The sequence below is a fragment of the Stutzerimonas tarimensis genome, assembly GCF_042648805.1.
In the GTDB taxonomy this organism is placed as follows: Bacteria; Pseudomonadota; Gammaproteobacteria; order Pseudomonadales; family Pseudomonadaceae; genus Azomonas; species Azomonas tarimensis.
Genome location: NZ_JBHRXZ010000029.1, coordinates 1 through 57090, shown reverse-complemented (window position 1 = coordinate 57090; position 57090 = coordinate 1). Strand labels below are relative to the sequence as shown.

The following is a 57090-nucleotide window of genomic DNA, read 5'->3' as shown; positions in this document are numbered from 1 at the left end:
ACACCAGAGGGTTGGCCAGCTCGGCGGGACGACGAAACAGCAGGCGCGATTCACGCCTCAGCAATAAAATGAAGACATTATTCATGCGGCGCACTGCCCCAGATCAAGCTCCCGATACCCGGTGGGCTTTTCCGACAAGCTGTGATGGGTGGTGAAGACCACCATGCCGCCAGCGGCGCAATGGCGGGCCAGGTGCCGTTCGAGCTGGGCGACGCCATGCTTGTCCAGTGCCGTGAAAGGTTCATCAAGAATCCACAGCGGCGCCGGGTCCAGATACAGGCGCGCCAGGGCGACGCGGCGCTGCTGACCGGCCGAGAGGGTATGGCAGGGGACGTCCTCGAAGCCACGCAGCCCGACCTCTGCCAGCGCATTCCAGATCGCCTCGCGCTCGGCGGGCCGGTTGAGCGCGCAGAGCCAGCTGAGATTCTCGTCAGCGGTCAACAATCCCTTGATTCCGGCAGCATGTCCAACCCAGAGTAGGTTGCGCGCGAGCTCGCCACGCTGTTCGGCCAGCGCCCGCCCCTGTAGCAGCACTTCGCCGGCTGTCGGCTGCATCAGCCCGGCGAGCAACCGCAGCAGGCTGGTCTTGCCGCTGCCGTTGGGCCCGGCGATCTGCAGCATGTCGCCGGGCTCCAGGCGCAGAGCTAGCTTCTCGAACAGGAGACGCCAGTCACGTTCACAGGCGAGCCCGACAGCTTCAAGGAAAGGACTGGACACGCGGGACGCCTCTGGCCGTTCAAGATGAGATGTGCTCGGCCGCTATACTGATCGCCCCGGCCGGACGGTGCGGGATTATACATGCCTGGCCCGCTCGCCATAGGACGTGCGCGGCCGCGGTTGTAAGGGCTTTTTAAACGATGACCGAAATCCGCGGCTCCGCCCCGCTACCCGCCACCTCGGCGCCACGAGCGGCCACGGCCCCGACCGACTTCGCCCTGCGCTTGCTGCAACCCTTGCAGGGTCTGATGGCGCCCGGCCAGAGCGGGCGCGCCGAGGTCATCGAGGTGCGCCAGGGCGCGGCCGATTTCCAGCTGGTGCTGCGACTGCTCATGGAGAACGGGCGCCAGACGACGCTTTCGGCACGCACGCCGGGGCCGGTCGAGCTCGGCACGGCCGTCGCGGTGACCGCCTTGGCCGACAACCGCCTGCTGGCCAGCCTGCAACCCGCGGCCAGGCAACCCCTGCCCGACCTTTCAGCACTCCCGCCCGGCACCCAGATCCAGGCCCGAGTGGTCGGCCAGCAGCCCCAGGCCGATGGCAGCAGCACGCGCTTGCTGGTTAGCCTGCTCAACACCCCCCTGGCCGGTCGCAATCTGGTCGTTGAAAGCGGCCAGCCGCTGGCGCCCGGCAGCCTGCTGACAGCCCAGGTGCGTGGCGATCACGCTCTTTCCTTAGTCCCGCTCAGCGGCCGGCTCGATCAATTGAGGGTCGGGGAACAGCTCGCTGCGCAGTTCAGTCGACAGGGGCCGTTGCAGGCGTTGATGCAGGGGCTTGGCCCGGATTCCTCACGCCCGGCGGCGGTACAGCACGCCGCCGAGCAGTTGCTGGGGCTCCTGCCGGAGGCATCGGAACTGGGCAATGCACGCAAGCTGGCCCAGGTCCTGGGTAACAGCGGCCTGTTTCTCGAAGCGAGCCTGCTTGGCGATCAGACCGAGGCGCTACCCACTGACCTCAAGGCAGGCATCCTGCGCCTGGTCGCACAATTGCTGCCAGGGCTGCCCGGCGCTTCGCCGCTGGCCGCCCTGCCCCACAGCGGAGCCCTGAGCCAGGCGCTACCGGCCTTTGCCCGACAGATGCTCGGCAGCCTCGCGCAGGACCCGCGACTGCAGGCGCTGGAATTCCCCCTGCCGAGTCGCCTGCTGCAAGGCCTGAGCGAGCAGCCTGACCTGGAAATGCTGCTGAAGCTCGCCGCGGCGGCCATCGCTCGGCTGCAGACCCATCAGCTGGCCAGCCTCGCGCAGACCCAGACCACCCCGGACGGACTGCTGCTCACCACCTGGCAGACCGAAGTCCCCATGCGTCATGGCAGTGACATCCTGCCCCTTCAGGTGTGGGTCCAGCGCGAGGAGCGTGAGCCGGAGCGACGCGAGACGGACAAGGCCCTCAGCCTGTGGCGGATCGAACTGGCCTTCGAGATACCCCCGCTGGGACCTCTCCAGATCCAGGCGCAGCTTCTCGACGGGACCTTTTCCAGTCAGCTTTGGGCCGAACAGCCAGGAACCGCCCAGTTGATCTCGGCGGAGCTGGGTACCCTGCGGGATCGACTGCAGTCGGCGGGCCTCAGCGTGGGAGAGCTGAGCTGCGCCCAGGGCTGTCCGCCGCAAGGGCCGCGAACCTCGCTGGAACAACGATTCGTGGATGAGACCGCATGAACCAGACCCCGAGCGGCCGCCAGGCCATCGCCCTCAGCTATGACGGCCAACAGGCCCCTACCCTCACCGCCAAGGGCGACGACGAACTGGCCGAAGCCATCCTTGCGATCGCCCGGGAGCATGAGGTGCCCATCTACGAAAACGCCGAACTGGTGCGCCTGCTGGCCCAGCTCGAACTCGGCGATGCCATACCCGAAGCGCTTTATCGCAGCATCGCGGCGATCATTGCCTTTGCCTGGTACCTGAAGGGAAAGTATCCGGAAGGTTTCGCAGGACCCGCGCCCTCGCCGGTCAACGAACCTGGGCCTTGAGGCCGGCCAGTTCATCGGTCAGCCCCTTGCCCAGGGGAAAGTCCGCCAGTTGCCAGGCGAAGTAGCCTCCGCGGAAGTAGAACACCCGGCTGTAGCCCCAATCGACTACATTCGCGACCGCCGCCGGGCCGCTCGAGCAGATCTCGCTGTCGCAATAGATCACGATCGGCAGATCCCGAGGCCACTCACTGCGCGCCAGGTCGTGGAGGTCACGATGAAAATTCAGGTGCACGGCACCCTTGATATGGCCCCAGTGCCATTTGTCGTCCGAGCGCACATCGATGAACACCGCCCCCATCTCATAGAGGTGGCGCGCCTGGAACAGGTCCACCGTCATCGCCCCGTCGATATGCGCGGGGGCTTCCCGGGCGACCGAGCAGACAGGAACCAGCAACATCACGACGAGCAGCAGGCGCACCATGGGATCCTCCTCGACCAGAGCCGATCCGAGGGCAGGGCCGGACGGAGTGACCAACCATACCCGGTTGGATCGGGAAACCCGGGATGGGTTTCCAGAGCCCCCCGCCGGTCGTCCGGCTATGGATCCGATCGTCGCACTTGATGCAATCGACTCATCAGCTCGGCTTCCGCCTGGCTCAAGCCACAGGTCCGGGTCAGGTCATCGACCGTGGCGCCAAGCCCGACCAGTCGCGCCGCCTGGCTGAACGACAAGCTTCCCGGGTCGCGTTGCTCAAGCTGGTTCAGCCGCTCGGCAAGCGGTTGAGCCAGCTCTGCCAGCCCTCGCAATTCCTCGCCCATCGCGATGTTGCCGGCCTGGTAGGTTTCCAGACGGCGACCCAGCGCCTCGACCGCCTTCTGCAGCGCAGCCTCGCGTTGCTCCAGCTGCTGGGCCAATTGCCGTTGCTGGCGATGCAGCAACAGACAGGCTCCGGTGAGCAGTACGCAAAGGACCAGCGAGCAGGCGACCAGGGCTAGCAGCATGATCTAGATGTTCTCGAGCTCGGACCACTCGTCCTCGGTCATCATCTTTTCCAGCTCGACAAGGATCAGCAACTCGCCATTCTTGTTGCAGACACCCTGGATGAACTTGGCGGATTCGTCGTTGCCGACGTTGGGTGCCGTTTCGATCTCGGACTGACGCAGATACACCACCTCCGCCACACTATCGACCAGAATACCGACCACCTGACGATCCGCCTCGATGATCACGATGCGGGTGTTGTCGCTCACCGGTGCGGGGGCCAGGCCAAAGCGCTGGCGGGTGTCGATCACCGTTACCACGTTGCCGCGCAGGTTGATGATGCCCAGCACATAGGCCGGCGCACCAGGAACCGGGGCGATCTCGGTATAGCGCAACACCTCCTGCACCTGCATCACATTGATGCCGTAGGTCTCGTTGTCGAGACGGAAGGTCACCCACTGGAGGATTGGATCTTCGGCGCTCTGGGCGGATGTCGTTTTCATCTTGCTCTGCCTCGTTGCCACAGCCGTGGCGGTTCGTTTTCCGGGACTGACGCCCTTTATCCTTGTTGGCCGAGCCGGACGCGATCAGGGCCAGCCTGCCTGACCGCGCCACTGGCGATCAACTCGGCCAGCGCCGCCACGTCCAGCAAGGCACACATGTGCTCGATTACCGTACCCGCCAGCCACGGGCGCTGACTGCGCTGCCCGCGCCACTTCACTTCGCGTGGATCCAGACGCACCGAGCGGCTGACCTGATGCACCGCGAGTCCCCATTCATAGCCCTGCACCGAGATGACGAACCTGAGACCTTCGCGGAAATCATCGCGATAGCGCTCCGGCATCAACCAGCGAGCCGAATCCAGCACTTTCAGGTTGCCAGCTTGGCACGGCAGGATGCCGAGAAACCAGTCGGGCTGCCCGAACAGCGGCGTCAGGGCTTCCTGCTCCAGAGAATAAATGGAACCCAGGCTGACCAGGGGCACTGCCAGGGTCAGGCCGGCCACGTCGAACAGCAGGCATTCGAAAGGGCCTTCCGCCCAGGCAGGCGGGCCGCTGAGGGTCCTGGCAGAGGGCTCTGCAGGAGCCGGCTCAATCCGCGCAGCGGGGTCGTTGAAGGAAACAACCGGCGCGACACGAGGCGGATCGGCGACCGTGGCCACCCGAGGCTCCGTTTCTGCGAGCGCTGGCGTGGCTGGGGGTACCACCGGCGCAGGCGCTGCTTCGACAACAGGTTGAACGTTGCGCAGCGCCACCGCGTCGCGCTCACGCTCTTCACGCACCGCTGCTTCGAATTCGGCGGCCAATGCCAATGTTTGCTCGACGCCTGCCTCGGTCACTCGCGCGACCAGATCCTGCACCAGCAATTGCGTCTGCTCGGGGACCTGTTCGCTGATTGACAGCTCTGCCACGGCATCCTGCAGGAGATCGTCGAGATAGGACTGCAGCGCTAGCTGAGGGCGCGTGGCGGTAAGCTTGTTGAGAGGGTTCATCGAAGACACTCGCAGATGACATCCTTCCGGGATATCGGCCACAGGCGGGGCGGACTTGAACGCAGGTTGCGGGCTTCTGGCATCAGGCTACCTTGCTCGTTTGCTGCGCCGCCAGCAATTGCTTCAGCAGCGCACGGTAGGCCAGCACCGCCCGGCTGTTGGCATCGTAATGCGAAGGGGCCAGGCCGGCACGACTGGCATCGCGCAACCGGGTATCCACCGGAATGAAAGCGGGCCAGAGATGCTCCTGATAGTTGGCGCGCAACAGCTTGAGCGCGTTCATGGACGCCTGGGTGCGGCGGTCGAACAGGGTCGGGACTATCGTGTAGGGCAAGGCCTGTTTGCGCGAGCGATTGATCATCTGCAGGGTTCGCACCATGCGCTCGAGTCCCTTGAGGGCAAGGAACTCGGTCTGCACAGGGATGACCAGTTGCTGGCTGGCTGCCAGTGCGTTGACCATCAACACTCCAAGCAGGGGCGGACTATCGATGATGGCATGGTCGAACTCGCCCCAGAGCTGCGTCAGGCTACGCGAGATGACCAGGCCCAACCCGCTCTGGCCGGGCGACTGGCGCTCCAGGGTGGCCAGTACCGTGCTCGACGGCAGCAGCGCCAGGCGTTCGTGACTGGTCGACACGAGCAGCTCGCGGGCCAGCCCGTCGGGCACCGAGCCCTGGTGCTGGAACAGGTCGAAGACACTGTGCTCGAGGCTATCGGGGTCCTGGCCGAAATAGCTGGTCATCGACCCATGGGGGTCGAGGTCGACCATCAACACCCGTTTTCCGGCATCGGCAAGCAGCCCAGCCAGTGCCACCGACGTCGTGGTCTTGCCCACCCCACCCTTCTGATTGGCTACAGCCCAGACTCTCATGACTCTCTATCTCTTCCAGCCGCCCCTGGAATCAGGGCAGCGACAGGGAATTGACGGTGTCCACCTCGGACGCCTCTGTGGCAAGAGCACTTGCAGAGGGCGTGCCAACAGCATTCGGTGGAAGACGCTCGAACTGGCCGCTACTGCGTTGAATCTCCACATCCCGGGCGACCGCCAGCACCACTCGGCGATTGCGCGCACGTCCCGCGGCCGTGCTGTTGTCCGCCACCGGTGAATATTCGCCGTAACCCACCGCTGCCAGCTGCGCAGGATCGACTCCATAGGTGGCCAGCATCCGCACTACACTCGCGGCTCGAGCCGCGGAGAGCTCCCAGTTCGTCGGATAACTGGCGGTGCTGATCGGCAAGTTGTCGGTGAAGCCCTGCACCTGCACAGGGTTGCGATAGGGAGCGAGAATGGTGGCCACCCGCTCGAGCAGGGCGAATGCCGAGTCATTGGGAATGGCACCGCCGCTGGGAAACAGCAGGCTCGAGTTCAGTTCGATTTCCAGCCACATCTCCGTACCGCGCACCTTGATCTCGTCGCCTTCGATCAGCCCGCCAAAGGCAGCGTGAATGCTGCGGGCAATGCTGGCCAGAGGATCATGTTCGGAAACCGCAAGAGCATCGGATACATCCATGGTCGGGTGCTCGCCCAGCGGAATCGGCCGGATCGAACGCTCCGGCTGGGTGAAGATTCCTTCCAACGACTCGGTGAAGACCTTGTACTTGCCCTCGTTCACCGACGAAATCGAGTACATGACCACGAAAAAGGCAAACAGCAGGGTGATGAAGTCCGCGTAGGACACCAGCCAGCGCTCGTGATTCTCGGGCTCTTCGCGTCGCCGCCGACGGGCCATGGCTCAGTCCAGGAAGCCTTGCAGCTTCAATTCGATGGAGCGTGGATTCTCGCCCTCGGCGATCGACAGCAACCCCTCCAGGACCATCTCGCGATAACGCGCCTGTTGCTGGACAATGCCCTTGAGCTTGTTGCCAATGGGCAGCACCAGCAGGTTGGCGAAGGCGACACCGTAGATGGTGGCGACAAAGGCCACCGCGATCCCGCCGCCCAGCTGGCTGGGGTCGGCCAGATTGCCCATGACATGGATGAGCCCCATCACCGCGCCGATGATGCCGATGGTGGGCGAGTACCCCCCCATGCTTTCGTAGATCTTCGCAGCCCGGGTGTCACGGCCTTCCTGGGTATCGATGTCCACTTCCATGATGCTGCGCAGGGCTTCCGGCTCTGCCCCATCCACCAGCAGCTGCAAGCCCTTGCGCGCATAGGGGTCAGCCTCGGTTTCGGCTGCAGGCTCCAGCCCGAGCAGGCCCTCCTTGCGCGCGGTCTGACTCCAGTTGATCACCCGGGCGATGCCGGCTTGCAGATCGACCTTGGGCGGAAACAATACCCAGCGCAGGAGCACCAGCCCGCGACGGAAAACCGTGATCGGCGTCTGCAGCAGCACGGCCCCAAGGGTGCCACCAAGCACGATCAGGGCAGCCGGACCATTGAGCAGCGCGCCCAGGTGCCCGCCTTCGAGAAAGTTGCCGCCGACGATGGCGACAAAGGCAAGGATCAACCCGATCAGGCTCAAGACGTCCATGGTGGCAGCCTACTGGCAGACCTCGGTGAGGCGCGGGCCGATGTCGTCGAGGCTGTAGATGGCGTCGCTGAGCTCGGCCTTCACAACGGCCATGGGCATGCCGTAGATGACGCAACTCGCCTCGTCCTGCGCCCATACCTGACTACCGCTCTGCTTGAGCATGCGCGCGCCTTCACGGCCATCGGCTCCCATGCCGGTAAGCACCACCGCCAGTACCTTGTCATGGAAGGCCTTGGCCGCCGAGCCAAAGGTGATGTCCACACTCGGCTTGTAGTTCAAGCGCTCATCACCGGGCAGGATGCGCACGCTGCCCCGGCTATCGACCATCATCTGCTTGCCACCCGGCGCCAGGAGCGCCAGCCCGGGACGCAGCAGGTCGCCATCCTCGGCTTCCTTCACACGGATACGGCACAGCTTGTCCAGGCGCTCGGCAAAGGCCTTGGTGAAGGCCGCCGGCATATGCTGGATGAGCACAATGGGCGCCGGAAAACCCGCCGGCAGTTGCGTCAGTACCCGCTGCAGTGCCACCGGACCACCGGTCGAGGTGCCGATCGCCACCAGTTTGTAGGCTTTTCGCCGTATCGCACTCGAGTGATTGGCGTGGCTGGCCCGCTGAGCCACTGGCGCTGGCGCAGCGGGCGCAGGACGACTGGCCAGCGCTGAGCTCGAGTGGGGTACGGTGCTCGCAGCGGCCGCGGGCGCGGTGTAGTGGTGGCGCCGACTGCTGCGGGCAATGTCCTTGACCTTCTGGCAAAGCAACTGCTTGACCTTCTCGGGATTGCGTGAGATGTCTTCGAAGTTCTTCGGCAGGTAGTCGACCGCGCCGGCATCGAGCGCGTCGAGGGTTACCCGCGCGCCCTCATGGGTAAGCGAAGAGAACATCAGCACCGGTGTCGGACAGCGCTGCATGATCTGCCGGACCGCCGTGATGCCGTCCATCATTGGCATCTCGTAGTCCATGGTGATCACGTCCGGCCGCAGCGCGAGCGCCTGGTCGACGCCCTCGCGGCCGTTGCTGGCGGTGCCGACAACCTGGATATCGGTATCCGAGGAGAGGATTTCATTAAGGCGGCGGCGGAAAAAACCGGAATCGTCCACCACCAGAACCTTGACTGCCATGAGGTACTACTCCTTGCGTGGCGGCCCGCGGCCATCGCCAGTGTCAGATGCGCCGCGCGTAACGTTTGAGCATGCTCGGCACGTCCAGGATCAGCGCGATACGGCCATCGCCGGTGATGGTTGCGCCGGCCATGCCGGGCGTGCCCTGGAGCATCTTGCCCAGCGGCTTGATCACCACTTCTTCCTGGCCGACAAGCTGGTCGACGACGAAACCGATACGCTGGTTGCCGACACTGATGATCACCACATGCCCGGCTCCCTGCTCCTCGTGGGCCACGCCCGGCACCAGCCAGCGCTTGAGGTAGAACAACGGCAAGGCCTTGTCTCGCACGATCACCGCTTCCTGGCCGTCCACCACGTTGGTCCGCGACAAGTCCAGGTGGAAGATCTCGTTGACGTTCACCAGCGGGAAGGCGAAGGCCTGGTTGCCCAGCATCACCATCAGGGTCGGCATGATCGCCAGGGTCAGGGGCACCTTGATGACGATCTTGGAGCCCTGGCCCTTCTGCGAGAAGACGTTCACCGTGCCATTGAGCTGGGAAATCTTGGTCTTGACCACGTCCATGCCGACGCCACGACCGGACACGTCGGAGATCTCGGTCTTGGTGGAGAAACCCGGTGCGAAGATCAGGTTGTAGCACTCCAGATCGCTGAGCCGGTCCGCCGCCTCCTTGTCCAGAAGCCCCTTCTCGACCGCCTTGGCGCGCAGCACGTCGGCGTCCATGCCCTTGCCGTCATCGGTGATCATGAGCAGGATGTGGTCGCCTTCCTGTTCAGCCGAGAGCACCACATGGCCGCTGCGCGGCTTGCCCGCCGCCTCGCGTTCCTCGGGCGATTCGATGCCGTGGTCGACCGCGTTGCGCACCAGGTGCACCAGCGGATCAGCCAGCGCTTCGACGAGGTTCTTGTCCAGGTCGGTTTCTTCACCGACCAGATCGAGCGCTATTTCCTTCTTCAGGCTGCGCGCCAGGTCGCGTACCAGCCGCGGGAAGCGGCCGAAGACCTTCTTGATCGGCTGCATGCGGGTCTTCATCACCGCCGTCTGCAGGTCGGCGGTCACCACGTCGAGATTGGACACGGCCTTGGCCATGGCCTCGTCGCCGCTGCTCGCGCCCAGCCTGACCAGGCGGTTGCGCACCAGTACCAGCTCTCCGACCATGTTCATGATGTCGTCGAGGCGCGCGGTGTCGACACGTACCGTGGTTTCGGCCTCGCTGGCGGCCGGCTTGTCTGGCGCCGGCGCTGCCGCACGCTTGGGCTCGGCGGCGGGCCGGGTTTGCGCCGCAGGTTTCGCAGCCGCCGGGCTGGGTGCTGGCGCTGAGGACTTCTGGGACGCTGCCGGAGCCGGAGGCGCCGCCTCGGCGATCTTGGCCGGTTCGAACCGCCCCTTGCCGTGCAATTGATCGAGCAGGGCTTCAAATTCCTGTTCGGTGATGCTATCGCCGCTGGAGGCCGTTTCGCTGGCGGACTCGGCGACCGGCTCGCGGGTCTCGCCTGCCTCGTGGGTCTCACCGGCCTTGAACTTGCCGGCACCATGCAACTGGTCGAGCAGGGCTTCGAATTCGTCGTCGGTGATTTCATCCACGCCCGCCGCAGCGGACACGGCTTCGGCGGTCAGGGCTTCGGCGTCGGGCGTCCCGGTCGCGAAGCGGTCCTTGCCGTGCAACTGATCGAGTAGCGCCTCGAATTCTTCGTCGGTGATTTCGTCCGTCGCCTGCACCGGCTCGGCCGCCTGGGCCGGCATGGGCTCGCCACTGTTGAGCGCGTCGAGCATCTGCTCGAACTCGTCATCGGTGATATCGCCAGATTCGGCGGGAGTCGCGGCTGGGGCTGCGACGGGCATGACCGGGGCCGGGGCCGTGGGCTCTACCGGCCCACCGGCATCTGGCTGGGCCAGGCGTGCAAGCGCTTCGAGCAGCTCGGGACTGGCCGGCTCGGGGTCCATGCGGTCGCGCACACGATCGAACATGGCGTTGACCGCGTCGAGCGCCTGCAACACCACGTCCATCAATTCGGAGTCGACACGTCGCTCACCCTTGCGCAGGATATCGAAGACGTTCTCCGCGATGTGGCAGCACTCCACCAACTCGTGCAACTGCAGGAAGCCCGCACCGCCCTTGACCGTGTGGAAGCCACGGAAGATGGCATTGAGCAGCGCCATGTCGTCGGGACTGCTTTCCAGCTCGACGAGCTGTTCGGAAAGCCGCTCGAGGATTTCCCCTGCCTCTACCAGAAAATCCTGGAGGATCTCGTCATCGGCGTCGAAGCTCATATCCGCATCCTTTAAAAACCCAGACTTGAAAGCAGATCGTCGACGTCATCCTGGCCGGATACGACATCCTCACGCTGGTCGGCGTGAATCTGCGGCCCTTCACCATTGGAAGGGGCCTTCTTGCGGTCCTGCTGTTCGGCGCGCAGCTGCTCGTGGTCATGCTGGATGCCGGCGTAGCGGTCGATCTGGCTGGCCATGAGCACCAGGTCGAGCAGGTTGACCTCCAGATCGGTGATCAGCCGGGTCACGCGCTTGATCACCTGGCCGGTAAGGTCCTGGAAGTCCTGCGCGAGCATGATGTCGCGCAGGTGGTCCGAGAGCTGGTCACCGTTCTGCAGGCTGCGCATGAGAAATTGGTCGATGCGCCTGGTCAGCTCGCGAAATTGCTCGGCGTTCATCTCGCGCCGCAGGAAGCGTTGCCAGTCGGCCGCCAGGCTCTGCGCCTCGTAACTGATGTAATTGACCAGCGGCGCGCATTCCTCGACCCGATCCATGGTGCGATTGGCGGCCTTTTCGGTCATTTCGACGACATAGGACAGCCGGTCGGTGGCATCGGTGATCTGCGACGCCTCGCCATGTCCGGCGCGCGCGTCGATTTCCAGCTTGACGATGGCGCTGTGAAGCTCGCGAGTGAGCTTTCCCACCTCGGCGTAGAGGCCGCGGTCACGTGACTGGTTGAGCTTGTTGATGATGTCCGTTGCTTCAGCGAAGCGCCCTTGCTGGAGGCTCTCGATCAGTTCAGGAGCGTTGGCCCTGAGGCTACCCTCGAAGTCGCTCGGGGCGGCATTGTCTGTCTGCGCCATATAGCCCTCTCGGCGAACTCAGTTGCTCACGCGCTGGAAGATCTTGTCGATCTTTTCTTTGAGCACCTGGGCCGTGAACGGCTTGACCACATAACCATTTACCCCGGCCTGCGCGGCCTCGATGATCTGGTCGCGCTTGGCCTCGGCGGTCACCATCAGCACCGGCAGGTGCTTGAGGCGCTCGTCGGCACGCACTGCACGCAGCAGGTCGATGCCGCTCATGCCGGGCATGTTCCAGTCGGTCACGAGAAAGTCGAAGCTGCCGCTCTGCAACATCGGCAACGCGGTGGTGCCGTCGTCCGCTTCAGCGGTATTGGTAAAGCCGAGATCACGCAAAAGATTCTTGATGATCCGCCTCATCGTCGAAAAGTCGTCGACGATGAGGATCTTCATGTTCTTGTCCAAGGTTCGACCTCCAAAAAAGCCTCAATAACCCGGCGAATGGCCTAGCGCGCTCGCCACTCACCCAGGCGCGCGCGCAAGCGGGCAGCACACTGACTGTGCAACTGGCTGACGCGCGACTCGCTGACTCCCAGCACCTGACCGATTTCCTTCAGGTTCAATTCTTCATCATAGTAAAGTGATATCACTAATTTTTCTCGCTCGGGCAACTGGGCGATCGCCTCCACCAGGGCGCGCTGGAAGCGCTCGTCCTCCAGTTCCCGGAACGGCTCCGGATGCGCGCTTTCGGCATCCTCGTTGAGGTCGCCGCCCTCGCCTGCCTGGAATAGATCGTCGAAACTGAACAGGCGACTGCCCTGGGTATCGCCCAGGATGCCGTAATAATCTTCGAGACTTATCTCTAGTTCGGCCGCGACCTCATGATCTTTAGCGTCGCGCCCGGTACGCGCCTCCACCACCCGTATCGCGTCGCTGACCATGCGAGTGTTACGGTGGACCGAGCGCGGCGCCCAGTCCCCCTTGCGCACCTCGTCGAGCATCGCGCCGCGGATGCGGATGCCCGCGTAGGTCTCGAAGCTGGCACCCTTGCCGGCATCGTATTTGCCAGAGGCTTCCAGCAGGCCGATCATGCCGGCCTGCATCAGGTCGTCGAGCTGCACGCTGGCCGGCAGACGCGCCAGCAGGTGGTAGGCGATGCGCTTGACCAGAGGCGCGTACTGCTCGACCAGGCGACGCGAATCGCTGGCCTGGGCCTTGTTGGAATACATGCGAAGTCCCGCGCCAGTCATGCCGAAGTACCTGCAACAGGCTGAACCATACGTTCGATGAAAAACTCGAGATGGCCGCGCGGGTTGACCGGCAGCGGCCAGTTGTCGACCTTCTGCGCGATCGCCTTGATGGCCAGGGCGCACTTGGAACGCGGATAGGCTTCGTACACGGCGCGCTGCTTTTGCACGGCCTTGCGCACCATCTCGTCATAGGGCACGGCGCCGACATATTGCAGGGCGACGTCCAGGAAGCGGTCGGTCACCTTGCTCAGCTTGGCGAACAGGTTGCGCCCTTCCTGAGGGGTATGCGCCATGTTGGCGAGCACGCGAAAGCGATTCACGCCAAAGTCGCGGTTGAGCAGCTTGATCAGTGCATAGGCATCGGTGATGGAGGTGGGCTCGTCGGTGACCACCAGCAAGACTTCCTGCGCCGCGCGCACGAAACTGATCACGCCATCGCCGATGCCCGCCGCAGTGTCCACGATCAGCACATCGACGTTGTCGCCGATGTCGCTGAAAGCCTGGATCAGGCCAGCATGCTGCAAGGGCGAAAGCTGCACCATGCTCTGGGTGCCCGACGCCGCCGGCACGATCTGGATGCCGCCCGGCCCCGGAATCAGCACGTCGCGCAGTTCGCACTCGCCGGCAATGACGTCGGCCAGGGTGCGCTTGGGGGTCAGCCCGAGCAGCACGTCGACATTGGCCAGACCGAGGTCGGCGTCCATCAGCATCACCCTGCGGCCGAGATCGGCCAGGGCCAGCGACAGGTTGACCGATACGTTGGTCTTGCCGACGCCGCCCTTGCCGCCGGTCACTGCTATCACCTGTACGGGATGTTTTCCCATGTGTCTCTTACCTTCTTGCCAGGTCCTGGGGCCGTCAATGCGCCGGCACCGAGCGAATAGGAGTCAGATCAACCTGCCCGACGGGAGGTGTCGTTGTACATACCGGCGAAGAGGTCTGCCATTGCCTCTTCGCTTGGTTCTTCTGCGGTCTGCAGGCTGACCGCGCGGCTGACCAACTGATGGCTGCGCGGCAGGTGCAGGTCGTCCGGGATACGCGGGCCATCGGCCAGGTAAGCGACCGGCAGCTGCTGGCTGATCGCCAGACCCAGCAGATCGCCCAGGCTACCGGCCTCGTCCAGTTTGGTCATGATGCAGCCGGCGAGGTTGCAACGCTTGTAGCTGTGCCAGGCCGCCTTGAGCACCTGGCTCTGGCTCGTCGCAGCCAGGACCAGATAGTTCTTCGAGCGGATGCCGCGGTTGGCCAGGGCCTCGAGCTGCAGGCGAAACGCCGGATCGCTGGCTGGCAGGCCGGCGGTGTCGATGAGGATCACCCGCTTGCGCGCCAGGGGCGTGAGCGCCTGGGTGAGCGACTGATCGGGATCGACCTGGGTCACCGATACATTGAGGATACGGCCAAGGGTCTTGAGCTGCTCCTGAGCACCGATGCGGAAGCTGTCCATACTGACCAGGGCGATGTTCTGCGCGCCGTACTTGAGCACGTAGCGTGCTGCCATCTTGGCCAGCGTCGTGGTCTTGCCCGCGCCGCCCGGCCCGACCAGGGCGATCACACCACCCTCTTCCAGCGGCTCTTCGCGGCTGACCTTGATCGACTGGGCGAGATAAGCCAGCAACATGCGCCAGGCCTGCTTCTGGTCAGGGATATCGGCGACCTTTTCCAGCAGGTCGCGGGACAGCTCGGCCGGCAGGCCTATGCGCTGCAGACGACGCCAGAGGCTGGCCTGCTTAGGCTTGCGGCTCTGCACCTGATTCCAGGCGATGGAGCCCAGCTGCAATTCGATGAGTTCGCGCAGCCCGTGCAGCTCCGAACGCATGACCTCGAAAGCCTGGGGATCCACGCCGGCGGCAGGCTTTCTCGGCTCTACCGGTGCCGGCTCGGGAGCGGGAGCGGCAACCGGCTTTTCGCCAAGAATCTGGCGATCCTGATCGCGCGGGCCGGCCGAGAACGACAACTGGGCATGGGCCGAGGCGATGCGCGTCTGGGTCTTGCGCAGCTCAGCCTCGAGCGCCGGATTCGGCTGCACCGCGACGGCCGGCTGCATGGGATAGTCGAGAGCGGCAGTCAGCTCGATCCCGCCCGCGACCCGGCGGTTGCCGATGATCGCGGCGTCGGCGCCCAACTCGTCACGGACGAGTTTCATGGCCTGGCGCATGTCCGCTGCGAAGAAACGTTTGACCTGCATCGTCTCGACCCTCGATTACTTCTGTTGTCCCACCGTCGCAACGATGGTGACCTGCTTGTTGTCCGGTATTTCCTGGTAGGCCAGTACACTGATCGTCGGTACGGCCATCCGGGCGAAGCGGGACATCATCGCTCTGATCGGCCCGGCCACCAGCAGGATCACTGGCTTACCGAGCATTTCTTGACGCTGCGCCGCTTCTACCAGAGAGCTTTGCAATTTCTCGGCCATTCCCGGTTCCAGCAGAATCCCATCGTCCGAACCCTGCCCCGCTTTCTGCAAACTGCTCATCAGGATCTGCTCAAGCCGGGGCTCGAGCGTGATTACCGGCATCTCCGGCTCAAGCCCGACTATGTTCTGTACGATGGCCCGGGACAGCGCGACCCGCACGGCAGCCACCAGCGCGCCAGAATCCTGACTACGCGGCGCCGCGTTGGCGATCGCCTCGGCGATGGTGCGGATGTCGCGCACAGGCACCTGCTCCTGCAGCAAGGCCTGCAGCACCTTCAGCAGGGTAGACAACGAAAGGATGCCAGGCACCAGTTCCTCGGCCAGCTTCGGCGAGCTTTTGGCCAGCAACTGCATCAACTGCTGGACCTCCTCGTGGCCAAGCAGCTCGTGAGCGTGCTTGTGCAGCACCTGATTGAGGTGGGTAGCCACCACGGTGCTGGCGTCGACCACGGTATAACCAAGCGACTGCGCCTGGTCGCGCTGGCTCACCTCGATCCAGACGGCCTCCAGGCCAAACGCCGGGTCCCGGGTGGCGATACCCTTGAGGGTGCCGAACACCTGCCCGGAGTTGATCGCCATTTCGCGGTCGGGATAGACCTCGGCCTCGGCCACGCTGACACCCATCAAGGTCAGCCGGTAGGCGTTGGGCAGCAGGTCCAGGTTGTCGCGAATGTGTACCGACGGCATCAGGAAGCCAAGGTCCTGCGACAGCTTCTTGCGTACCCCCTTGATCCGCGCCAGCAATTGCCCGCCCTGGTTGCGATCCACCAGGGGAATCAGTCGGTAGCCCACTTCCAGACCGACCATGTCCACCGGCGTCACGTCGTCCCAGCCGAGCTCCTTGCTTTCCGCCGGGCGTTGCGCCGGCAGACTTTCGGCCTGCTTCTGCACTTCCTGTTCGACCTTCTGCGCCGCCTGCTTCTGTCGATGCCAGATCCAGTAGGCCCCACCCGCAGCCAGCGCGCCCAGGCCAAGAAAGGACATGTGCGGCATGCCTGGCACGAGACCCATGGCAATCAGGATGGCCGCCGCCACCCCCAGTGCCTTGGGTGAGGCGAACATCTGGCGCTGGACCTGCTGGCCCATGTCTTCGGAACTGGTGACGCGGGTCACCATGATCGCTGCCGCAGTGGACAGCAGCAGCGAGGGGATCTGCGCCACCAAGCCGTCACCGATGGTCAAAAGGGCGTAGACCTGCCCGGCTTCGGTGAAACTCATCCGATGCTGGGCGATGCCGATGGCGATCCCACCGATCAGGTTGATGAACAGGATCAGCAGGCCGGCGATGGCGTCACCGCGCACGAACTTGGAGGCACCGTCCATCGAGCCGTAGAAATCCGCTTCGGAAGACACCTCGGCACGCCGCTTCTTGGCCTCGGCCTGATCGATCAGGCCAGCGTTGAGGTCCGCATCGATCGCCATCTGCTTGCCGGGCATGGCATCGAGGGTGAAGCGCGCGCTCACCTCGGAAATCCGCCCGGCGCCCTTGGTCACGACCACGAAGTTGATGATCATCAGGATCGCGAACACCACCACGCCGACCACGTAGTTCCCGCCGATCACCACCTCACCAAAGGCCTTGATCACCTTGCCGGCGGCATCCCCCCCATCGTGCCCGTGAATCAGCACCACCCGGGTCGAGGCCACATTAAGCGCCAGGCGCATCAGCGTGGCCACCAGCAGAATGGTCGGAAACACTGCGAAATCCAGCGGCCGCAACGCGTATACGCTGACCAGCAACACAACGATGGAGAGCGCGATGTTGAAGGTGAACAGCACATCCAGCAGGAACGGCGGCACTGGGAGCATCATCATGCCCAGCATTACCAGCAGCAACAGCGGCACACCCAGGTTGCCGCGACCGGCACCCGCCAGGTTGTTGCGCATATTGATCAGTTGATTGCGGTCCACGGCTTCCCCATCCAAACTTTTGACGCACAAAAGATTTTTCATCGTTGTGCAAGATCGGGGCCGTACTCGGCAGGGCGGCCCTGCTCCCGCCTCGCGAACCCCACCCGCCGCGCCAAGTCATACAAGGACTTCACAGACAGCACACAGAGGAAGGTCTTGATGAAACGATGGATACTTGCCGCGCTCGCGAGCACAGCGCTGGCGGCCCAAGCGGAAACCCTCACCGTGACCCTGCACAACGTCGACGTCGACGGCGTCGGTGAACGGGCCGGAACGGTAAAGATCGAAGCCAGCGAATACGGCCTGGTGTTTCTTCCCGACCTCTCGGGTCTGGAACCGGGTATCCGCGGCTTCCATATCCACACCAACGGCAGCTGCGAGCCGGCCGAGAACAACGGCAGCCTCATGCCGGCTGGCGCGGCGGGCGGACACTGGGACCCCCAGGACAGCGGGCGCCACGGCGATCCCTGGGGTGACGGCCACCTCGGCGACCTTCCCGCCCTGATGGTCGAAAGCGACGGCAATGCCAGGCAACCCGTCCTGGCACCACGCCTGAAAAGCCTCGGCGACATCCGCGGCCTCGCCCTCATGGTCCACGAGGGCGGCGACAACCACGCCGACCACCCCGAACCCCTGGGCGGCGGCGGCGGACGGGTACTGTGTGGGGTGATCGGGCAGGGAAGCTGAGAGGCTGGACGCCGAGAAGCTGGACGCGGATGTGGCAAGTACGTGGCTACGTCTAGAGGCCATCCGGCACAAAGCTCCCCCTTGCTGAAATCGTTGCGCTTGGGCACCGGTCCATTTCCGCAGGTGCGGGGAACAGTTGTCCAGATCAGGCAGCCCACCAGTAGATAGGCCGCGATTCGTCCCCGCAAGTGCGGGAACGCGATTTCAGGGCGAGTGATGTTGCTCTTCGTCGGTTCATCCCTGCGGGTGCGGGAAACGCCGCCTGCTCCAGTTGTTCGATTCTGGTCATCCCGGTTCATCCCCGCGCGCGCGGGGAACGCGCCGGCTACAACCTGAACGAGCTGTACGCCACCGGTTCATCCCCGCGGGCGCGGGGAACGCCTGAGGTCCAGCTTGATGTGCTGCGCCGTCGGCGGTTCATCCCCGCGGGCGCGGGGAACGCAAGCGTCGCCGCCTGGAACTGCAGCGCATCGACGGTTCATCCCCGCGGGCGCGGGGAACGCAAGTCGAGTGGCGTTCAGGTTTTCGCGGGTGACGGTTCATCCCCGCGGGCGCGGGGAACGCCTGGTTCACCCTGGCGTTCTCGATGGCGGCGGCGGTTCATCCCCGCGGGCGCGGGGAACGCGATGGTTCGACCGTCCGGAAGCGGAACGTAGGCGGTTCATCCCCGCGGGCGCGGGGAACGCTACTCGAAGTGGCCCTGGTGGGAGAGCCACTTCGGTTCATCCCCGCGGGCGCGGGGAACGCGAACTCGTAGTCCTGACCGGCCATGAACTTGCGCGGTTCATCCCCGCGGGCGCGGGGAACGCGTCTGCGCGGGGCGGGCAAGAAAGCCTCTCAGCGGTTCATCCCCGCGGGCGCGGGGAACGCTACGGTGCACTGATACCAAGTACCGCCGCTAACGGTTCATCCCCGCGGGCGCGGGGAACGCGTCTGCGCGGGGCGGGCAAGAAAGCCTCTCAGCGGTTCATCCCCGCGGGCGCGGGGAACGCTTCTCCAGGAGTTTCATCAATTTCAAATTCGGCGGTTCATCCCCGCGGGCGCGGGGAACGCTCGGTATGGCTCTTGGTGGTGTAGTAGAGGGCCGGTTCATCCCCGCGGGCGCGGGGAACGCCCAGTTGCGCAGGCTCGGATCGAAACCCACCACGGTTCATCCCCGCGGGCGCGGGGAACGCACCAATCCCGTCCATTCTCTTATCAAGCATGGCGGTTCATCCCCGCGGGCGCGGGGAACGCGGGTGAGGATCTGCTGGGTCATAGCTGGTCTGCCGGTTCATCCCCGCGGGCGCGGGGAACGCCTCAACTTCAAGCGCAACATGCTCGAGCGCACCGGTTCATCCCCGCGGGCGCGGGGAACGCGCGCCCTTGAGCGCCTTGAAGCTGGAGACGTCCGGTTCATCCCCGCGGGCGCGGGGAACGCCCCGAGCTCCACGCTGCGCTGGTCGCCTGATACGGTTCATCCCCGCGGGCGCGGGGAACGCTCGAGGCCACGGTGACGGTGTTCGGTCCAGAACGGTTCATCCCCGCGGGCGCGGGGAACGCGGTATTTCGCTCGCGAAGCGCTGATCGATGCGCGGTTCATCCCCGCGGGCGCGGGGAACGCGCGCACGATCGGGCCGTCGAGCTCGACAGTTTCGGTTCATCCCCGCGGGCGCGGGGAACGCTGGATGGGCTGGCGGGTGACGGATATCGCCGACGGTTCATCCCCGCGGGCGCGGGGAACGCCGCGGCGACGTCGGGGTTTTCGCTGAGGAACGCGGTTCATCCCCGCGGGCGCGGGGAACGCCCATCCATGCCAGCCCCGCGGAAGCTCTCCAGCGGTTCATCCCCGCGGGCGCGGGGAACGCCTTGTCCGCCAGTTTTTCCCCAACGTGACCACCGGTTCATCCCCGCGGGCGCGGGGAACGCTCGTCGGTACGGGCAATTTCCAGGCGAATCGACGGTTCATCCCCGCGGGCGCGGGGAACGCACTTAGCGTAAACGATTGTCCTGAAAAGGAAAAATCGCACGCTAAAAATCTACCGATTATTTGGCTTGTTAAAGATCGGTTGAATCGGGCGGCAGAAAGGCCACCAGGCGAAGCCCGTCGTAGTCGACGGGCACACGCCGGTTGACGCCAAGGGTCTGGAACTCATAGCCCGATTCGTTGCTGCTGGACCAAGCCATGACGACGTTGCCGTCCTCGTAGCCGGCGTCCAGTTGCTCCCAGATCATTTCCCGGGTGCGGCGGGAGACGTCTCCGATATAGACACCCGCCCGCACCTCAAGCAGCCAGATGGCCAACCGCCCCCTGAGTCGCGGTGGAATGTTTTCGGTGATGACGACGAGAAAACTCATCCCTGATTCCTGTGCCCCGCGTCACCGATGCCGTCCGGGTTGGGGATGGCTGGCGGCACGGACTCGGGTGGCGGGGGCGGGGGCGAGATCTCGCCAGCGGCGAGCACTTCCTCGATGGTGGGGATGATCTTGCCGAGCAGCTTGCTGGACCGAAACAGATCACGGCATCCGAGTCGCACTTCCCGCTCGGGATGAGCAGGCGATTTGGCCGCGATGCGAAAAGCGAGCGGAACCACCGTCTCGAACTTGAAGAGGTCGGCGATATCGTAGACGAACGAGAGCGGCTTGCCGGTATGGATAAAACCCACCGCCGGCGCGTAGCCGGCCGCCAGAACCGCCGCTTCGGTGATGCCATACAGGCAAGCCGTGGCCGCGGACAAGCAGCGGTTGGGAATGTCTGCCGCGTCCCACTGCTGACGGTCATAGTTGCGCGAACGCCAATCCACACCATATTGCTTGGCCAGCAACTTGTAGGTGCCCCGCACCCGGGCGCCCTCAATGCCACGCAGTTGCTCGACGCTGCGCCGCGAGGGTGCCGGCTCGCCAAAGCGCAACTCGTACATCTTGCGCACCACCTTCAGACGAAGATCGTCATCCAGCGCCAGTTTGGCCTGGTACAGCAGCCGATCCGACCGCGCGCCGCCGGGCTGGCCGCTGGCGTACAGCCGCACACCGGACTCGCCGACCCAGACCAGCAATGTCCCGACGGTGGCCGCCAGGTTGACCGCCGCGTGGGACACCCGTGTGCCGGGCTCGAGCATGATGCAGGCGATCGAACCGACCGGAATGTGCTTGCGCACGCCGGTCTTGTCGATGAGCACGAAGGCCCCGTCCAGCACGTCGATCTGACCGTACTGGACGAAGATCATCGAGACCCGGTCTTTCATCGGCAGGGGTTTGAGGGGCGGGAGCATCAGTCGACCCGCTTCACGAGGAGCAGCCCGCAGCCGAAGCCCTTGCTGTGACCGACACCTTCGAGCAAAGCCTTCTGCAACCGCTCAGCGTCCACCACTTCCGCCAGCCCCTGGTAGTCGAGCGATGAGTATTCGATCCCTTTGCCCTTCCGTCGCAGGCGGTGCTGCTGGTAGCCGTCCTGCATCAGGGTGTTCTCGCTGATCGCCAGGCCCCACTGCTCGCCCCGTTTCAGCAACCAGTCACAGCCCGCGGCCTGTTGTAGCTCGCGAACATCAGCCGGGCGGTCGGCTCGTCGCTTGGCATCCATCAACACATCGTGACGCTGCGAGCGCCTGCCGGGCTCACTGCGACTGACGGTGGGATTGGCGCGCAGATCGAAACGCAACAGCTGCCCGGGCGCTAGATTCGGTGCGTAGGGTTTGCTTTGCAGCTCGAACAGCCCGGGGCAGGACTGAGGAGGGCGAGCGGAAACCACGAGATAGCTGCGCTCGTCGACTTTGCGAAAGATGAAATCGCGAGGCATACCGTCGCCGGGAAACAGCTTCCAGATCAGCGCATGATCACGATAGGGCTCGCCGTGGCGGGCCAGATCGCGCAGCCACTGGTCCTGACTGGGCCGGGCGATCAGCCGTACACGAGAAAAGTAGTGGCTCATCCCTGCCCTCCTTCGCTGATCGCGACCCACTCCCGCCGGGGTGCGAACTGCCAGCGGCTGCGCGATAACGGCTGATCGTGCCGCCAGGTGTCGAAGCTTGCCTTCATCCCGGCCTCCATGCCGTCTTCCCAGTAATACCTGTGTTGGCCAAGACGGAACGCTCGGCGGTCCTCCCGGGTTGGCCAGCCCTGCTCCGGCTGGTAACGGTCGACCAGCGCCAGCAGCGACGGCAATTCAGCACCATCCAACGCCTCGCGAAGGTTGGCCGCGCTGACCAGCATGGGCGCCAGTGGCAAGGCCAGCGGACAGGATTTGCGCCCGAGATACAGCGGGAAATGCGGGGTCCGCAACGCTTCGGCCAGTGCCGCCAGTTCGCGTGGCGCGCCTGGCATCGCCTCGACGGCAATCAGGGCCAGGCTGTCGCACCGATATTCCCGAGCAGAGAGATAGGTATCGACCTTTTCAGCGGCCAACTCCTGACGGCGCGAACGAAAGCGAAACTTGCGTGGTACAACCCCGGTTTGCACGGTGTGGTAGTCGCGAAGCGGGGAACCGGTCGCCTCGAGTTTGATGCCGAACCGATACCCCGCAGCGAGTGCCTGCTGGCCTGCTTCATCGGCACGCTCGATTCCGAGCGCAGCGCCCAGTAGCCCCAGCAGTGCGGAACGGGACGGATGCACCGCCGAGTGCCGCGATTCGCCCACCGCGATCTCGCCCCAACTGGCCAGCGGGCCGTAGAGGCGCAGCAGCAGATAGTCGGTCATGGGCTACTCCATCGCGACGAAGTCGAGCAGCTCGGCCAGGCTGCCTTCGCCCTTGAGTACGTCGAGCTGGTAGCGGCGGTCGGCGCATTCGCCATACACCTGGTCCATGTTGTCGCGCAGCCGGTGCATCACCTCGATGGACTCGGCGAGATAGTCATTTCCAGTCACTGGCTTGACGAAGGCCAGCGACAGCGAGCGTGGCTGTTGCGGCCCCTTTTCGACCAGCGCGTAATGGGCATAGGCGCGGCTGGCGAAGCTGTTCTGCTTGCCGCTAGGCCCTACCTTCAGCGCCGCCTCGGTCAATGCGATCAGTGCGCGCTGGGTCAGCTCCTCGTCGCCGCCAAGGTTGCGCTTAAGCAGGTCCCGGTCAATGCAGAGATATTGATAGAAGACGGCCGCGGCAAAGCCGGACTCGCCGATATGCGCGGCGCCCGGGTCGCTCTGGTTGAGATCGTCCACCGCGGTGAAGTAGTCGTCCTCGATCGCGGAAGCATGAACGCCGAGGGCATGGGCCACCTGAACGGCAGCCTCGCCGTTGTGCTCGGTTTTCGACGCCAGCATCCGCCCGAACATGGCAATGTCGACGGCTGTCTGCTTGTGCAACAGCGCGTTCAGCTCTTCCTCAGTCGGTGCGCGTTTTTCGCTGGCGAGGGTAGCGACCAGCGCCTCTAGCGAGGCCCGCTCTTCCGGCGCAATGTGCACCAGTTGCTCGATCTCCAGCGGGTTGTCTTTCTTCACCGCGCCGTAGACTCTGGCGATCTGTCCGGCCCACTCGGTCGCGAGCTTTTCGCTGATGCCGGCGGCGGTCAGCGCATCGAACGCCTCGCGCCCCAGTCGCTTGGTACGCGTGCCTATGGCGCCGGCCATCTGCTGCTGAAATAGCTCAGAAGTACGCCAGGCGCGCTTCAGGCTTTGCGAAGAAATCCGCAGCCGCTCGACACCACCCATGCGAGCGGTTTTCGGCTGCCCCGAATCATCGCGATTGAGATTGGCCGGCGGGTAGGAGATCAGCAGGTGCAGCTGTACGAAACGGGTCATGCGTTGGCTTCCTTGTCGGTCTGGGGTTCTTCGGCAGCGGCCCGATCGCGGGCGCTCAGGTAGTAGTCATGGGCCCAGCGGAACTTCACCGCATCGCTGGCGCGCAGCGGTGTTTCACCCAGCTCGCAGAGCCAGCCGAGCAGGTCCTCGGCGAGCTGGGCCACATCGGCCTTGCTATCGGCCAGTTGCACGGCACGCTTCCATTGCAGATACAGGTCGGTTTGATCCTGAGCACGCTGAAGGCGCCGGAAACGGAGCTCGCTCATGGCCGGGCGCTCGTCGCGAGTCTGCGCGCCGAGGTGGCGGGACAGATTCAACCCATCCCGCCGGTCCTCCCGCACACCCGCGAGCACACCGGCGACCAGCGCCAGGCGCTCGTAGGTCTGTGGGTTGTCGCTCAGGCGGTGCCGATCGTCGCTCAAGGCAATCAGCCTGTCCGCCAGCAAGAAGGTCGCCGATCGCTCGAGTAGCTGGTCCGCACCTGTGCAGCGGCGCAGTTCGGCACGGTCGCCCCGGTCGAGACCGCCGAGTTCGTATGGCAAGGGCTTGTCGTCGGCCCTTTGCGGCTGCAGGGCGCGCCACCAGTCCTGCACCCATTGTCGCTGCGCCTTGTTCAGGTATTTCTTCCCTGGCTTCATACCGGCTCCTTCTTAAATGCGTTGACGATCTTCCACAGCGGCTTCATGGCCTTGCCGCTGTTCAACTCCTTGCCCAAGCCGGCGCGCGCCTCGACCACCCGACGCATGTCCAGGTCCTCGATCGGGGCGGCAATTACCCACTGGTCGAACAGGCCAAGGGCCAGATGGCGGGTGCGCAGCAGCCAGTGGCGGTACACCTCGGCCACGCGAGCGCCGTCTTCGAAATCAATCGATTCGAGGCTTTCGAGCAAGCGATAGAAGTCCGGCTCGGAGGTCTGCCAGAAGCTTTGCTCGACGGCAGGCTGTGATTTGGCATCGCCGGGGCGGCGAAACCAGGCGGCCTTGACCTGGCGGTGCAGGGCGCTGGCGGTATCGTTGGCGACGTCCAGCAAGTGTTTGATGCAGGCGGTGAACTGGCGCTGCTGCTCTTCGGCGACGCTATGCACCGGCAGGACGCTGTCGTACCAGCACAACGCCTTCATGTTCGACATGTCATAGCCGAAGCACCATAGGCGCGTCCGAACCCTTGGTTTTCTCACGCGAGTGAAATGGGCGACGACCTTTGCGGCGTCGGGCTGGTGGTTGTCGTTACCCAGCACCAGGCCCAGCCAGTCGCGGTAGCCACGTCCGGCCTGTCGCCCCTTGATCGAAAGCGGCGGCTTTGCTCCTTTGGCATCCAGACTGTACGGCGTCAGCGGGTGTTGCCAGGCGCCGGAATAATTGGTGCCGCCGTGGCGAGTCAGGTAGTGCCGAATGATGCGCACATCCTCCGCACCGCAGACCGCGCAGCGTCCCTGCCCTGCCGTGGACGTGTCCAGACGGATCCGCCGCGGCATGCTCCAGTAGATCTGCAGGGGATGCACCTCATGCGCCTTGAAAGGCAGTGCCTGCCCCGGGTGGGTTTCCACCGCGCCGGGACCGTCGCTGTTGCGGGTCGGCTGCAGCCAGGGCAGCACATCGGCCGGCGCCTGGAAGTCTGGGTAACCCAGTACGTCCAGCGGCAGCACATTGAGCCAGAGTTTTTGCCAGAGCGTGGCCTTTGCATCCGCCGGTAGGAGCAGCGTGGTCAGCGGCCCACCGCCCCGCGCCGAGGTCCGCACGCCTCGTCCGCCGGCCGGTGCATTCAGTTGCAGGGTCAGCAGTGCTTGCGCAGAGCAGCATTCGCACAGGCCATGTTCGGCGGCGGGCTTGTTGAAGAAGCGATTGGCGTCCGAGCCCGCGTCGATCAGCAGGTCCACCACCGGAGCCTGATTGCTCTCGTCGGGCAGATCGATGTCCTGCATGAAAGCGGCCCCTTCGCTCTCCAGCCGGAAGGCTTCCAGCCAGGGCGCAAAGGCCGCCTCCAGATCCTCCGAAGTCGGCGGATCATTCCAGCGGTCACGCCATTCATCCATGTCGGCGGGCGCATAGGCTGCTTGCAGCAGGCCGATGAGCAATTGATACAGCGCCCCGCGGAAATCCGCGCGCGGCGCCTGCAGATCCCTGAGATCCTCGCGCCCTACCTCATGCGGGGCCACTAGAACCGAAGCATTGGATGCGTCCCTGCCCGCAATCCATCGCGTTGTCAGCAAATTCATCGCTGCCTTCTCCCTGTCATGGCACCAGCCGAATCTAGACCATACCGAAAGCAAGGTCAATTAATTTCAATTATTTCTTCGCTACGCTTCCCACACATAGTTTTTCTCCAAGACCTGGCTGTGACATCATCGTTAAGCGCCGTTCCCGGCGTAGCCGGGATGAACCGTGCGGGAAGCGCAGCGCAGACCAGGTTCCCCGCCAGCGCGGGGATTAGAGCACGGACGCTCTACCCCACCCGCTCTCCTCGCACCCCCATCTCCACACCCAGGTTACGCCGCAACACATCAAAGATCGCCGCCAGGTTGGCCATGCCGGGATTGCCGCGTGCCGACAACATCCGGTGCAGGCTCTTGCTTGGCTTCTGCGTCGCCTGAGCCAGGGTTTCGAAGCCCACGGTCGCGTTCACCAGATCCCGAAGGATCAAGCGCGCTTCGGCTGGCTCCCCGTTGAGAAACAGGGAGGCCGCCTCATCCAGCAACGCTCGGGAAAACTCCGGGTCGCGCTGGACCCGCCCCACCACCGTTTCCCTGAAGTCCGTGTCAGTGTCATCGCTTACTTACCTGATTCACGCTTGCGCGCCTTGTATTCATCGAGCAAGGCTCGCGCCCTGCGGATATCCGTCTTTTGCGTGGACTTGTCGCCACCGCCGAACAGCACGATCAATCGGTCGCCGTCCCGGGCCAGATAGATACGCAGCCCAGGTCCCCAATCAATCCGATACTCACCAAGCCCATCGAACCATTTGATATTCGAGGTAACCTTTACGTTACCAATAAGATAGCTCACCAGATCAGGCCGACCTGATTGTCGTAGCGCATCTCCACCGAGCGGCCCTCCTCGTCGATCACCCTGCCCGCCAACGATCCATCCACCTCTTCCATCAAGGGCAGCAGAAACGCAGGTTCTTCCAGCAGACGGTGACGCTCGCGCAGCGTTTGTAGCGCGACAGCGAAGCGAGCCTCCCAGCCCGGCTCCAACCGCCTGGCCTGACGCGCATTGATGCGCACGGCGGACTGCTCCCAGGCGTGGCTCCCACTGTCTTTTAACGGGCGCAGCTCACCGCCTACGTCTACCGCCAGGTATACCGTCAGGCTTTCATCGCCGAGCCGTGTCGGGATACTTGAATCTTCGTACCAGCGCCCGCTACTGGCTTCGCAATAACCCTGGTCCAGCTTCAATGCGTTGAAATACGCCTGCCCCTCCTTGGCCAGATCCTCGCCCATCTCGTTGGCTGATGCCATTTCCAGGCCAGTGGGAACTGGCTCCGCACTCCTTCCATAGACCGCTTCCACCAGCTCGCGCACGGCACCGGGCTGCCCCGCCTCCCCCGGACTGATGATGCAACCAGCGCGCTCCAATGCCCTCGCACCTAGCCACAACCGCCCGGCATCCGGATAGACGAAACAGGCTTTGGAAAACAGGGAGGAATACCAATCCGGCGTGGGCTCGTCGACCGGCCGAGGCGACAACAGATAGAGCAGCGGTGGCTCGCGGCGCTCGGCTGCATCCGGGGCAATATCACCGTTGGCCAGCCGCGCATGCCGCTGCAGCCGACCAGCGCGCTGGATCAGCAGGTCAATCGGCGCCAAGTCGCTGATCATCAGGTCAACGTCGAAATCGAGACTTTGCTCCAGGACCTGCGTTCCCACCAGCACCCTGCCCCGCCGTTCGGCGCCGTTGGAATGCTTGCCAAAGCGCTGCAGTACCCGGTCCTCGATATCGAGACGATCGCCCATGGCGAATCGGCTGTGGAACAGTTCAAGGTTTCCTGCGGGCACGACCCGCCCCAGCATCTCATGGGCACGCCTTGCATCCCCGACCGTGTTGCGAATCCAGCAGATACAACGACCTGCCCGAGCCTGCTCGGCGATCAGGGCAATCACGTCGTCTTCGTCGTGCAACATCTGCACGGTCACTCGCCGCTTGAGCTGGGGGCGGGTCTCACAGGCATGGCTCACCACCTGGTCGGCTGCCCGGGTCGCCAGTGGATAACGCGCATCTATCGGCAGGACCTCGAGCGGAACACCGAGACCGAAACGATAGGCGCTCAGCAAGTCCTCCCGGGCAGCAAGCGGCAGGGTCGCTGATAGCAGGATCACACTCCCACCCTGCCGGGCATGCGCTGTCAGCAGCGTTTTCAGTAAGGTCATCATGTACGGGTCGTAGGCGTGCACCTCGTCCATCAGCAGCACCTTGCCCGCCAGCCCAAGCAGGCGAAGCGATTGGTGCCGCGCCGGCAATACCGCAAGCAGCGCCTGATCCAGGGTGCCAACGCCCACTTCGGCCAACAGCGCCTTTTTGCGATTGTCCGCCAGCCAGGCATTGCACTGCGTAGTGGCCGAGGCATCACCAGAGGCGTAGTGATCGCTCGCCGTTGGCTCACCAGGCGGAAGAATGCTTTCGCGAAAGCCATCGACCAGCGTTCGGGCACCATGGGCAAGAATCAAGGAAGGTTGTGCAGAGCCTTCATACAGGCGCCGATACACGGCTCCCACCCGCTGGTACATCTGGTTGGCGGTCGCCATGCTGGGCAGCGCGAAGTAAAGTCCGTTTGCCAGACCTGCCTGCATCAACCGCTGCGACAGGATCAGCGCCGCTTCGGTCTTGCCGGCGCCAGTCACATCTTCCAACAGGAACAATTGAGGGCCTGATTTCAGCTCGACGCTGGCGGCGTACTGCTGGAGCGGGGTCGGCTGCTGAAGGTAACCGAACAGTTCGGTCGGATGATTCCAGGGTCGAACGGGATTGAGCCGCAAACCGGCCTCACCGACGGCACGCGCGGCTGCCGGGCAGGCTATGCGCTCCCAATACTCCCGTATCGGTTGCGGTTGCGAGTGATACGGGAAATGCACCTGGTTGGAGCCCAGCCAGTCAGCCAGTACTGCCAGGCCCGCCAACCGCCAGGCATGGCGTTTCAGGATCTTCCGTTGCTCACGGCCGGGCTCGGGCAGCGCACCCGGCAATAGCCATTCGGCCACATCCCTGACGAAGCAACAGGCAGCGCTCCGATCATCGCGCAGGAAATAATCACTGGCTGCCAGCTGCAACAGCCCACCCGCCCCGGCTTCTTTTGGCGGCACGCCATGATGCCCCACCGCCGTGCGCACCCAGATCGCCCAAAAGTCATCGCCTGACGAAGGCAAGCGCTCGCTGGGAAAACACTCCGCCAGTACGTCCTGCCACAGCAACCAGCCGAGCGTGTCGTGGCGATGTTCATATTCCTTGCCGGGAACAGCAGGTACAAGCGCGGGGGAAAGATTTGGCGCAAGCCCCTGAAAGCTGCGAGCGAATTTGCCAAGGTCATGCAGGCACAGGAAGAAAACGAATAGCTCTTCAACCAGGGTCTGCGGCCACTTGAACTCATTAGCCAACCCCCTCAAGCCAAACTGGGGAAGTTTGACGAGCTCGAGACCACAGGCGGCGACATCCAACGAATGGAAAGCGAGCAAATGGAAGGGCTGAAGGTCGCCCTCTTGGGGATGCGCCTTTCCCCAGTAGCGACAGTACGCCGGTGCGTCGCCGTCGCTGGACGGCCCATTCGGATTTCGACTGTTGTCCCGCTCCAGCATATCGCTCCCCCTTCCTTGGCCAAGCTCATTTGCGCCGAAGCAAAGCATAGCCCATGACCAAGCAGGAACACTGTAAATATGAACAGGTAAGGAAAGTGAAGGGGTTCAATAGGAGGGTCACGAGGCTTAAGCGCCCCAGCATCCATACGAGGGCCGGCTACAGTGCTCGGGATTGGTCCTGCTGATTTTTGGATACGCTCGAAAGCTATACAGTCTCCCCTGGGCGATCATAAGGAGCCGGTTCCGCTGCGCTCACTCAAACAAGATATGGTGGCGCGATGCCTTTGCGTATACTGCGCGTCATGTCTGTACACTCACTCGCTTGTACGCGCTGGGCCAAATGGCTTATAGCGACCGGAATCCTGTTGATGCTCGGCAGTTGCGCGGAGAAACCCAGCCAGCTGCAGCGTATCCGCGAGGAAGGCGTCCTGCGCGTGGTCACCCGCAACAGCCCTTCCACTTTTTTCCAGGACCGCAACGGCGAGACCGGTTTCGAGTACGAACTGGCCAAGCGTTTCGCCGACGAGCTGGGCGTCGAGCTGCAGATCGAGGCGGCGAGCGATATCGAGGATATCTACAGCCGTATCGGCCGTCCGGGCGGGCCGTCGCTCGGCGCGGCGGGGCTGGTGGCGAGCGGGCAGCGCGCCGGCCAGGTGCGGTTCACGGTGCCATACCTCGAGTCCACCACCCAAGTCATCTATCACCGCAACCAGCGTCGTCCTACCGGTCCGGCAGAGCTCGTCGGCAAGCGCATCCTGGTGATGACCGGCAGCAACCACGCCGAGGTGCTGGCCAGACTCAGGCTCGACTATCCCGAGCTGAACTACGAGGAATCCGACGCGGTCGAGGTGGTCGACCTGCTGCGCATGGTCGATGAAGGTCAGATCGACCTGACCCTGGTGGAATCCAACGAGCTGGCGATGAACCAGTTCTATTTCTCCAACGTCCGCGCGGCCTTCGAGCTGGGCGATCAGAATGATCTGGCCTGGGTGGTCGCCGACAGCGATGACGACAGCCTGCTGGAGGCCGCCAACGAATTCCTCGCCAAAGCGCGCGACGATGGCATGCTGCAGCGACTGCGCGAGCGCTACTACGGCCAGGTCGACGTGCTCGGTTATGTCGGCGCCTACGCCTTTGCGCAGCATCTGCAGCAGCGGCTGCCCCGCTACGAGAAAACCTTTCGCGAAAGCGCGGCGGTGCATGGGGTCGACTGGCGCCTGCTCGCCGCCATCGGCTATCAGGAATCTCACTGGCAACCCGAAGCCACCTCGAAGACTGGCGTGCGTGGCCTGATGATGCTGACCCTGCGGACGGCGCAGTCGGTGGGGGTGACCAACCGCCTCGACCCGGTGCAGAGCATCCAGGGCGGCGCCAAGTATTTCCTGAAGGTGCACAAGGGCCTGCCGGAAAGCATTCTCGAGCCGGACCGCACCTGGTTTGCCCTGGCCGCCTACAACGTGGGCGGTGGCCACCTGGAAGACGCCCGGCGGCTGACCCAGGCCGAGGGGCTGGACCCGAACAAGTGGCTCGATGTGAAGCAGATCCTGCCACGCCTGTCGCAAAAGCAGTGGTACAGCAAGACCCGCTACGGCTATGCGCGCGGTGGCGAACCGGTACACTTCGTGGCGAACATCCGGCGCTATTACGACATTCTCACCTGGGTGACCCAGCCGCAGATGGAAGGCCGGCAGTTCGCCCAGAGCGAGCTTCACCTGCCGGCGATCAGCGCCACCGAGCTGAGCCGCGCGGTGCCACCGCTCTGACCGCTAATCGCAGCGCACCCGCCGCACCGCATCGATCCAGCCATCGTAGAGCTGGCTACGCCGGGCCTCTGGCATCTGCGGCTCGAAGCGTTGGTTGAGGTGCCAGAGCTCGGCGATCTCGTCGAGGCCCTTGTAGAAACCCGCCTGCAGGCCTGCCAGATAGGCCACGCCCAGCGCCGTGGTCTCGATGATTTCCGGCCGTTCCACCGGCACACCCAGTATGTCGGCAAGGAAATTCAGCACCCAGTTGTTCACCACCATGCCGCCATCGACCCTGAGTTCGCTGGGCGGCTGGGCGCCGTCGTTGCGCATCGCTTCCAGCAGGTCACGGGTCTGGTAGCAGACCGACTGCAGGCCGGCGGTGACGATTTCCTTGATGCCGGTGTCGCGGGTCAGGCCGAGGATGGCGCCGCGTGCCTTGGGGTCCCAATAGGGCGCGCCGAGGCCGGTGAACGCGGGGACTAGATAAACCCCCGAGGTGTCATCGACCTGCGCGGCCAGCGCCTCGGTTTCCGAAGCATGGTCGATCAGCTTGATTCCGTCGCGCAGCCACTGGATGGCCGCGCCAGCGACGAAGATGCTGCCCTCGATGGAGTAGGTCACCTGCCCGTTCAGCCGGTAGGCCACCGTGGTGAGCAGTCGATGGTGCGAGGCGACCGGTTCGGCGCCGGTGTTCTGGATGACAAAGCAGCCGGTGCCGTAGGTGCTCTTGAGCATACCGGGCCGAAAGCAGGCCTGGCCGAACAGGGCGGCCTGCTGATCGCCGGCCATGGCCAGCACCGGGATCGGCGCACCGAACAGATCGGGATCGGTGGTCCCGAAATCGGCCGCGTTGTCGAGCACCTCCGGCAGCAGGGCCGGCGGAATCTCGAACAGTGCCAGCAGCTCCTCGTCCCATTGCTGACGGTGGATGTTGAACAGCAGCGTGCGCGAGGCATTGGTGGCGTCGGTCCGGTGCGCGCGGCCGCCGGTCAAGCGCCAGAGAAGGAAGGTATCGACGGTGCCAAAGCGCAGCTTCCCACGCTCGGCGCGTTGCCTGGCACCCGGTACATTTTCGAGGATCCAGCGCAGCTTGGTGGCGGAGAAATAAGGGTCGATCAGCAGGCCGCTCAGCGAGCTGACGCGCCCTTCCATGCCCTGGACCTTGAGCCCGGCGCAGTAATTGGCGGTGCGCCGATCCTGCCAGACGATGGCGCGATAGATCGGCTCGCCGCTGACCGCGTCCCACACCAGGGTGGTTTCGCGCTGATTGGTGATACCGATGCCGCTGATCTGCGACGCCGCCAGCCCGCTGCGGACGAGCGCCTCGCGACACACCGCGAGGGTGCTGTTCCAGAGATCTTCGGGATCGTGTTCGACCCAGCCATCCTGCGGGAAATACTGGGGGAATTCCTGCTGCGCCATGGCGACCGGCTTGCCGTTATCGGCAAACACGATGGCACGACTGCTGGTGGTGCCCTGGTCGATGGCTAGCACGTAATGGGGCATCTGGATCTCCTCAACGTCCGATGGCGGCGAAACGCCCCTGGGAGTGTTCCGCCAGTGTCTGGGCCGACAGCTCGACCTCCAGCCCGCGGCGGCCGGCACTGACGAAGATCGTCGCAAAGGTTTCGGCCGAACGGTCGATGAAGGTGCGCAAGCGCTTCTTCTGTCCCAATGGACTGATGCCTCCGAGCAGATATCCCGTGGCGCGCTGGGCGGCAGTGGGATCGGCCATCTCGGCCTTCTTGACCCCGGCAGCAAGGGCCAGTGCCTTGAGGTCGAGACTGCCGTTGACCGGCACCACGGCGACCAGCAGTTCCTGCTTCTCGGAGCAGGCCAGCAGTGTCTTGAACACCCGGGATGGCTCCAGATCGAGCTTTTCGGCCGCTTCCAGGCCATAGGATGGCGCCTTGGGGTCGTGTTCGTAGCTGTGGATGCGGTGTTCGGCCTTGGCCTTTTTCAATAACTCGATGGCTGGGGTCATGAATGCTGGGCAATGGATGGCTGTCGTATAAGCTGTACCTTAGCAGGCCGTGGCCCGACAGGCGCCCGCCAGGCGCCCCGCGATCGGCCAGACGCTCATGCACTCAGCGATGGATGCCTGATGAATCTTCCCGAACACTTTCCCGCCACCGCCTCTTCCGACCTCTACGACCTGGTCGTGGTGGGCGGCGGCATCAACGGCGCCGGTATTGCTGCCGACGCCGCCGGCCGTGGCCTGTCTGTGCTGCTCTGCGAACAGCACGACCTTGCCCAGCACACCTCCTCGGCAAGCAGCAAACTGATCCACGGCGGGCTGCGCTACCTGGAGCACTACGAGTTTCGCCTGGTGCGGGAAGCGCTGGCCGAGCGCGAAGTACTCTTGGTCAAGGCCCCGCACATCGTCACGCCACTGCGCTTCGTCCTGCCGCACCGTCCACACCTGCGCCCGGCCTGGATGATCCGTGCCGGCCTGTTTCTCTACGACACCCTCGGCAAGCGCAAGAAGCTACCCGCCTCGCGCGGCCTGCGCTTCGATGCCTCGAGCCCGCTGCAAGCAGACATCACCCACGGCTTCGAGTATTCCGACTGCTGGGTCGACGATGCCCGCCTGGTGGTCCTCAACGCCCTCGCCGCGCGGGAACGGGGCGCGCAGATCCTGCTGCGCACCCGTTGCAGCGCAGCGAGCCGCCAGGGCGAACTCTGGCAGTTGAGCCTGCAAGGCAGCGACGGCGAAACGCATCAGATACGCGCCCGGGCGCTGGTCAACGCCGGCGGGCCCTGGGTGGCGGCGTTCATCCGCGAAGAGCTCAAGCAGAAGCCGCCCTATGGCATCCGCCTGGTGCAGGGCAGCCATATCATCGTGCCGCGGCTGCACAACGACCCGCGCGCTTTCATCCTGCAGAACGAGGATCGGCGAATCGTCTTCGTGATGCCCTACCTGGAGCATTTCACGCTGATCGGCACCACCGACAGGGAATACCGTGGTGATCCCGCCAAGGTCAGCATCACCGACGCCGAGATCGACTACCTGCTCGCCGTGACCAATGCCCACTTCAGGCATCAGCTCAGCCGTGACGACATCCTGCGCTGTTACGCGGGTGTCCGCCCCTTGTGCGATGACGAAAGCGACAACCCCTCGGCCGTGACCCGCGATTACACCCTGGCGCTGTCCGGCGAGCGTTCGGAGGCGCCACTGCTCTCGGTGTTTGGCGGCAAACTGACCACCTATCGCAAGCTCGCCGAAGCCGCGCTGGGCCAACTGGCGCCCTGGTTTCCCGCCATGCAGCCGGCCTGGACCGCCGACGCGCTCCTACCCGGCGCGGAAGAAATGGTCGACCCACAGCAGCTTGCCGGCGAGCTCAGCGCCCAGCACCCCTGGCTGCCCGCGGAGGTCGCCCGACGCTGGGCAGGCAGCTACGGCAGCCGCAGCTGGAAGCTCAGCGAGGGCGCAGCCGGGCTCGACGACCTTGGCAAGCACTTCGGCGCGGGGCTGTACAGCCGCGAGGTGGACTACCTGCGCCAGGAGGAATGGGCAGTCAGCGCCGAAGACATCCTCTGGCGTCGCAGCAAGCTGGGCTTGACGCTACCCGCCGATGGACGCAGGCAACTGGAGCGCTACCTGGAAGAAACGGTCGAGGCTTGAAGGACCCGGCCTGGCTTATTCGATGTGGCGCCTGAAGGGCGGTAAGGCGTTGAGGATGGCCTTGCCGTAACGCTGGGTCACCAACCTCCGATCGAGCAGCGTCACGGTGCCCCGGTCTTCTTCGGTACGCAGCAGCCGCCCACAGGCCTGGATCAGCCGCAGCGAGGCGTCCGGCACCGCGATCTCCATGAAGGGATTGCCGCCGCGCGCCTCGATCCACTCGGCCAGCGCCGCTTCGACCGGGTCGTCTGGTACGGCGAAGGGGATCTTGGCGATGACCACATGCTCGCAGTAGGCACCCGGCAGATCGACACCCTCGGCAAAGCTGGCGAGGCCGAAGAGCACGCTGGGCTCGCCGTCGTCGACCCGGGCCTTGTGCTTGTTCAGCGTTTCCTGCTTGGACAGGTTGCCCTGGATCAGCACTCGCCGTCGCCAGTCGCGGTCGAGCCCATCGAAGACATCCTGCATCTGCCGCCGTGAGGAAAACAGCACCAGTGTGCCTCGCGCACCCTCCACCAGCCTTGGCAACTCGCGGACGATGGCCGCGGTATGGCCGGCGGCATCACGGGGGTCGGCGCGCAGGTCGGGCACCTGCAGCACCCCCGCTTCGGCGTAGTTGAACGGACTGGGTACCACCGCCGTCACCGCGTCGCGCGGTAACCCGGCACGCATGCGAAACCGATCGAAGGTACCCAGGGCGGTCAGGGTGGCAGAGGTCACCAGAGCACCGTGGGCAACGTTCCACAGGTTGCGACGCAGGGTCTCGGCGGCCAGGATCGGGCTGGCGTTGACCTCGATATCGTGCAGCGCACCGCTTTCGGCGAGGGTCATCCAGCGTGCCATGGGCACGCTGTCCTCAGGGTCTTCCAGGGTAAAGGCGGTCCAGAGCTCCCAGTTACCCTGGGCACGCATCAGCAGGCTGCCAAACAGCGGATACCATTCCTCGGCCTGATGGCTGGCAATTCCTGTCCCCGTCTCGCCGTCCATGGCCTGCTTGAGCAGCTCGGTCAGGCGGGTGAAGAGATCGCTCAGACGGGCAAAGCCCTTTTTCAGCTCCAGACCCAGTTCGCACAGATGCTCGGGCACCACGCCGCCGACAAAGCGATGGCGTGGCCGCTCGCGCCCCTCCATGTCTTCGCCCGCGCGAAAATCGGCGACCTGCTCGCAGGCACTGAACATGAACTGTTGCTGGGTACGCAGGTCCCTCGCCAGTTCCGGGACCTGTTCCATCAGCCGGCCCAACTCACCGGGCAGCGGGTACTGGGCGAGCAGCTTGGTGAGGTTCTTGTCGATCTGCGCGAGCCAGTCGGCGGTCGAGCGCAGGCGGGTGAAATGGGCGAAGTGACCGATCGCCTTGTCCGGTAGGTGATGTCCCTCGTCGAACACATAGAGCGTCTCGCGCGGGTCGGGCAACACCGCACCGCCACCGAGCGCCAGGTCGGCCAGCACCATGTCGTGGTTGGTGACGATGACGTCCACCTTGGTCATGCCTTCACGGGCCCGGTAGAAGGAGCACTGCTGGAAATTCGGACAGTGGCGGCCGGTGCACTGGCTGTGATCGGTCGTCAGGCGCGACCAGTCGGCATCCTCGATCGCCTGGGGCCAGGCGTCACGGTCGCCATCCCAGCGATTGCCGGCGAGCTTTTCCACCATGCTGCCGAACAGCTTCAGGCTGGCCTCGTCGACATCGATGCGAAAACCCTCGTCCTCGAACAACTGCGCGGTGGCGGTCTGCGCCTGTCCTTCCTGGAGCAGCAGGTCGAGCTTGGACAGGCACAGGTAGCGCCCGCGCCCCTTGGCCAGCGCAAAACTGAAGCTCAGGCCGCTGTTGCGCAGCAGGTCCGGCAGGTCCTTGTGGACGATCTGCTCCTGCAGGGCGACCGTCGCGGTGGCGATGACCAGACGCTTGCCGGCCGCCTTCGCCGCCGGGATCGCGGCCAGTGCATAAGCCACGGTCTTGCCGGTACCGGTACCGGCCTCGACCGCCACCACCGCCGGATCACCGCTGCGCCGTCCTTCGTCATCGGTGCCGATGGTGCCAAGCACCTTCGCCACCTCGGCGATCATCAGCCGCTGGCCATAGCGCGCGCGCAGACCCTTGGCCTCGAGGAAGCGGGTGTAGGCGCCCTGGATCTGAGTTTTGAGTTCGCTGCTGAGCATGGACGCCTGACTGGATATATCTTCAGTATCCGGGAAAGCCCGCTATGATAGCGCCTGCTCTCCCAATGGCCAGCGGAGTTTTCCCTTCCATGACCCTGTACGCCCTGCTCTACGCCCTGCACGTCATCGCCGCCATGCTATGGGTCGGCGGCATGTTCTTCGCCTGGATGGTGCTGCGCCCCGCGGTCGTGGCGGTCCTGCAAGCACCCGAGCGGCTGCGGCTTTGGAGCGAGGTTTTCCGGCGATTCTTCGTCTGGGTCTGGGTCGCGGTGCTGATACTTCCGATCACCGGTATAGGCCTCTGGCACCTGCGTTTTGCCGGCCTGGCCGGCGCGCCACGCTATGTGCACATTATGGCTGGCTTGTATCTGGTCATGCTCGCCCTGTTCCTGCGCATCCAGTTGCTGCAGCTGCCCTCGCTGAACCGCGCGATTGCCGCCGAGCAATGGCCTGCAGCGGGCGGCGTGCTTGGCGGGATTCGCCGGCTGGTGGGCGTCAATCTGCTGATCGGCCTGCTGGTGGTCGCCCTGGCCGCCGCCCGGCCGGTTTTCTGAAACCCGTCGCGCGCAAGATCGCTCCATGCGTCAGGTCGCCAGCCCTGATGCCGCACGCCCTACGCCATTCGACAAGGATCCGCCCGTGACCGACAGCCCGATCCGCACCCCGCAGGTAGCCCTGGCGGCCCTGCTGGAACACTACTCCCCGGCCCGCCTGCTGCACGTCGGCGCGAGCGAACAGCCGGCCCTGGAAGCCTTCGTGCAGAGCCACCCCTGCGAACTGGACCGCTCGACCAGCGCCCCGCTTCCGGCAGACATCTGCCAGCGCCGCTACGAGCTGGCGCTGGTTGCCGATTGCCTTGAACACCTGCCACGGCGCACGGGCCTGGAGCTGCTTGGCGGCATTCGCAACCTCAATGCCAACCGCCTGGCCGTGCTGGTCGACCTGGACGCGGTGGGCTGGCAGATCACCGACCTCTATGCCCTCGCACTGCAGGCCAGCGAGCGCTTCGAGCGTGACGGTCAGACGCTGACGCTGTTCACCTACGACCTGCTCGACTACAAGCAGGTGCCCGACTGGCTCAACGCCAAGTTCTGGGCCAACCCCCATCTCTACGGCAAATACTGGTGGTAACCATGGACATCCCCACCCTCGACAGCTGTCCGTGCGGAAGTACCCGAGCGCTGCAGCTGTGCTGCGGCCGCCACCACGGTGGTCAACCGGCGCCGAGCGCGGAGGCGCTGATGCGCTCGCGCTACAGCGCCTACGTACTGGGGCTGGTGGACTATCTGAAGGCGACCACCCTGCCCATCCAGCAGGCGGCGCTCGACCTCGAATCGATCCGTGCCTGGAGTATCAACAGCACCTGGCTCGGCCTTGAGGTCAAGAGCAGCGAGGTCATCGGCGGCCAGCCCGAACATGCCCGGGTCGCCTTTACCGCCCGCTGGCACGACGCGCAGGGCGAGCATGCCCACCATGAGCGATCTTCCTTCGTGCAGCTCGACGGGCAGTGGTATTTCATCGACCCGACCGTAGGCCTCAAGGCCGGCCGCAACGACCCCTGCCCGTGCGGTAGCGGGGAGAAGTTCAAGAAATGTTGTAGCGGGTATCTCTGAGCCAGAGACTGAGGCAGCCCTGCTGCCCTGCTGCCGCCATACCGTCCTGCGGTCCCTACGGCGCTGCCCTCCTGCACGAGCGAGCCTATTTTTCCACGAAGGCCCGTTCGATCAGGTAGTCGCCCGGCTCGCCCATTCGCGGCGAGATGTTCAGGCCGAAGCTGTCGAGTACGGCACTGGTGTCGTCGAGCATGCTCGGGCTGCCGCAGATCATGGCGCGGTCGTCCTCGCGATTGATCGGCGGCAGGCCGATGTCGTCGAACAGCTTGCCGCTGCGCATCAAATCGGTCAGGCGGCCCTGGTTGCGAAAAGGCTCGCGGGTGACGGTGGGGTAGTAGATCAGCTTCTCGCGCACCGCGTCGCCAAAGTACTCGTTGTCCGGCAGGTGCTCGGTGATGAACTGCTCGTAGGCCACCTCGCTGACGTAGCGCACGCCGTGTATCAGGATCACCTTGTCGAAGCGCTCGTACACCTCCGGGTCCTGGATCAGGCTCATGAACGGCGCCAGGCCGGTGCCGGTACTCAGCAAGTAGAGGTGCCTGCCCGGCAGCAAGTCGCCAAGGATCAGCGTGCCAGTGGGCTTGCGGCTGACCATCAGCGCATCGCCTTCCTTCAGGTGTTGCAGGCGCGAGGTCAGGGGGCCGTTGGGCACCTTGATGCTGAAGAACTCCAGATGCTCTTCATAGTTCGGGCTGGCGATACTGTAGGCGCGCATCAGTGGCCGGCCTTCGGTTTCCAGTCCGATCATCACGAACTGCCCGTTCTCGAACCGCAGCCCCGGATTGCGCGTGGTTTTGAAGCTGAACAGCGTGTCGTTCCAGTGATGCACGCTGAGCACACGCTCCACGTTCAGGTTGCTCATGGGATACCTCGTCAAATAAGCGCCAAACGGTCAGTCGATACTGCGATAGTACAAGTGCACTGCTTATCTCTTAAGTGAATAATAACGATATAGGTTATCCGTTATATAGATATGCATTTTACTCTCAGACAGCTTCAGGTGTTTGTTGCCGTCGCCCGCCAGGAAAGCGTTTCCCGCGCGGCCGAGTCCCTTTCGCTTTCGCAGTCCGCCACCAGCACCTCGCTGGCCGAACTCGAGCGCCAGTCGGCGTGCCAGTTGTTCGACCGCATGGGCAAGCGCTTGTGCCTCAACCCGTTGGGCCGTCAGCTGCTGCCCCAGGCAGTGGCCCTGCTCGACCAGGCGCGCGCCATCGAAGACCTGCTGCAAGGCAAGAGCGGCTTCGGATCACTGGAGGTGGGCGCGACCCTGACGGTCGGCAACTACCTGGCCACCCTGCTGATTGGAGATTTCATGCGCCGCCACCCTGAATGCAGGGTCCGGCTGCAGGTTCAGAACACCGCGCACATCGTTCAGCAGATCGCCCAGCACGAACTTGACCTCGGTCTCATCGAAGGCGACTGCCAGCATCCCGATCTCGAGCAGCACCCCTGGGTCGAAGACGAGCTGGTGGTGTTCTGCGCACCGGGGCACCCGCTTGCCCGCCAGGGCCAGGCCAGTCTCGAGGAACTGGCGGGCGAGGCCTGGATCCTGCGTGAGCGCGGCTCGGGCACGCGACTCACCTTCGATCAGGCGATGCGCCACCACAGCCACCGACTCGATGTGAAACTGGAGCTCGAACACACCGAGGCCATCAAGCGAGCAGTGGAGTCAGGGCTGGGGATAGGCTGCATTTCGCGCCTGGCGCTGCGTGATGCCTTTCGCCGAGGCAGTCTGGTGGCGGTGGAAACGCCGGAGCTCGACCTCACCCGGCACTTCTTTTTCATCTGGCACGCGCAGAAATATCAGACGGCGGCCATGCGGGAATTCGTCGAGCTCTGCCAGGCATTGACCGCCGGAGTGCGCCGCAGCGATGAAATCCTGCTGCCGCCGATCCCCTGACGACTCAACTGGTCGGGATCGATTCCATCTGCTGGAGCAACAGCGCCGCCTGGGTGCGGGTGCGCACGCCCAGCTTGCGGAAGATGGCGGTCACATGGGCCTTGATGGTGGCCTCGGAGACGTTGAGCTCGTAGGCGATCTGCTTGTTCAGCAGACCGTCGCAGACCATGGTCAGCACCCTGAACTGCTGCGGGGTCAGGCTGGACAGTCCGGCGCTCACCACCTTGGCCTCGTCGCTGACCTGGGCGCCGTCGAGGATCTCGGTAGGCCACCAGAGGTCGCCGTCGAGCACCGCGCGCACCGCTTCCTGAATGGTTTCCAGCGAGCTGGACTTGGGAATGAAGCCGCTGGCGCCGAATTCCTTCGCCCGCGCCACCACCGAGGGCTCCTCCTGGGCCGAGACCATCACCACGGGAATGTGTGGATACTGGCCGCGCAACAGCACCAGGCCGGAAAAGCCATAGGCGCCGGGCATGTTCAGGTCGAGGAGAACCAGATCCAGATCCGCCAGTTCGGCCAGCCGGCTTTCCAGCTCGGCAATGCTGGCCGCCTCGCTCAGGTTCGCCTCCGAGCCCAAGCCGACGGTCAACGCCTGCTGCAAGGCGCTTCTGAACAGCGGATGATCATCGGCGATGAGAATTTCGTAAGCAGCCATGGCGGGTCCCTGTCTTTTTTGTTGCGGCACGTCGGACACAACCGCGCCGGAGAATCAGATCAATCCGTCGATGCTCCCAGCACCGGCACTGAAAGCGGCGCAAGCATGCCCAGCGCCGTATCGGTGGTCAAGCACATTGCCTTGCGACACAGTTTGCCTTTTTTCCTGCACTGATCCCAGCGCTCTGGACTAGGTCTGTGCGTCGATCAGCCGATGAAATCCACGGCGATGATCCGCGCCTGCGCCTTCACCACCCGCTCAGAGTATGGATCACATCGGCCCGCGTCTGTTCACCGCCCCGCCGCCCGCACCTCAGCCGATCACGCCGCCGGACTCCGACGCCGGGGTCTGCAGGGCCTTGGCGAGTGCCCGAACGACAGACTCGCACCGGGCCCGACCCGGCGGGCGCGTCTGACAGAAGATAGAGAATGCTACAGGCGCGGCCGCCTGGCTGGGCCAGAAAAACAAAAGGGCCACTCCAGATGAGCGACCCTTTATAGCCCAAGGCGGGCAAACTGGCGTCCCCTAGGGGACTCGAACCCCTGTTACCGCCGTGAAAGGGCGGTGTCCTAGGCCACTAGACGAAGGGGACGAAACCTTCGAGAACAGCCCGGCCTACAAAACCGGAACCGTCGTGGAAATTGGTGGAGCTAGACGGGATCGAACCGTCGACCTCTTGCATGCCATGCAAGCGCTCTCCCAGCTGAGCTATAGCCCCGGATTTAACGTCTCGCGACCTGTGCATCGCCAAAGGCAATGCAGCTGGAAATAATGGCGTCCCCTAGGGGACTCGAACCCCTGTTACCGCCGTGAAAGGGCGGTGTCCTAGGCCACTAGACGAAGGGGACGCAGATACCCTTCTGAACGCAACCAGTCTACTGACCGGCCGTGACACCTTTCATTCAAACCACATGAAAGATGGTGGAGCTAGACGGGATCGAACCGTCGACCTCTTGCATGCCATGCAAGCGCTCTCCCAGCTGAGCTATAGCCCCGTCTCGAGGACGGGGCGCATATTAGGTGCGAGGCGGCACCCTGTCAACAGTATTCCTGGCAATCAGCTAAAAAGATTTTCAACAGCGGAACAAGCACTTAGCGCACCCCTTGGTTACCCATGGACGCCAGCTGCCTTTCCCACTCCTTGGCTTCCTTCTTCGACGCGCCACCGAGCAGTTCGAGCGCCATGCGCAGGCGGTAGCGGGTCAGGTCGGGACCGAGGATTTCCATGGCATCGAGCACCGAGACCGAGCTCGTCTGGCCGGCGATGGCGGCGAACATCAGCGGCATGACATCGCGCAGCTTGAGCTCGAGGTATTCGGCGACCGCCTGGATGCAACCGGTGATGCGTTCCTTTTCCCACTGCCGCAGCGCCTCCAGCTTCCACAGGGTCAGCTGCAGCACCTGGCGCACCTGCGCATCATCGAGCTTCTTGTGCGCGAACAGCGATGGCTCCAGCGGCAGCGCCCCGGAAAAAAAGAAACCGGCCAGCGGCGCGATCTGGCTGAAGGTTTCCACCCTGCCCTGCACATGGGGTGCGATCTTCATCAGATACTCGGGGTTCAATGCCCATTTCTGCACCTCGACCGCAAACTGCTCCACCGGCAGCTCGCGCAGCCATTGCCCGTTGAGCCAGGAAAGCTTTTCCATGTCGAAGATCGGCCCGCCCAGCGATACCCGCTGGATGTCGAACTGCTCGATCATCTCGTTCAGGGTGAATTTCTCGCGCTCGTCCGGCATGGACCAGCCCATGCGTCCGAGGTAGTTCAACATCGCCTGGGGCAAGAAGCCCATGCGCTCGTAGAAGGTCACCGACGTGGGATTCTTGCGCTTGGAAAGCTTGCTCTTGTCAGGGTTGCGCAAAAGCGGCATGTAGCACAGCGCCGGCTGCTCCCAGCCAAAGTACTCGTAGAGCTTGATCAGCTTGGGCGCCGAAGGCAGCCACTCTTCCCCACGCAGTACGTGGGTGATGCCCATCAGGTGATCGTCGACCACGTTGGCGAGAAAGTAGGTGGGCAGACCGTCGGCCTTCATCAGCACCTGCATGTCCATGCGATCCCAGGGAATCTCCACATCACCACGCAGCATGTCCGGCACGGTGCAGATGCCCTCGCTCGGCACCTTCATGCGGATCACATGGGGCTCGCCCGCCGCGACGCGCCGCTGCGCCTCGTCCGGCGCCAGATGCATGCAATGGCCATCGTAGCGCGGGGTTTCCTTGCGCGCCTGCTGCTCGGCCCGGACCTGGTTCAGCCGCTCGGCGGAGCAGAAGCAGGGAAATGCATGCCCCTTTTCCACCAGCTCATCGGAATACCGCTTATAGATCTCGCCACGCTCGCTCTGCCGATAGGGGCCATGCGGACCGCCGACATCCGGGCCCTCATCCCACTCGATGCCGAGCCAGCGCAATGCATCGTAGATCTGCTGTTCGGACTCGCGAGTCGAGCGCAGCTGATCGGTATCCTCGATGCGCAGGATGAACTGGCCGCCGTGCTGACGTGCGAAACAGAGGTTGAACAACGCGATATAGGCTGTGCCGACGTGGGGATCGCCGGTAGGCGACGGCGCGATGCGGGTACGAACGGTGGTCATGGCGACTCTCGTGAGGCAGTCAGGAAAACGGGAACGGGATGGTAACAGGCGCATCGTGTGCGTTGTAGGCGGCCATCTGGCGCCGCGCCACGACCGTTCATAGAACTGTCTGGCGCACCCCCATGCTTTATTTACCTCCATGCACCATAATCGCGCCTTCGCCCGACGAACGCCTCGAAACTGGGCGTGGAGCCAAGCATGACTCTTCTCCATACCATCTACCTGCTCGCCATCACCGCGGAAGCCATGTCCGGCGCCATCATGGGCATGCGCCGCGGCATGGACCTGTTCGGCATCTGCATGCTCGGCACGGTCACGGCCCTGGGCGGCGGTACAGTGCGTGACATCCTGCTCGGCAATTACCCGGTAGGCTGGATCCAGCATCCCGAATTCCTTGCGTTCACCGCCGGTGCGGCGCTGGTGACGGCCTTTGTCGCCCGCTACCTCCATCATCTGCGCATGGTCTTTCTGCTGGTGGACGGCCTGGGCCTGGTGGCCTTCACCGTGATCGGCTGCGACGTGGCTCTCGGCCTCGGCGCCCATCCGGCCATCGTGGTGCTGGCGGGCCTGATCACCGGCATCTTCGGTGGCCTGCTGCGCGACATCCTGTGCAACCGCGTGCCCATGGTCCTGCGCCGTGAACTCTACGCGACGGTCGCACTGTTCACCGGCCTGCTCTATATGACCCTGCTGTGGCTGGGGGTGAGCAGCAACATCGCCTCGGTCGCAGCGCTGGTGTCGGGCTTCCTGTTCCGGGTGCTGGCGGTAGCCTTCGACTGGCGACTGCCCACTTTCAACAGGCGCGACATCCGCGGCCTGGACTGAGCCGTCAGGCGGCGACCACCGAGCCGGTCGCCGCATCCCCAGAAGCCCCTACAGCCGCTACACTTGGTCCCTGACCTATCAGGAATTCACCCGTGCTCAAAGACCTGGGAATCAGGGGCCGCATCCTTATCCTCACACTGCTGCCCAGCCTGCTGCTGGCCGTCGTGCTGGGCACCTATTTCACCCGCATTCAGCTTCAGGAGATACGCGAGCAGCTGCTCGAACGCGGCGAGATGATCGCCGAGCAACTGGCGCCACTGCTGGCCCAGGGATTTGCCGATGCGGACGAGCGTCGCCTGCAGCGCATCCTCAACGGCGTACTCAACCAGCCCGACGTACGCACCGTCACCGCGCTGGACGCCGAACGCAACCTGCTCGGCCATGCCGGACCGGACATGCGCACCTCTCCGCCACCCAGCGATCCCCTGGCGCTCACCCGCGTCAGCGGCGATGAAACCACCCGCATCCTCATGCCGGTGCTGATGCGCGACCTCTACCTGGCCGAAGATCTCAACGGCAGCAACCTCGAACTGATCGGCTGGCTGGAGCTCGAGCTCTCGCACAAGGGCACCCTGTTGCGCGGCTACCGTACCCTCCTCGCCACCCTGTTGCTGATCAGTGTGGCGCTGGTGGTCACCGGGCTGCTGGCGGTGCGCCTGAGTCGCGCCATCAGCCAGCCGTTGCAACGGATCAAGGCCGCCGTCGCGCAGCTCAAGGACGGCCATCTGGAAACCCGCCTGCCGCCCCTGGGCAATCAGGAAATGGACGAGCTGGGGTCAGGCATCAACCGCATGGCCGAGGCCCTGCTCAGCGGTCGCGAGGAGCTGCAGCAGAGCATCGACCAAGCCACCGAGGATGTGCACCAGAACCTGGAAACCATCGAGATCCAGAACATCGAACTTGACCTGGCGCGCAAGGAAGCGCTCGAGGCCAGCCGTATCAAGTCCGAGTTTCTCGCCAACATCAGCCACGAGATTCGCACTCCGCTCAACGGCATCCTCGGGTTTACCCACCTGCTGCAGAAAAGCGACCTCACCCCGCGCCAGTACGACTACCTGAGCACCATCGAGAAGTCCGCCGGCAACCTGCTGGCGATCATCAACGAGATCCTGGACTTCTCGAAGATCGAGGCCGGCAAGCTGATGCTCGAAAGCATCCCCTTCAACCTGCGCGACCTCATCGAAGACACCCTGACCATTCTCGCCCCTTCGGCGCATGCCAAGCGCCTTGAACTGGTATGCCTGATCTACCGCGACACCCCCCTGCAGCTCGTGGGCGACCCGTTGCGGCTGAAACAGGTGCTGACCAACCTGGTGAGCAATGCGATCAAGTTCACCCCCGAGGGCAGCATCGTGGTCCGCGCGATGCTCGAGGAGGACCATGGCGACTCGGCGCAGCTGCGCCTGAGTGTCAAGGACACCGGAGTCGGCCTCAGCGAGCGCGAGATTCGCGCCCTGTTCCAGGCCTTCAGCCAGGCGGACAACTCCCTGTCGCGACAGCCCGGTGGTACCGGCCTGGGGCTGGTGATCTCCAAGCGGCTGATCGAGCAGATGGGCGGCGAAATCGGCGTCGACAGCGCACCGGACGAGGGCTCGGAGTTCTGGATCAGCCTGACCCTGCCCCGCGCGCGCGACGACATCGAGGACCGGCCGCCGATGTCGCTGATCGGACGCCGTGCCGCGCTGATCGAGTCGCACCCGCTGGCGCGCCAGGCGCTGCAGCACCAACTCGAGGACCTGGGTCTGGAGGTGGTGCCCTTCGCCGATCTGGAAAGCCTGAAAGCGTGGGTCGCTGCGGGCCGCCATGGCAGCGCTGCGCTCGATTACGCACTGATCTGCGTCGATCCTGACGACCTCTCGCCTGAGGAACAGGCCCACCTGCTGCAGGAGCTGGACGGCATGGGCACCAAGTGCCTGCTGGTGTGCCCGACCCTCGAGCACGGCCCGCAATTGCCGCAGGATTACCCCAGCCGCGTCCTTGCCAAGCCGATGTGCAGCCGCCAGCTGCAGCGCGCTCTGCTCGATGCCGGCGGGCCGGCGCAGATTGCGGCACCGGATGTCCCGGCGCCTCCGGGCCGGGCACCGCGTATTCTCTGCGTCGACGACAACGAGGCCAACCTCCTGCTGGTGCAGACGCTGCTCAGCGACATGGGTGCCGAGGTGCTGGCGGTGGACAACGGCGAGGCCGCCCTGGCGCTGGTCAAATCCAGCGAGCTCGACCTGGTCTTCATGGACATGCAGATGCCCGGCATGGATGGCCGCCAGACCACCGAAGCCATTCGCCAATGGGAAGCAGAGCATGATCGCGAGCCGTTGCCGGTGATCGCGCTCACTGCCCACGCGCTCTCCAATGAAAAGCGCGCGGTACTGCGCTGTGGGCTCGACGATTATCTCACCAAGCCGATCGGCGAACGCCAGCTGGCCCAGGTCGTACTGAAATGGACCGGGCTGGCCCTGCGTCATAACGCCCTGCCGGAACCGCCACCCGCGGATCCGACACTGCCCATTCTCGACCCCGAAGAAAGCCTGCGCCTGGCTGCGAACAAGCCTGACCTCGCCAAGGACATGCTCGGCATGCTGCTGGCTTCGCTGGATGCCGACCGCATCGCCATCGACCGTGCCCGCGAAGTGGGCGACCGCCAGGCGCTGATCGACCGGGTCCACCGTCTGCATGGGGCGACCCGTTACGTGGGTGTCCCCCAGCTGCGCGCGGCCTGCCAGCGCAGCGAAACCCTGCTCAAGCAGGACCACGCCGCCGTAGACACTGCACTGGACGCTCTCATCGAAGCCATTGACCGGCTGCAATGCCAGGCCCAGGCCGTCCCTGCATCCTGAGTCCACCGCGACCTGTCACCCTGCCCTTTCCCCGGCACCGCTCAACCCGCACAATCGCCACCCATGACCTTTCCCCTCTGCTGTACACCGCCGGACTTCAGCTGGCCTTTTCCGCAGTCCTTGCCGGCGACGCAACTGGTGCGCACCGAGTTCGATCCGGCCCGGCTGGACCCGCTGGAGTTTGACCGCCTCGGCCTGGCGGTTCCCCGTGGAGTGCCCAAGCGGCAGGCGGAAGTCCTTGCCAGCCGCGCCTGCGCCCAGGCCGCATTGCAAAGGCTCACCGGCGTCGCCGGCCTGCCGGGCAAGGACGAACAGGGTATGCCCAGCTGGCCGGAGGGTATCGTGGGTTCGCTGACCCACAGCCATGGTCGCGCCGCCGTGGTGATCGGAGAGGCGAAGGCATGGCGGGGGCTCGGGCTGGATCTCGAAGCCCTGATTCCGCCGGCGCGGGCCGAGCGCCTGTCGGGTGAAATCCTGACCCCAGCCGAGCGCCAGCACCTGGCCAGGCTGCCCGAGGATGCCAGGGCATGGCGGATCACCCTGACCTTCTCGTTCAAGGAGAGCCTGTTCAAGGCCCTCTTTCCCCTGGTTCGCCAGCGCTTCTACTTTCAGGACGCCGAACTGCTCGGCCTCGCCGACGGGCATGCCCGGCTGCGCCTGCTCTCTCCCCTGGCACCTGACTGGCCAGCCGGCCGCGAACTGGTCGGTCAATACGCCGAAGGCGAAGGCCATCTGCTGACCCTCGTCCACATCGACCAGGCTCCTTGACATCCACCACAACATATAGTGGTACCACCGCAACTGAAAAAATCTCGTCCCACCCGCCGTTCCTCAGACAGATGGAGCAAGCCTTGAACCTGTCAGGGCTCTGCGCATCTACCCAGAGGTCGCCCACAGCTCACCCACAGTTTATCCACAGGCTACGCACATTGATCTGAGCTTGAAGTCTGGGTATTGTGTTTATGCAACGTGAAAACCCCCACATATTGGGTTTGAATCCTTTTTTGCGTCCGTCTATAAACAGCTGCACGAGACAGCTTCCAGCGCAGCGGCATCCTGCAACAGGCCTCGAATGGCCCGGCAGTCCCGGGCGCCGGTCAGCAGCCGACAGAAGAGCTTGAGGCTCTCGGCAACAGAGTTCCCGGGGTGTTAATACCCCCATATATTGTGGTCATGCTGCCTCGAGACAACGTGGCGTTTAAGACACCTGCACCATGTAATCGCACACCACTCGCCCGCGCCCGGGCGGGTGAATCGGGCCGACGCGCAAGCGACGACCCCAGAAACCCAGAGGATTTGGAGCCCCATGCAGATCGACACCGCCCGCGAGAGACCGCTCGAAGACATCGCCGCCACCGCCCCCGGCCAGCTGCGCGTCATCAAGCGCAACGGTACCGTCGTGCCCTACACCGACGACAAGATCACCGTTGCCATCAGCAAGGCCTTTCTCGCCGTCGAAGGCAGTTCTGCCTCCACGTCCTCGCGCATCCACGACACCGTGGCGCGCCTGACCGAACAGGTCACCACTACCTTCCGCCGCCGCATGCCGTCCGGCGGCACCATTCACATCGAGGAAATCCAGGACCAGGTCGAACTGGCCCTGATGCGCGCCGGCGAGCACAAGGTCGCCCGCGACTATGTGATCTACCGTGAAGGTCGCGCCCAGGAGCGCAAGCGCAGCGCCGGCGACGAGATCGCCCAGCCGCACCCGAGCATTCGCGTGAAGAAGGCCGACGGAAGCCTGCAGCCACTGGACATGGGTCGCCTGCAGACCATCATCGCCGAAGCCTGCGAAGGCCTGGCCGAGGTCGACGGCGCGCTGATCGAGCGCGAGACACTGAAGAACCTCTACGACGGCGTGGACGAAAAGGACGTCAACACCGCTCTGGTGATGACCGCCCGTACCCTGGTGGAGCGCGAGCCGAATTACAGTCAGGTCACTGCCCGCCTGCTGATGGACACCCTGCGCGCCGAAGGCCTGGGCTTCCTCGGCGTGGCCGAGAGCGCCACCCATCACGAGATGGCCGAGTTCTATGCCCAGGCACTGCCGGCCTATATAGCCAAGGGCGTCGAGTTCGAACTGCTCGACCCCAAGCTGCAGGGGTACGACCTGCCCAAGCTGGGCGCGGCGCTGAATCACGAGCGTGACGGCCAGTTCACCTACCTGGGCCTGCAGACGCTCTACGACCGTTATTTCATCCACAAGGACGGGGTACGTTTCGAGCTGCCGCAGATCTTCTTCATGCGCGTGGCCATGGGCCTGGCCATCGAAGAAAAGGTCAACCGCGAAGAGCGCGCCATCGAGTTCTACAACCTGCTGTCCTCGTTCGACTACATGGCGTCCACCCCGACCCTGTTCAACGCGGGCACCCTGCGTCCGCAGCTCTCGTCCTGCTACCTGACCACCGTACCCGACGACCTGGGCGGCATCTACGACGCCATCCGCGACAACGCCCTGCTGTCCAAGTTTGCCGGCGGCCTGGGTAACGACTGGACCCCGGTGCGCGCCCTCGGCGCCTACATCAAGGGCACCAACGGCAAGAGCCAGGGCGTCGTGCCCTTCCTCAAGGTGGTCAACGACACCGCCGTCGCCGTGAACCAGGGCGGCAAGCGCAAGGGCGCCGTCTGCGCGTATCTCGAAACCTGGCACCTGGACATCGAGGAATTCATCGAGCTGCGCAAGAACACCGGTGATGACCGTCGCCGCACCCACGACATGAACACCGCGAACTGGATTCCGGACCTGTTCATGAAGCGTGTTTTCGAAGACGGCCAGTGGACCCTGTTCTCTCCCTCCGACGTACCGGACTTGCACGACCTCACCGGCCGCGCCTTCGAAGAGCGCTACGAGTACTACGAAGAGCTGACCAAGTACGGCAAGCTCAAGCTGTTCAAGACCCTGCCGGCCAAGGACCTGTGGCGCAAGATGCTCTCGATGCTGTTCGAGACCGGCCACCCGTGGCTGACCTTCAAGGACCCGTGCAACCTGCGCAGCCCGCAGCAGCACGTCGGCGTGGTGCACAGCTCCAACCTCTGCACCGAGATCACCCTGAACACCAATCAGGATGAAATCGCCGTCTGCAACCTGGGTTCGATCAACATGGTCAACCACATCAAGGACGGCAAGCTCGACACCGCCAAGCTCGAACGCACCGTGCGTACCGCCGTGCGCATGCTCGATAACGTCATCGACATCAACTACTACTCGGTGCCGCAGGCCAAGAACGCCAACTTCAAGCACCGCCCGGTCGGCCTCGGCCTGATGGGCTTCCAGGACGCCCTGTACCTGCAGCACATCCCCTACGGCTCCGACGCCGCCGTGGCCTTCGCCGACCAGTCGATGGAAGCGATCAGCTACTTCGCCATCCAGGCCTCCTGCGACCTGGCCGACGAGCGCGGCAGCTACTCCACCTTCGACGGTTCGCTGTGGAGCCAGGGCGTGCTGCCGCTGGACTCGCTGGACATTCTCACCGAACAGCGCGGCAACAAGTACATCGAAGTCGACCGCAGCCAGACCCTGGACTGGGCGCCGATCCGCGAGCGCGTGAAGAAAGGCATCCGCAACTCCAACATCATGGCCATCGCCCCGACCGCCACCATCTCCAACATCATCGGCGTGTCGCAATCCATCGAACCGACGTACCAGAACCTGTACGTCAAATCGAACCTGTCCGGCGAATTCACCGTGATCAACCCCTACCTGGTCCACGACCTCAAGGCGCGTGGCCTGTGGGACCCGGTGATGGTCAACGACCTCAAGTACTACGACGGCTCCGTGCAGCAGATCGAGCGCATACCGCAAGATCTGAAGGACCTCTACGCCACCGCCTTCGAAGTGGAAACCCGCTGGATCGTCGAGGCCGCCAGCCGTCGGCAGAAGTGGATCGACCAGGCCCAGTCGCTCAACCTCTACATCGCTGGCGCCAGCGGCAAGAAGCTGGACGTGACCTACCGCATGGCATGGTTCCGTGGCCTGAAAACCACCTACTACCTCCGTGCCCTGGCCGCCACCAGCACCGAGAAGTCCACCATCAACACCGGCAAGCTCAACGCCGTCTCCAGTGGTGGCAACGAAAGCAAACAGGCCGCCCCGGCCGCCGCCGAACCGGCCCACGAGCCGAAGCCGGCACCGGTGCCACTGGCGTGCTCTATCGACAACCCCGACTGCGAAGCCTGCCAATAAGAGGTATGGGTTCCGTGCGGATCTGAGCGGTCCGCGCGTTGTTGCCCGACAGGCCGGCCCCCATCACGTACACCTGTACGCTCAGGGGCTCCGACCTGCCGGGCGCCTAGCGCGCCCTCGCCCAGTTCCCCACTAGCCGCGGCGCGGCCCGCATTGCTTTTGTAGGAGCGAGCTTGCTCGCGAACGAACCTCGCGGCCAAACGACGCCCGGGCACAAGGGGACGGACAAAACGCCCCGCCCACCCTGCTTTCGCGTGCAACCGCTGCAAAACTTCAACCAGCGACCGGCACACCCCGGTCCACCCAACCAGGAGGCACTCCGATGCTCAGCTGGGACGAATTCGACCAACCCGAAGAAACCACCGCCAAGCCCGCCAACGGCGCAGCCAAGCCTGCAGCCGAAGAGCTGGCCGGTGAAGTCACCCTGGAAAAGCTCGACTCGGTCGGTGACGCCGCCGCCCACCAGGCCCGCGCCGTGGCCGCAGACGACTCCGCCGCCATCGCCCGCGCCAAGGCCGCGCTGAACGAGCTCGACATCCAGGAAGGCCTGGACGACCTCGAAGGCGCCGCCGCCCGCGTGCGCGTCGACGAAAAGCGCATGATCAACGCCCGCGCCGACCTCAACCAGCTCGTCCCTTTCAAGTACGACTGGGCCTGGCAGAAGTATCTGGATGGTTGCGCCAACCACTGGATGCCGCAGGAAGTGAACATGAACGCCGACATTGCCCTGTGGAAGAGCAAGGACGGCCTCACCGAAGACGAGCGCCGCATCGTCAAGCGCAACCTCGGCTTCTTCTCCACCGCCGACAGCCTGGTCGCCAACAACCTGGTGCTGGCCACCTACCGCCTGATCACCAACCCCGAGTGCCGCCAGTACATCCTGCGCCAGGCCTTCGAAGAGGCGATCCACACCCACGCCTACCAGTATTGCATCGAATCGCTGGGCATGGATGAAGGCGAAATCTTCAACATGTACCACGAGATCCCGAGCGTCGCGAAGAAAGCCTCCTGGGGCCTCAAGTACACCCGCTCCATCTCCGATCCGACCTTCAATACCGGCACCGTCGAGACCGACAAGCAGTTCCTCAAGAACCTCATCGCCTACTACTGCGTGCTCGAAGGCATCTTCTTCTACTGCGGCTTCACCCAGATCCTCTCCATGGGCCGCCGCAACAAGATGACCGGCACCGCCGAGCAGTTCCAGTACATCCTGCGCGACGAATCCATGCACCTGAACTTCGGCATCGACATGATCAACCAGATCAAGATCGAAAACCCGCACCTGTGGGACGCCGACATGAAGGACGAAGCGACCCAGATGATCCTCCAGGGCACCCAGCTGGAAATCGAATACGCCCGCGACACCATGCCCCGCGGCGTACTGGGCATGAACGCGGCGATGATGGAGGACTACCTCAAGTTCATCGCCAACCGCCGGTTGACGCAGATCGGGTTGAAGGAAGAGTACCCGGGCACCACCAATCCGTTCCCGTGGATGAGCGAGATCATGGACCTGAAGAAGGAGAAGAACTTCTTCGAGACGCGGGTGATTGAGTATCAGACGGGTGGGGCTTTGAGCTGGGACTAAATGTAAAGATTGTCGCAGAACCATAAATGAGCCCTGCTAATGCAGGGCTTTGCTTAAGAGTTTTACACTAGGACGCCGAAAATGCTCTCTTGGGAAAAGTTGCTAAACCCTGTTCGCAGGAAAGATCTTCATGGCTCAAGCGAGACCATAGGCACTGCTTCGAAAAGAACAGAGATCGAGCGTGATTACGATCGCATTCTGTTCGCAACACCAACTAGGCGCCTAGCTGATAAAACGCAAGTATTTCCAATGGAGGAAAATGACTCTGTCAGGACTCGTCTGACTCACTCACACGAAGTCAGCAACCTAGCCAGGGGAATTGGTATTCAGCTTGCATTTGAGCATGCAGAGCGAGTTTTTGGGCCAGACCACGAAAAGCTAAACGTTAAAAGGAACATTCCTCCTTTATTAGCTGCCGTAGGACTAGCGCACGACTTGGGCAACCCTCCGTTCGGGCACCAAGGCGAATTAGCAATGCAACAATGGTTTGCAGAGCGGAATGATGAAAATTTTGACCCCGATTTCCTAGAATTCGACGGCAATGCTCAGACGTTCAGGCTACTGACTCGGCTACAAGTGTTAAACGATCAATTTGGTTTAAACCTCACGCTCGCAACATTGGCGGCTTTATTAAAGTACCCGAGCATTTACGGCTCAGAAAATAAAGGCGGATTCAAAAAGGCCGGGATATTCAAAAGTGAACGAAGCATAGTTCAAGAAGTGTGGGAACATACTGGACTATCGGAAGGCATAAGACACCCCCTCGCATATATCATGGAGGCTTGTGACGATATCGCATATTCAGTTATTGATGCGGAAGATACAGTCAAGAAAGGCTACGCATCTTTCTATGACCTCATGGATTACCTCGACAGTAACTCGCATCAAGATGAGGTCATCGAAAGAGTCATTACCTCATCTAAACGTAAAAATGAAGAGTTCAGAAGGGAAAATCTTAGCTCTCGCGAGCTGAACGACATATCGATGCAAATGTTTCGCGTGACAGCGATTTCTGAAATGGTTAACTCAGCAATCAGTGTTTTTGTAGACAAAGTTGACGACATAATGAGCGGAGAAATTGCCCCCGGCTTCGAAATCATCAAAAACTCCAGCTGCCACCACCTTTGCGCAACGACCAAAAAATTTGATTTCCACTTTGGCTTCCAACATAAAGATGTGCTAAAGCTCGAGCTGCAAGGGAGCAATCATATAAAAAGCATGATGGACATGCTCTGGGACGCCGTTTCTAAAGGCGAAAGCAGAGATCACCCCTTCGAGCGTTACGTTTTCGGAGCCATTTCAGAAAACTACAGGCGAGTCTACAAGGACGCTGTTACGACTGGAGGCCATGAAAACCCGAACTACCCAAAAGCGCAATTAATTTGCGACGCACTCTCTGGGATGACTGAGTCATATCTCATTAAGAAGCATAACGAATTTAGATCATTGACAGGCTTCTCCCAATAGCATGCGAGCAGTCGCCTCATTCTCTAACCTAAAGTCTAGGATAGAAAGGTTTTTTGATGCCGCACCCAAGCGGCCAATGACCAACAACCAAATCCCCCTAGACTTAAATGATACTCCCACGAAGACGGGAGGCGCCGCCTATGCTTTCAAAAAGCCAAAAGATTTTATTGAATTAATATCCAAGAGCTCCCCTCACTCAGATATCTATCTTTTTGGAGGAATACTCCGCGACATAGCCATGTTCGGAAAAAAAGGTTTCTGCTCAGATATTGACATAGTTATAGATGGGAACTGGGAAGACTGTTTTAATATAATCTCAAACCTTGGACTCACACCGAACAAATTCGGCGGCTACAGACTAACTGTCGCCGGCTGGCCAATTGATATATGGCACGCAAAGGACACATGGGCTGTAGCTCGCGGCTTCGTAAAATACGAATCAATTCATTCCCTAACCAAAACAACAATTCTAAACTGGGATGCCATACTAATGAACTGGCGCTCCCGTGAAGTCATTTGCGATTCTAGCTATTTAGAAAGCCTAGAAAGAAAAAAAATGGATATAGTGCTTTTGCACAACCCAAACCCCAAAGGAGCCGCCGCCAGGGTCTTTAGACATTTATGCCTTAAAGATGCGAGAAGCATAACGCAAAGCACAGCCCTTTACTTAATTAATACAACAAAACAGTTTTCGCTGCGCGAGCTAAAAGAATACGAGCTTTACAGTTATAACAATACGTTTATCGAGCCCAGTATCTATGAACTTTTTAAAAAAGCCCAAGAAATTGAGGCGCTATCTACAAGAGACCGCATCGACGAAGCTGCAAAGCTTTTACTTATGCAAGGCGTAGCACCCTCTTTTAAACAAATGCACTGGGACTTTTCTTGAGCTTCTCCTTTCTATGCAACTAGCGAGTAGCCTGGAAGTGACGCGTGGAAAAGGCTTCGCCGTTTTCCAACCTACGCTGCGGCGAACTAGCCAGTCAGCTCACACAACCCACCCGGCACAGCCATCACCCACTCCCTCACCGCCCGAACCGTCGGTTCATCCCGGCCAGCGAGTAGCCTGGAAGAAACGCGTGGAAAAGGCTTCGCCGTTTTCCACCCTACGTTCCGGCAACGTCGATGCGTCGGCGGAATGGGTGGGTGAGATGGCGTAGGGTGGATAACGCTTTGCTTATCCACCGATACGGACTCCCCGCCAACACCACGCTCAAGGATGAGCCGCCATGTCCCGTTACCGCCGCGCCCACATGCCGGGCGCCACGTACTTCTTCACGGCCAATCTGCTCAACCGCCGAAGCAACCTGCTTGTCCGCCATATCGATCTGCTGCGCGAGACGGTGCGCGCCACGCGCTCACGCCATCCATTCCATGTCGATGCCTGGGTCGTTCTGCCTGACCACATGCATTGCGTCTGGACGCTGCCGGATGGCGACGCCGATTTCGCCCTGCGCTGGAAGGTCATCAAATTCGCTGTCGCCCGACGCTTGCCGAAGACCGAGGTGCTGACGGCAACCCAACGCTCCCGTGGCGAGCGCGGCATCTGGCAACGGCGCTATTGGGAACATCTGATCCAGGACGAACGGGATTACCGGCACCACGTCGACTACGTGCATTTGAATCCGTTGAAACACGGCTTGGTGGACCGCGTTGCCGATTGGCCTTTCTCCAGTTTCCATCGAGCCGTCAGGGCTGGCGTTTATTCTGGCGATTGGTGCGGCGGAGACGGAGCTGGGCAAGACGCATAGGTGGACGCGGAGAAACGCGTGGAAAAGGCTTCGCCGTTTTCCACCCTACGCTCCGGCAACGTCGATGCGTCGGCGGTGTGGGCGGGTGAGATGGCGTATTTTGGTTACTTTTCCGCGACTGGAAAAAGTGACCCGCCCAGCAGGGCGGAACCGATGCCTCAATCAACCCGTAAAACAGCAGCGGCACGGACGCAAAAACCAGCGTAGCTACAACGCACACAACCCTCCCGGCACTGCCATCACCCACTCTCTCACCGCCAGAACCGTCGGATCATCCCGGCGGCTCTCCGGGTACACGAGGTGAAACGGCTTGCCTTCCAGCTCCGGCCCAAACGGCTAGAGGGAATCGGGGACAGACCCCAATTTTCGGACCCCAATTTTCGAAGATCGACGACGAGATCATCGGCGAGACCGCTGCCAATACCTATTTCTACCGGCTCATCACCCCGGCGCCCACACCCTGTCGACCGAGTCCGAATTCGGGGACAACCTGCTTCAACTGAACGCGGAAGCCGGCAAGAACCATTATGTCCGCCAGTCCATCAAGCTGGGCCTCTTCGTCGGCGGCGCCAAGTTGACCGAAGTCTCCGAGAGCGAAGGCCAGAAGGCGGTGCGTAAGCGCTCCATAAACCCCGTCCGCCAGACAGAGTTTGTTTTCAGGAAGTCGAGGCAGAGGCCGGCGAGCAGTTCCACGG

The 57090-nt window shown here is 63.3% G+C and carries 49 protein-coding genes, 4 tRNA genes, 4 pseudogenes and 1 CRISPR repeat array (1 of these 58 only partly in view); of the genes and pseudogenes, 18 read left to right on the top strand and 39 right to left on the bottom strand.

The features are described 5' to 3' along the window. Positions 1–85, bottom strand: partial view of a heme exporter protein CcmB gene (gene ccmB, locus ACFOMF_RS17475; protein ID WP_386367276.1) — the beginning only. Its footprint begins 587 nt before the window's first position; the window shows 85 of its 672 coding nt (coding positions 1–85); it begins with the start codon at positions 83–85; its stop codon lies off the left edge, out of view. Beyond that, positions 82–717: a cytochrome c biogenesis heme-transporting ATPase CcmA gene (ccmA, locus tag ACFOMF_RS17470; protein WP_386367274.1), complete on the bottom strand. Its 636-nt coding sequence runs from the start codon at positions 715–717 to the stop codon at positions 82–84. The genes ccmB and ccmA overlap by 4 nt, the downstream gene beginning before the upstream one ends. A 140-nt stretch (positions 718–857) precedes the next feature. On the opposite strand from ccmA, the gene fliK reads away from it, so the two are divergent. Further along, the gene (gene fliK / locus ACFOMF_RS17465) at positions 858–2372 is read left to right on the top strand and encodes a flagellar hook-length control protein FliK (protein WP_386367272.1); all 1515 of its coding nucleotides are present in this window, start codon (positions 858–860) and stop codon (positions 2370–2372) included. Continuing rightward, the gene (locus tag ACFOMF_RS17460) at positions 2369–2683 is read left to right on the top strand and encodes an EscU/YscU/HrcU family type III secretion system export apparatus switch protein (protein WP_386367270.1); all 315 of its coding nucleotides are present in this window, start codon (positions 2369–2371) and stop codon (positions 2681–2683) included. Before fliK ends, ACFOMF_RS17460 begins: the two co-directional genes overlap by 4 nt. Here ACFOMF_RS17460 and ACFOMF_RS17455 read toward each other — a convergent pair. The 15 genes from ACFOMF_RS17455 to flhA all read right to left on the bottom strand — a co-directional run bounded on the left by ACFOMF_RS17455 (position 2664) and on the right by flhA (position 17279). Next, complete coding sequence (locus tag ACFOMF_RS17455; RefSeq protein ID WP_386367268.1) at positions 2664–3104, bottom strand: rhodanese-like domain-containing protein; 441 nt, start codon at positions 3102–3104, stop codon at positions 2664–2666. The two genes, ACFOMF_RS17460 and ACFOMF_RS17455, sit on opposite strands and share 20 nt — an antisense overlap. Positions 3105–3220: 116 nt before the next feature. Then, positions 3221–3625, bottom strand: coding sequence for a DUF2802 domain-containing protein (locus ACFOMF_RS17450; RefSeq protein WP_386367266.1), 405 nt, complete (start codon positions 3623–3625; stop codon positions 3221–3223). A 3-nt stretch (positions 3626–3628) separates the two neighbouring features. Then, positions 3629–4108, bottom strand: coding sequence for a chemotaxis protein CheW (locus tag ACFOMF_RS17445; protein ID WP_386367264.1), 480 nt, complete (start codon positions 4106–4108; stop codon positions 3629–3631). A 56-nt stretch (positions 4109–4164) separates the two neighbouring features. After that, on the bottom strand, positions 4165–5097 hold the full coding sequence (locus ACFOMF_RS17440; protein ID WP_386367262.1) for a CheW domain-containing protein: 933 nt from the start codon (positions 5095–5097) through the stop codon (positions 4165–4167). Between the two features lie 82 nt (positions 5098–5179). Continuing rightward, positions 5180–5968 carry a ParA family protein gene (locus tag ACFOMF_RS17435; RefSeq protein WP_386367260.1) on the bottom strand — a complete coding sequence of 263 codons (789 nt, stop codon included), beginning with the start codon at positions 5966–5968 and terminating at the stop codon, positions 5180–5182. Positions 5969–5999: 31 nt separating this feature from the next. Next, positions 6000–6827: a flagellar motor protein MotD gene (gene motD, locus ACFOMF_RS17430; protein WP_386367258.1), complete on the bottom strand. Its 828-nt coding sequence runs from the start codon at positions 6825–6827 to the stop codon at positions 6000–6002. A gap of 3 nt (positions 6828–6830) precedes the next feature. Further along, positions 6831–7571, bottom strand: coding sequence for a flagellar motor protein (locus ACFOMF_RS17425; RefSeq protein WP_386367256.1), 741 nt, complete (start codon positions 7569–7571; stop codon positions 6831–6833). Between the two features lie 9 nt (positions 7572–7580). Continuing rightward, positions 7581–8690, bottom strand: a complete 1110-nt coding sequence (locus ACFOMF_RS17420; RefSeq protein WP_386367254.1) for a protein-glutamate methylesterase/protein-glutamine glutaminase — start codon at positions 8688–8690, stop codon at positions 7581–7583. A 43-nt stretch (positions 8691–8733) separates the two neighbouring features. Then, positions 8734–10962: a chemotaxis protein CheA gene (locus tag ACFOMF_RS17415; RefSeq protein ID WP_386367252.1), complete on the bottom strand. Its 2229-nt coding sequence runs from the start codon at positions 10960–10962 to the stop codon at positions 8734–8736. An 11-nt stretch (positions 10963–10973) separates the two neighbouring features. Next, complete coding sequence (locus ACFOMF_RS17410) at positions 10974–11765, bottom strand: protein phosphatase CheZ (RefSeq protein ID WP_386367250.1); 792 nt, start codon at positions 11763–11765, stop codon at positions 10974–10976. 18 nt (positions 11766–11783) lie between these two features. Further along, positions 11784–12158 carry a chemotaxis response regulator CheY gene (locus ACFOMF_RS17405; RefSeq protein ID WP_386367555.1) on the bottom strand — a complete coding sequence of 125 codons (375 nt, stop codon included), beginning with the start codon at positions 12156–12158 and terminating at the stop codon, positions 11784–11786. A 53-nt stretch (positions 12159–12211) separates the two neighbouring features. Next, positions 12212–12955 (bottom strand): RNA polymerase sigma factor FliA, encoded by a 744-nt coding sequence (gene fliA, locus ACFOMF_RS17400; protein WP_386367248.1) that lies wholly within the window; start codon positions 12953–12955, stop codon positions 12212–12214. Further along, the gene (fleN, locus tag ACFOMF_RS17395) at positions 12952–13779 is read right to left on the bottom strand and encodes a flagellar synthesis regulator FleN (RefSeq protein WP_386367246.1); all 828 of its coding nucleotides are present in this window, start codon (positions 13777–13779) and stop codon (positions 12952–12954) included. Before fleN ends, fliA begins: the two co-directional genes overlap by 4 nt. A gap of 68 nt (positions 13780–13847) precedes the next feature. Then, entirely contained in the window at positions 13848–15140 is a 1293-nt protein-coding gene (flhF, locus tag ACFOMF_RS17390; protein ID WP_386367244.1) for a flagellar biosynthesis protein FlhF, read from the bottom strand. A 15-nt stretch (positions 15141–15155) separates the two neighbouring features. Then, on the bottom strand, positions 15156–17279 hold the full coding sequence (gene flhA, locus ACFOMF_RS17385) for a flagellar biosynthesis protein FlhA (RefSeq protein ID WP_386367242.1): 2124 nt from the start codon (positions 17277–17279) through the stop codon (positions 15156–15158). Between the two features lie 159 nt (positions 17280–17438). Here flhA and sodC point away from each other — a divergent pair, with 159 nt between their 5' ends. Continuing rightward, the gene (sodC, locus tag ACFOMF_RS17380; protein ID WP_386367240.1) at positions 17439–17966 is read left to right on the top strand and encodes a superoxide dismutase [Cu-Zn] SodC; all 528 of its coding nucleotides are present in this window, start codon (positions 17439–17441) and stop codon (positions 17964–17966) included. Positions 17967–18196: 230 nt separating this feature from the next. Beyond that, a CRISPR array of direct repeats spans positions 18197–19935; the repeat unit is 29 nt; unit sequence CGGTTCATCCCCGCGGGCGCGGGGAACGC. 68 nt (positions 19936–20003) lie between these two features. On the opposite strand, the gene cas2e is transcribed toward sodC, so the two are convergent. The 10 genes and pseudogenes from cas2e to cas3 form a co-directional block, all read right to left on the bottom strand. Beyond that, on the bottom strand, positions 20004–20303 hold the full coding sequence (cas2e, locus tag ACFOMF_RS17375; RefSeq protein WP_386367238.1) for a type I-E CRISPR-associated endoribonuclease Cas2e: 300 nt from the start codon (positions 20301–20303) through the stop codon (positions 20004–20006). Continuing rightward, positions 20300–21217, bottom strand: coding sequence for a type I-E CRISPR-associated endonuclease Cas1e (gene cas1e, locus ACFOMF_RS17370; RefSeq protein ID WP_386367236.1), 918 nt, complete (start codon positions 21215–21217; stop codon positions 20300–20302). Before cas1e ends, cas2e begins: the two co-directional genes overlap by 4 nt. Continuing rightward, positions 21217–21873, bottom strand: coding sequence for a type I-E CRISPR-associated protein Cas6/Cse3/CasE (gene cas6e / locus ACFOMF_RS17365; RefSeq protein WP_386367234.1), 657 nt, complete (start codon positions 21871–21873; stop codon positions 21217–21219). Before cas6e ends, cas1e begins: the two co-directional genes overlap by 1 nt. Continuing rightward, entirely contained in the window at positions 21870–22637 is a 768-nt protein-coding gene (cas5e, locus tag ACFOMF_RS17360) for a type I-E CRISPR-associated protein Cas5/CasD (RefSeq protein ID WP_386367231.1), read from the bottom strand. Before cas5e ends, cas6e begins: the two co-directional genes overlap by 4 nt. A gap of 3 nt (positions 22638–22640) precedes the next feature. Next, entirely contained in the window at positions 22641–23675 is a 1035-nt protein-coding gene (gene cas7e / locus ACFOMF_RS17355; RefSeq protein ID WP_386367229.1) for a type I-E CRISPR-associated protein Cas7/Cse4/CasC, read from the bottom strand. After that, entirely contained in the window at positions 23672–24313 is a 642-nt protein-coding gene (gene casB, locus ACFOMF_RS17350) for a type I-E CRISPR-associated protein Cse2/CasB (RefSeq protein ID WP_386367227.1), read from the bottom strand. The genes cas7e and casB overlap by 4 nt, the downstream gene beginning before the upstream one ends. Further along, on the bottom strand, positions 24310–25890 hold the full coding sequence (casA, locus tag ACFOMF_RS17345) for a type I-E CRISPR-associated protein Cse1/CasA (RefSeq protein WP_386367225.1): 1581 nt from the start codon (positions 25888–25890) through the stop codon (positions 24310–24312). Before casA ends, casB begins: the two co-directional genes overlap by 4 nt. A gap of 227 nt (positions 25891–26117) precedes the next feature. Next, a pseudogene (locus tag ACFOMF_RS17340) lies at positions 26118–26440 on the bottom strand (helix-turn-helix domain-containing transcriptional regulator). A gap of 3 nt (positions 26441–26443) precedes the next feature. Beyond that, positions 26444–26647 (bottom strand): annotated as a pseudogene (locus ACFOMF_RS17335) (type II toxin-antitoxin system RelE/ParE family toxin); the annotation flags it as partial. Positions 26648–26673: 26 nt separating this feature from the next. Beyond that, on the bottom strand, positions 26674–29460 hold the full coding sequence (cas3, locus tag ACFOMF_RS17330; RefSeq protein ID WP_386367223.1) for a CRISPR-associated helicase Cas3': 2787 nt from the start codon (positions 29458–29460) through the stop codon (positions 26674–26676). A 302-nt stretch (positions 29461–29762) separates the two neighbouring features. Here cas3 and mltF point away from each other — a divergent pair, with 302 nt between their 5' ends. Beyond that, positions 29763–31223, top strand: coding sequence for a membrane-bound lytic murein transglycosylase MltF (gene mltF, locus ACFOMF_RS17325; RefSeq protein WP_386367553.1), 1461 nt, complete (start codon positions 29763–29765; stop codon positions 31221–31223). 3 nt (positions 31224–31226) lie between these two features. Here the strand turns inward: mltF and glpK are convergent, their stop codons facing one another. Beyond that, the gene (gene glpK / locus ACFOMF_RS17320) at positions 31227–32711 is read right to left on the bottom strand and encodes a glycerol kinase GlpK (protein ID WP_386367221.1); all 1485 of its coding nucleotides are present in this window, start codon (positions 32709–32711) and stop codon (positions 31227–31229) included. A gap of 10 nt (positions 32712–32721) precedes the next feature. Further along, complete coding sequence (gene ybaK / locus ACFOMF_RS17315) at positions 32722–33189, bottom strand: Cys-tRNA(Pro) deacylase (protein ID WP_386367219.1); 468 nt, start codon at positions 33187–33189, stop codon at positions 32722–32724. Positions 33190–33309: 120 nt separating this feature from the next. Between ybaK and glpD the strand changes: the two genes are divergently transcribed. After that, positions 33310–34830: a glycerol-3-phosphate dehydrogenase gene (gene glpD, locus ACFOMF_RS17310; protein ID WP_386367217.1), complete on the top strand. Its 1521-nt coding sequence runs from the start codon at positions 33310–33312 to the stop codon at positions 34828–34830. A gap of 15 nt (positions 34831–34845) precedes the next feature. Here the strand turns inward: glpD and dinG are convergent, their stop codons facing one another. Further along, entirely contained in the window at positions 34846–36990 is a 2145-nt protein-coding gene (gene dinG / locus ACFOMF_RS17305; protein WP_386367215.1) for an ATP-dependent DNA helicase DinG, read from the bottom strand. Between the two features lie 89 nt (positions 36991–37079). Here dinG and ACFOMF_RS17300 point away from each other — a divergent pair, with 89 nt between their 5' ends. The 3 genes from ACFOMF_RS17300 (at position 37080) to ACFOMF_RS17290 (ending at position 38603) form a co-directional block, all read left to right on the top strand. Then, entirely contained in the window at positions 37080–37544 is a 465-nt protein-coding gene (locus ACFOMF_RS17300; protein WP_386367212.1) for a CopD family protein, read from the top strand. Between the two features lie 85 nt (positions 37545–37629). Further along, complete coding sequence (locus ACFOMF_RS17295; protein ID WP_386367551.1) at positions 37630–38121, top strand: DUF6231 family protein; 492 nt, start codon at positions 37630–37632, stop codon at positions 38119–38121. A 2-nt stretch (positions 38122–38123) separates the two neighbouring features. After that, on the top strand, positions 38124–38603 hold the full coding sequence (locus ACFOMF_RS17290) for a YchJ family protein (protein ID WP_386367210.1): 480 nt from the start codon (positions 38124–38126) through the stop codon (positions 38601–38603). Between the two features lie 85 nt (positions 38604–38688). On the opposite strand, the gene fpr is transcribed toward ACFOMF_RS17290, so the two are convergent. Beyond that, complete coding sequence (gene fpr / locus ACFOMF_RS17285; protein WP_386367208.1) at positions 38689–39465, bottom strand: ferredoxin-NADP reductase; 777 nt, start codon at positions 39463–39465, stop codon at positions 38689–38691. A 111-nt stretch (positions 39466–39576) separates the two neighbouring features. Between fpr and ACFOMF_RS17280 the strand changes: the two genes are divergently transcribed. Continuing rightward, positions 39577–40503, top strand: coding sequence for a LysR family transcriptional regulator (locus ACFOMF_RS17280; protein ID WP_386367206.1), 927 nt, complete (start codon positions 39577–39579; stop codon positions 40501–40503). Positions 40504–40507: 4 nt separating this feature from the next. Here the strand turns inward: ACFOMF_RS17280 and erdR are convergent, their stop codons facing one another. The 6 genes from erdR to gltX all read right to left on the bottom strand — a co-directional run bounded on the left by erdR (position 40508) and on the right by gltX (position 43747). After that, positions 40508–41158 carry a response regulator transcription factor ErdR gene (gene erdR / locus ACFOMF_RS17275; RefSeq protein ID WP_386367204.1) on the bottom strand — a complete coding sequence of 217 codons (651 nt, stop codon included), beginning with the start codon at positions 41156–41158 and terminating at the stop codon, positions 40508–40510. 516 nt (positions 41159–41674) lie between these two features. Beyond that, positions 41675–41750: transfer RNA gene (locus ACFOMF_RS17270), tRNA-Glu, on the bottom strand. 50 nt (positions 41751–41800) lie between these two features. Next, positions 41801–41876: transfer RNA gene (locus ACFOMF_RS17265), tRNA-Ala, on the bottom strand. A 54-nt stretch (positions 41877–41930) separates the two neighbouring features. Further along, positions 41931–42006: transfer RNA gene (locus ACFOMF_RS17260), tRNA-Glu, on the bottom strand. 71 nt (positions 42007–42077) lie between these two features. Beyond that, positions 42078–42153: transfer RNA gene (locus ACFOMF_RS17255), tRNA-Ala, on the bottom strand. Between the two features lie 97 nt (positions 42154–42250). Next, the gene (gltX, locus tag ACFOMF_RS17250; RefSeq protein WP_386367202.1) at positions 42251–43747 is read right to left on the bottom strand and encodes a glutamate--tRNA ligase; all 1497 of its coding nucleotides are present in this window, start codon (positions 43745–43747) and stop codon (positions 42251–42253) included. 198 nt (positions 43748–43945) lie between these two features. Between gltX and ACFOMF_RS17245 the strand changes: the two genes are divergently transcribed. The 7 genes from ACFOMF_RS17245 to ACFOMF_RS17215 all read left to right on the top strand — a co-directional run bounded on the left by ACFOMF_RS17245 (position 43946) and on the right by ACFOMF_RS17215 (position 55533). Then, complete coding sequence (locus ACFOMF_RS17245) at positions 43946–44572, top strand: trimeric intracellular cation channel family protein (RefSeq protein WP_386367200.1); 627 nt, start codon at positions 43946–43948, stop codon at positions 44570–44572. A gap of 92 nt (positions 44573–44664) precedes the next feature. Continuing rightward, entirely contained in the window at positions 44665–47406 is a 2742-nt protein-coding gene (locus ACFOMF_RS17240; RefSeq protein WP_386367198.1) for a response regulator, read from the top strand. A 63-nt stretch (positions 47407–47469) separates the two neighbouring features. Continuing rightward, the gene (locus tag ACFOMF_RS17235) at positions 47470–48174 is read left to right on the top strand and encodes a 4'-phosphopantetheinyl transferase family protein (protein WP_386367196.1); all 705 of its coding nucleotides are present in this window, start codon (positions 47470–47472) and stop codon (positions 48172–48174) included. 538 nt (positions 48175–48712) lie between these two features. Then, entirely contained in the window at positions 48713–51589 is a 2877-nt protein-coding gene (locus ACFOMF_RS17230) for a ribonucleoside-diphosphate reductase subunit alpha (RefSeq protein ID WP_386367194.1), read from the top strand. Between the two features lie 322 nt (positions 51590–51911). Continuing rightward, on the top strand, positions 51912–53177 hold the full coding sequence (locus ACFOMF_RS17225; protein ID WP_386367192.1) for a ribonucleotide-diphosphate reductase subunit beta: 1266 nt from the start codon (positions 51912–51914) through the stop codon (positions 53175–53177). A gap of 81 nt (positions 53178–53258) precedes the next feature. Further along, complete coding sequence (locus ACFOMF_RS17220) at positions 53259–54644, top strand: deoxyguanosinetriphosphate triphosphohydrolase family protein (protein WP_386367190.1); 1386 nt, start codon at positions 53259–53261, stop codon at positions 54642–54644. A gap of 76 nt (positions 54645–54720) precedes the next feature. After that, entirely contained in the window at positions 54721–55533 is an 813-nt protein-coding gene (locus ACFOMF_RS17215) for a hypothetical protein (RefSeq protein ID WP_386367188.1), read from the top strand. 86 nt (positions 55534–55619) lie between these two features. Here ACFOMF_RS17215 and ACFOMF_RS17210 read toward each other — a convergent pair. Continuing rightward, positions 55620–55736, bottom strand: a pseudogene (locus tag ACFOMF_RS17210) (LysR family transcriptional regulator); the annotation flags it as partial. A 137-nt stretch (positions 55737–55873) separates the two neighbouring features. On the opposite strand from ACFOMF_RS17210, the gene ACFOMF_RS17205 reads away from it, so the two are divergent. Next, complete coding sequence (locus ACFOMF_RS17205; RefSeq protein WP_386367186.1) at positions 55874–56395, top strand: REP-associated tyrosine transposase; 522 nt, start codon at positions 55874–55876, stop codon at positions 56393–56395. A gap of 207 nt (positions 56396–56602) precedes the next feature. Here the strand turns inward: ACFOMF_RS17205 and ACFOMF_RS17200 are convergent. After that, positions 56603–56731: pseudogene (locus tag ACFOMF_RS17200) on the bottom strand (LysR family transcriptional regulator); the annotation flags it as partial. 40 nt (positions 56732–56771) lie between these two features. On the opposite strand from ACFOMF_RS17200, the gene ACFOMF_RS17195 reads away from it, so the two are divergent. Next, positions 56772–57090, top strand: a 319-nt coding sequence (locus ACFOMF_RS17195; protein ID WP_386367550.1) for a DUF2846 domain-containing protein, incomplete at its 3' end; no start/stop codon positions are given.

Coding starts and splice junctions, on each gene's coding strand:
- cas7e (WP_386367229.1), bottom strand. CDS start 23,675: ATGACCCGTTTCGTACAGCTGCACCTGCTGATCTCCTACCCGCCGGCC.
- fpr (WP_386367208.1), bottom strand. CDS start 39,465: ATGAGCAACCTGAACGTGGAGCGTGTGCTCAGCGTGCATCACTGGAAC.
- fleN (WP_386367246.1), bottom strand. CDS start 13,779: ATGGGAAAACATCCCGTACAGGTGATAGCAGTGACCGGCGGCAAGGGC.
- ACFOMF_RS17245 (WP_386367200.1), top strand. CDS start 43,946: ATGACTCTTCTCCATACCATCTACCTGCTCGCCATCACCGCGGAAGCC.
- ACFOMF_RS17230 (WP_386367194.1), top strand. CDS start 48,713: ATGCAGATCGACACCGCCCGCGAGAGACCGCTCGAAGACATCGCCGCC.
- ACFOMF_RS17225 (WP_386367192.1), top strand. CDS start 51,912: ATGCTCAGCTGGGACGAATTCGACCAACCCGAAGAAACCACCGCCAAG.
- ACFOMF_RS17415 (WP_386367252.1), bottom strand. CDS start 10,962: ATGAGCTTCGACGCCGATGACGAGATCCTCCAGGATTTTCTGGTAGAG.
- fliA (WP_386367248.1), bottom strand. CDS start 12,955: ATGACTGGCGCGGGACTTCGCATGTATTCCAACAAGGCCCAGGCCAGC.
- cas6e (WP_386367234.1), bottom strand. CDS start 21,873: ATGAGCCACTACTTTTCTCGTGTACGGCTGATCGCCCGGCCCAGTCAG.
- ACFOMF_RS17235 (WP_386367196.1), top strand. CDS start 47,470: ATGACCTTTCCCCTCTGCTGTACACCGCCGGACTTCAGCTGGCCTTTT.
- ACFOMF_RS17440 (WP_386367262.1), bottom strand. CDS start 5,097: ATGAACCCTCTCAACAAGCTTACCGCCACGCGCCCTCAGCTAGCGCTG.
- ACFOMF_RS17220 (WP_386367190.1), top strand. CDS start 53,259: ATGCTCTCTTGGGAAAAGTTGCTAAACCCTGTTCGCAGGAAAGATCTT.
- gltX (WP_386367202.1), bottom strand. CDS start 43,747: ATGACCACCGTTCGTACCCGCATCGCGCCGTCGCCTACCGGCGATCCC.
- flhF (WP_386367244.1), bottom strand. CDS start 15,140: ATGCAGGTCAAACGTTTCTTCGCAGCGGACATGCGCCAGGCCATGAAA.
- cas1e (WP_386367236.1), bottom strand. CDS start 21,217: ATGCTCCCGCCCCTCAAACCCCTGCCGATGAAAGACCGGGTCTCGATG.
- ACFOMF_RS17455 (WP_386367268.1), bottom strand. CDS start 3,104: ATGGTGCGCCTGCTGCTCGTCGTGATGTTGCTGGTTCCTGTCTGCTCG.
- motD (WP_386367258.1), bottom strand. CDS start 6,827: ATGGCCCGTCGGCGGCGACGCGAAGAGCCCGAGAATCACGAGCGCTGG.
- glpK (WP_386367221.1), bottom strand. CDS start 32,711: ATGCCCCATTACGTGCTAGCCATCGACCAGGGCACCACCAGCAGTCGT.
- ACFOMF_RS17290 (WP_386367210.1), top strand. CDS start 38,124: ATGGACATCCCCACCCTCGACAGCTGTCCGTGCGGAAGTACCCGAGCG.
- casA (WP_386367225.1), bottom strand. CDS start 25,890: ATGAATTTGCTGACAACGCGATGGATTGCGGGCAGGGACGCATCCAAT.
- ACFOMF_RS17280 (WP_386367206.1), top strand. CDS start 39,577: ATGCATTTTACTCTCAGACAGCTTCAGGTGTTTGTTGCCGTCGCCCGC.
- ACFOMF_RS17445 (WP_386367264.1), bottom strand. CDS start 4,108: ATGAAAACGACATCCGCCCAGAGCGCCGAAGATCCAATCCTCCAGTGG.
- casB (WP_386367227.1), bottom strand. CDS start 24,313: ATGAAGCCAGGGAAGAAATACCTGAACAAGGCGCAGCGACAATGGGTG.
- ybaK (WP_386367219.1), bottom strand. CDS start 33,189: ATGACCCCAGCCATCGAGTTATTGAAAAAGGCCAAGGCCGAACACCGC.
- ACFOMF_RS17205 (WP_386367186.1), top strand. CDS start 55,874: ATGTCCCGTTACCGCCGCGCCCACATGCCGGGCGCCACGTACTTCTTC.
- cas2e (WP_386367238.1), bottom strand. CDS start 20,303: ATGAGTTTTCTCGTCGTCATCACCGAAAACATTCCACCGCGACTCAGG.
- ACFOMF_RS17420 (WP_386367254.1), bottom strand. CDS start 8,690: ATGGCAGTCAAGGTTCTGGTGGTGGACGATTCCGGTTTTTTCCGCCGC.
- cas3 (WP_386367223.1), bottom strand. CDS start 29,460: ATGCTGGAGCGGGACAACAGTCGAAATCCGAATGGGCCGTCCAGCGAC.
- ACFOMF_RS17435 (WP_386367260.1), bottom strand. CDS start 5,968: ATGAGAGTCTGGGCTGTAGCCAATCAGAAGGGTGGGGTGGGCAAGACC.
- erdR (WP_386367204.1), bottom strand. CDS start 41,158: ATGGCTGCTTACGAAATTCTCATCGCCGATGATCATCCGCTGTTCAGA.
- sodC (WP_386367240.1), top strand. CDS start 17,439: ATGAAACGATGGATACTTGCCGCGCTCGCGAGCACAGCGCTGGCGGCC.
- mltF (WP_386367553.1), top strand. CDS start 29,763: ATGTCTGTACACTCACTCGCTTGTACGCGCTGGGCCAAATGGCTTATA.
- cas5e (WP_386367231.1), bottom strand. CDS start 22,637: ATGACCGACTATCTGCTGCTGCGCCTCTACGGCCCGCTGGCCAGTTGG.
- dinG (WP_386367215.1), bottom strand. CDS start 36,990: ATGCTCAGCAGCGAACTCAAAACTCAGATCCAGGGCGCCTACACCCGC.
- ACFOMF_RS17410 (WP_386367250.1), bottom strand. CDS start 11,765: ATGGCGCAGACAGACAATGCCGCCCCGAGCGACTTCGAGGGTAGCCTC.
- fliK (WP_386367272.1), top strand. CDS start 858: ATGACCGAAATCCGCGGCTCCGCCCCGCTACCCGCCACCTCGGCGCCA.
- ACFOMF_RS17425 (WP_386367256.1), bottom strand. CDS start 7,571: ATGGACGTCTTGAGCCTGATCGGGTTGATCCTTGCCTTTGTCGCCATC.
- ACFOMF_RS17215 (WP_386367188.1), top strand. CDS start 54,721: ATGACCAACAACCAAATCCCCCTAGACTTAAATGATACTCCCACGAAG.
- glpD (WP_386367217.1), top strand. CDS start 33,310: ATGAATCTTCCCGAACACTTTCCCGCCACCGCCTCTTCCGACCTCTAC.
- ACFOMF_RS17405 (WP_386367555.1), bottom strand. CDS start 12,158: ATGAAGATCCTCATCGTCGACGACTTTTCGACGATGAGGCGGATCATC.
- ACFOMF_RS17300 (WP_386367212.1), top strand. CDS start 37,080: ATGACCCTGTACGCCCTGCTCTACGCCCTGCACGTCATCGCCGCCATG.
- ACFOMF_RS17450 (WP_386367266.1), bottom strand. CDS start 3,625: ATGCTGCTAGCCCTGGTCGCCTGCTCGCTGGTCCTTTGCGTACTGCTC.
- ACFOMF_RS17460 (WP_386367270.1), top strand. CDS start 2,369: ATGAACCAGACCCCGAGCGGCCGCCAGGCCATCGCCCTCAGCTATGAC.